Raw genomic sequence first — 57671 nt, forward strand, 5'->3', positions numbered from 1 at the left:
GCACCCACACCAGCGCACCGATCGCGCACAGCGCCAGCACGCACGTCGCAATCTGGACCTGGGTCCGGCGCTCGCGCGGCGCATGCACCATGCCGAAGGCCACCGCGGCACCGATCACCAGGCCGCCGACGTGCGCCTGCCAGGCGATGTGCGGCCACAGGAACGTGAAGGCCAGGTTGAGGCCGAGCAGGATCAGCACCGGCTTCATGTCGTAGTTCATCCGCCGCAGCAGCACCGCGGTCGCGCCCAGCAGCCCGAAGATCGCGCCGGATGCGCCCAGCGAGGGCTGGTTCTGCGCGGCGAGGAGGTACGACAGGGCGCTGCCGCCCAGGCCGGAGAGCAGATAGAGCGCGGTGAACCGCAGCCGGCCGAGCGCCGCCTCCAGGGGCGGCCCCAGCCACCACAGCGAGAGCATGTTGAACGCGATGTGCGGGGGCGACTGGTGCAGGAACATCGCGCTCAGCAGCCGGTACCACTCGCCGTCGGCGACGCCGACCAGCTCAGCGCGGCTCGGGTCGAAGGCGAGCCCCAGCAGATCGAGGCGGTTGACCAGCTCGTCACCGCCGGTCGCCAGCACGGCGATGAAGAGCGCGGCGTTGAGGCCCAGCAGGATCTTGGTGACCAGCCGCGGGTCGGCCGTGAGGGTGCCGCCTGCGATCGTGCGCGGCACCGCCGCCTGCGGCGCATGGCCGGTGCCGCTGCCGCCGCGTACACACTCCGGGCACTGGAAGCCGACCGAGGCACTGACCATGCACTCCGGGCAGATCGGCCGGTCGCAGCGGGTGCAGCGGACGCCGGTCGGGCGGTCCGGGTGGCGGTGGCAGCCCGGCACGCCGCCGTCGCTCCGTGCGTCCTGCGGCTCCTGTGGGCTGCCTGGCACCTGGTCCATCGGTCCCCTTGTTCGTGTCGGTGTCCGGGGCGCGCCGAGCGCGGCGCCCCTCCCGCCCGTCGCCCTGCCACCACCCCTGACGAGCGTCACGCCCCGCCAGAACTACGACCGGGCGGGGCGCAATGGTTCCCCGGAGCGCTCCGGGGCACAAGACGCGGTTCAGCGGGTCTCGACGACCACCGAGTTGATGACGACGTCCTGGACCGGACGGTCGGTGCGCGGGTTGGTCTGGGTCCCGGCGATGGCGTCGACGACCTTCTTGCCCGCCTCGTTGGAGACCTCACCGAAGATGGTGTGCTTGCCGGTCAGCCATGCGGTCGGCGAGACGGTGATGAAGAACTGCGAGCCGTTGGTGCCCGGGCCGGCGTTGGCCATGGCCAGCAGGTACGGCTTGTTGAAGGCCAGGTCGGGGTGGAACTCGTCCCCGAACTCGTAGCCCGGGCCGCCGGTGCCGTTGCCCAGCGGGTCGCCGCCCTGGATCATGAAACCGCTGATCACCCGGTGGAAGACGGTGCCGTCGTAGAGCGGGTCGGTGGACTTCTTGCCGGTCGCGGGGTGGGTCCACTCCCGCTCGCCCTTGGCGAGCTCGACGAAGTTCTTGACGGTCTTGGGGGCGTGGTTCGGCAGAAGCCGAATCTCGATGTCGCCCTGGTTCGTCTTCAGGGTGGCGTAGAGCTGCTCAGCCACGATCAACCTTCCATAAGTCTTCGCTGACGGTCCCCGATCCTCGCACGAACGGCCCCTTCGTCTCCCGAGCACCGCCCTGCGCCGGTCTCGCGCGTATTTTCTGCGCCGCCCACCTCCTGGCGGCCTTCGCCCTCCTTTCGGGCGCCGGATACGGCAAACCGTGGCATCGTCGTCAACAGGGCTCCGGAAGTGTCCGTAATGACCCGGATGCCCGCTCGCACATGCCGTACGGGCCGTGAGCGGGCATGATCTTCAAACGGGTGGACAGGCGACACAGCAGACATGGGGAGCAAAGCCCCCCAGCCCCCGGACCACGCCACCGAGGAGGAGGATCCCGTGACCCGCAAGGACAGCGTGCGCGCCGCGACCGACACGGCGAAGGACAGCGTGCGGCACGCCGCGGAGGTGGTGGCTCCGTATGCCGGTACGGCCAAGGACGCCGCCGTGCACTACACGCACGAGGCCCGTACGCGGCTGGCCCCCAAGGTGGCCGAGGCCGCCCACCAGGCCCGTTCGCAGTACGAGGCGCATCTGCACCCGCGCTTCGAGCACGCCCGGGGCGCACTGCCGCCCAAGGTGGACGCCGCGGCGACCCGGGCGGCCCGCCGCACCCGCAAGGCGGCCCGCCATGCGGCCGAGTACACCGCACCGCGGCTGGAGCACGCCGTGACCAGCGCCCGGGCCGCCGCCGAGCCGGTGCGTGAAGAGGCCGTCGCCCGCGGCAGCGCCGCGATCGCCGCGCTCCGCGGCCAGGTGACGGCCGCCGAGATCGCCAAGCTCCAGAAGAAGCACAGTCGCCGCGCGAAGTGCGGCAAGGCGGCCAAGCGGGTCACCGTGATGGGTATCGCGGTCGGCGGTGCGGTCGCCGCCTGGAAGTGGTGGGACAAGCAGGCCAACCCGGACTGGCTGGTCGAGCCACCGGCCCCCACGGAGGTCGGCGAACGCGGCCGGCTCAGCGCGGTGGACGGCAGTGAGGGCGCCGCACTCGACCCCGAGATCCAGGCCAAGCAGGCCGAGGCGGAGGCCGACGAGCACCGCGGTGGCCCCCCGGCCTGACCTGACCACCGGCCGCCGGAGATGCACCGGGCCGTGTCCCCGCCCCGTACGAGAGGCGGTGGGCACGGCCCGCTCGCCTGCGGCGGCAGGCGGACATACCGAGGCCGGGGGTGACACCACGTCAGCACAACCGGTCCGGCCCGACATGAAAAAAGCCCCTCTGACCAGCTGTTTCGCTGACCGGAAGGGCTTTGGGAGTGGAGCCTAGGGGAGTCGAACCCCTGACATCTGCCATGCAAAGACAGCGCTCTACCAACTGAGCTAAGGCCCCTTCGCGCACCAGGGTACCCGGTGTCCGGCCGCTTTCCCGACCGGGTATCGCCGCACACCGTCGCTCTCCGTAGGATGCTTCGCGAGATTCGCGGCAGCGAAGCGACCGGGGAGACAGGGGAGACGGTATGGACGCAGCACAGCAGGAAGCCACCGCACGGGCCCGGGAGCTCCAGCGCAATTGGTACGGGGAGCCTCTGGGTGCGCTGTTCCGCCGTCTCATCGACGACCTCGGTCTCAACCAGGCCCGGCTCGCTGCCGTGCTCGGACTGTCCGCCCCGATGCTCTCCCAGCTGATGAGCGGGCAGCGGGCCAAGATAGGCAACCCGGCCGTGGTCCAGCGGGTCCAGGCGTTGCAGGAACTGGCCGGTCAGGTCGCGGACGGCAGCGTCAGCGCCGCCGAGGCCACCGACCGCATGGACGAGATCAAGAAGACGGCGGGCGGCTCGGTGCTCAACAACACCGCACAGCAGACCTCGTCGACCGGAGCCACCACGGTGCGGCGCGTGGTGCGCGAGATCCAGTCGCTGCTGCGGTCGGTCTCCGACGCCGGCGACATCATCGATGCGGCGAACACCCTCGCCCCCACTCACCCTGAACTGGCAGAGTTCCTCCGGGTCTACGGCGCCGGCCGCACCGCGGACGCGGTCGCCCACTACGAGGCGCACCAGAGCTAGACCCACAGCCACAGGGGACGTCGCGAGTTCAGAAAGCGGACGGGGCGCAATGGGTGAGATCTTCGCCGGTCGGTACGAGCTGATCGATCCGATCGGCCGGGGTGGGGTGGGCGAGGTCTGGCGGGCCTGGGACCACCGCCGTCGCCGCTATGTGGCGGCCAAGGTGCTGCAACAGAGCGATGCGCACACCCTGCTGCGCTTCGTCCGCGAACAGGCGCTGCGGATCGACCATCCGCATGTGCTGGCCCCGGCGAGCTGGGCCGCCGACGACGACAAGGTCCTGTTCACCATGGACCTGGTGCACGGCGGCTCGCTGGCGCATCTGACCGGCGATTACGGCCCGCTGCCGCCACGGTTCGTGTGCACCCTGCTGGACCAGCTGCTCGCCGGACTGACCGCGGTACACGCGGAGGGGGTGGTGCACCGCGACATCAAACCGGCGAACATCCTGATGGAGGCCACCGGCACCGGTCGCCCGCATCTGCGGCTGTCGGACTTCGGCATCGCGATGCGCAAGGGCGAGCCGCGGCTGACCGAGGCCAACTACGTGGTCGGTACGCCCGGTTACTTCGCCCCGGAACAGATGCTCGGCGCCGAACCGGACTTCCCCGCGGACCTGTTCGCGGTCGGCCTGGTCGCGCTCTATCTGCTGACGGGCACCAAGCCGGACGCCGAGGAGCTGATCGGGCACTTCGCCGACCACGGGATCCCCAACGCGCCGGAGGGCGTACCGGAGCCGCTGTGGCAGGTGCTGGCGTCCTTGGTGCACCCCGATCCGGACTCCCGCTTCAAGACGGCCACAGGGGCCCGCAAGGCGATTCTGGCGGCGGTGGAGATGCTGCCGGACTCGACGATCGAGGAGGAGGTCGTCGAGGTCTTCGACCACATAGGCCCGCTGCCGGCCGGGTACGGGCCGGACGGGCCGCCGACGGCCGAGGACACCCGGGGCGATACGGGCGGGGAGCCGACGTCGGGTGCCGCGCTGGGCACCGGCACCACCGGGCACGTCTCCATGTCGGACACCGGCAGCTTCCAGCTCGCGCCGCCGGAGCCGAGCACCCCGCCGACGCCCACGCCCGCACCGGCATCCACGCCCACCCCCGCTCCGCCGCCGGTGCCGCAGACGCCTCCCCCGCTGCCCGCGCCCGCGTACGAGCCGACCGCCGCCGTCCGCCCGGAGAACCCCGCGACCCGCCCCTATACGGCAGGGCCGCACCCGGTTCCCGGCCAGCCGCCGGCCGGCGTGCCGGTCTCCGCGGCGGCCACGGCGCCGCCCGCGGCGTACCGGAAGCCGGGACCGCCCGCGAAGGTGGCGGTCCCGGTGCTGATCGTGGCGCTGCTGTGCATCGCGGTCGGGGTCTGGGCGCTGGTCAGCGCCTGACCGCGACCGCGCGGCCGCGTGGACTACCAGCCCTGTGGCGGGCCGAACTGCTGCTGGGAAGGCTGCTGTTGGGCAGACTGGGTCGTCTGGTTCGGCTGCGGGGGCTGCTGCGGCAGTGCGGGACCGGTGCCCGGCCCGCCGTACGCCCCCGCCGCCGACCGCCGGGCCAGCAGGGTCCACGCCCCCAGCCCCACCAGCAGCACCACACCGGTGCCGATCCCTGCGTAACCCACCGCCATCAGCGTGCCGTTCGGCGCCGCCTCCTGCGCGGAGCGGCCGTTGCGGGCCATCTCACGGTCCTCGGGCGTGACCGAGAAGATGCCGGCCGGCTCGGCATAGCCGGGCCCTTCCTTGGCGGCGCCACGGACGTCCACCCGCAAGGTGAGTTCGGTGCCCTTGGGGAAGTACCGCTCGGCAGCGGGGTGCAGGCTGACCTCGAGGTAGTACCAGCCGGCGAACCGCATCGCGTTGACCGCGTCGGTCGGGCTGAGGCGGTTTGCGTAGTCGACCGGCGCGGTGAACGCCTTGGCGGCGGCCGGCTTTCCGTCGTACGGGACGAAGGTGGGCCTGCCGACCGCGCCACGGGCGGGGTTGTAGACCCCGAGGCCGAGGGCGTCGGCGAGGAAGCCGGTGGTCTTGGCCGGGGCGTTGGGCACCTCGGCGCTCAGGTTGAGCCGCTGTCCCCAGTCCACCGGTACCCGGTAGAAGCGGGTCTCGCCCGGCCTGATGCGGTCCTTCCAGACGCCCGTGGCGACCGAGCCGGCATCGTTGAATCCCGTGCCACCCTTGGCGTTGTGCTTGGTGGTGTCCGTACGCGGGGCCGGCGGGGTGGTGCTCCACGCGCCCAGGCCCGGCCGGGCGGGGGCGCTGCCCTTGAGCGGGGGCTCGGTGAGATGGTTCAGCTCGATCGGCCAGGGGTCGGGCCCCGACGTGACCGATCCCTCCCGGGTGACCACCACGTAGTACGGACCGGCCTTCTGGCACTCCGTACGGTCCGCTCCGATGCGCCGGACCACATAGTCGGCGATCGGATACGCCATGCCGCCACCGCCGAAGGACGGCCGGGTCTCCTGGCAGGTGGTACCGCTGCTGTCCTGCACGCTGATGGAGAGCGTGTCCTTGTAGGCCTCGATCTTGGTTCCGGGCCGGGGCGCGGCAACGACCGAGAAGTACGCGTCGTGCTTGGCGTCCAGGGTGACCGCGTAGTACTTCTGCTCACCGCGCTTGATGGCGTCGGTGTGCAGTCCGTGGGTGAGCTGCGGGGCGTCCGCGGCGCTGGGGGTGCCCTTGACCGCCTTGGCACCGTCCCCCATCCGGTAGCTGGGGACTCCGTCGGCCGAGGCCACCGTTCCCGGCAGCGCCGTCACCGCGGCCAGCACGGCCAGTACGGCAACCGCTCTGCTTCCGTGTTTCACGTGAAACACCGCCCGAGTCGTCCTGCGCCCCGTCACCACGAGCCACCCCTCATCGGATCCGAATCCCCGCCCGCGGCCATAGGCTTCCTGCGGGCCCGTACGTAGGCCAGCGCGAGACCGGCCAGCAGCAGTACGCCCACACCGCCGACGGCGAGGGCCACCACTCGTCCGGTGGACCATCCTCCACTGCCGGACTGTGCGCCGTCCGCCGAGGGGCCGGATTCACCGAGCGGGGCATCGGCTTGGACCGTGACCGCCCCTGCCTCGGGGCCGGACCTCTTCTTGCCCAGCACCGCGATCCGCAGCACCACACCGATCTGCGGATTCCGCGCGATCTCGGAGGACTTGGCGCCCAGCGTCACCGCGATGTAGAAGTCGCCGTTGCGGTGCACGGGGATGACATTGGGGTGCGCCTCATAACGGTTGGTCCAGGCGACCGGGACCGTTCCCATGCTGAGCGAGGCCAGCCGCCCGTTGTAGGACACATGGGGGCTGAACTCGCCGGTGCCGTTGCCGACCGGCGCACGGGACGGGGTGTACACCTGGGTGCCGCCGTAGGACGTGATGGCGCTGTAGCCGTTGACCGTCGGCTCGTTGGCGAACTCCACGTCGTAGCGCAGCTGCTGTCCCCAGCCGACCGGCACCTTGTACCAAAGGGTCTGTGCCGGCAGGAGCTTGTCCCGCCAGACGCCCGGGCGCAGGGTACGGGCGTCGTTGAAGCCGGTGCCGCCGGTGACGTCCCGGGGGGCGGTGGTGGGCACCGTGGCGTTCTTGCCGCCCGCGCCGTACTCCGGCTCCGACTGGGCGGGCGTGATGCCCTTCTTCAGCGGATGTTCCACGTGAAACGTCAGCTCCATCGGCCAGCGCGCGGCATCCGAGCCCTTGGCGGACTTCCGCTCGACGACCAGCCAGTAACGGCCCGCCTTGTCACAGGTGCCGTTGCCGCTCTGCGAGGGGACCCGGCTGACGGCCGAGGTCAGGGGTGTCGCGCCCTCTGTCTGCCCGAACATCGCGGTCTCCGACCGGCAGACGCCGTGGGTGCCGTACGCGATCCGGGTACGCAGGCTGTCGAGCAGGCCGACGGTCGCTCCGGACTGCGGCACCACGGTCGCGGAGAAGTCGGCCGTCGAGGCCGCGTCCAAGTCGACCGCATAGGAGCGCTCTTCGTTGGGCCCGATGGAGTCCAGGTACTGGCCGGGGGCCAGATCCGGTGCACTGCTCCTGGCCGCCGTACCGCGGACCTGCCGGCCCTTGAACCGGTAGCCGTCCGCGGAGAGTTGACCGGCCCGCTGGAGCTGGCGAGCCAGGGACCTGGCGTCCGGCGCGTCGTAGTACCGGCCGTTGCCGGCCTTGGCTATGCACTCCAGTTGGGCGCGGGCCCGGCCGGCCACCTGGAAGCCGATGGCGTCGATGTGCAGATCCACGCCGGACGCGGCGAGTTGGGCGGCGACCTTGCACGGCGGCGTCCGGCAGTTGTCCTCGCCGTCGGAGATCAGCAGGATCGTGCGGGTGCCGGGCGATCCGCCGGCGGGCCGGGGAAGGTCGGCGGCCGCTTTGCGCAGGGAGAGCCCGATGGGGGTGTCGCCCTTGGGACGGACGCCCGCGACGGCCTGTTTGATGCCCGCGCGGTCGAGCGCGGCGACCGGCCGGGCAAGCCGGGTGTCGTCGCAGCCCTTGGGCTTGTCGGCGCCGTAGACCCGCAGACCGGTCGGATAGCCGTCGGGCAGTGCGTCGACGACCGTGCCGATGGCCTTGCGGGCGGCGGCGATCCGGGTGCTTCCGGTGCCGTCGTCCCCGGCCATCGAGCCGGAGGAGTCGAGCACCATCACCATGCCGGATCCCGCGACCCTCGGTGCTGTGGTGGAAGTGGCCGCGATGGCCTGAAATGGCGTGCTGGTCAGGGCCAGCAACAGCCCACCGAGCAACGCCACCGCCCCCCTGCGCGGTCGGTGTCCCATGCCTTGATCCCCCTTGTGTCCTGCTGGTCACATCACAGACAGAAACTTTGCTTATGCAAGCTAATGGTGTGCTATAGCAAACTCAAGGGGATCACCGTCACGGTCCCGCAACGACAATCAGCCACCCCCGGTCCGCCCGCCGTCACCCCACCGCGTGCCGCCGCGCCCGCCCCCGGACATACGAAACCCCGACCGCCCAAGGGCAATCGGGGTCCGTACGAACCTGCTGTGCGTTTATGGGTCTCAGACACCCGAACCTGCGGGCACGGAGTCGGTCGCCTCCGTCCACAGATCCTGCTCGGCGCGATCCGCCTGGATCTGGCGGTACACGAGGAGCCCGCCGATGGCGGCCAGTGCGACCAGGAGAAGCTTCTTCACCGCGCGACCTCGTCTTTCGTTGACGTAGGGGACCTATGTCGGCCGATGATACACACCGGCCGATACCGATCGGTTACCTAGCCCGCGGTCGGCAACGCCTCGTCGACGCGCCCCGCCCCGAGCCAACTCCCGCCTCCGTACAACGAATCGGCCCGGCCGGGGAGTTCCCCGGCCGGGCCGATTGTGCGGTGCGGCTACCAGGACTTGAACCTGGGGCCTCTTCCTTATCAGGGAAGCGCTCTAACCGTCTGAGCTATAGCCGCGCGTTCGCTGCACCGAAAGATTAGCGCACTTCAGAGGCGTTCCCAAAATCGGTTCCCGGGGGCCCGGAAACGCCCTCCCACCGGGGGCTCACTCGTCCTCGGCGAGCGTGAGCTCCACGCCCCCGACGAAGCCGGCCGACAGGTTGTAGATGAAGGCGCCGAGGGTGGCCAGCGCGGTCGCCAGCACCACGTCGATCACCGCGATGATCGACGTGAACAGCAGCACCCGCGGCAGCGACAGGAACCCCTGGAGGTCGAAGCCGCCGCCGTCACCGTTGGCGGTGGCCTCGCTGATCGTCCCGCCGACCGTGGAGAAGACGCCCATCGCGTTCATGACCATCCACAGCACCGCGGCGGCCACGACCGTGCAGATGCCCAGCGCGACGGAGAGCAGGAAGCTGACCTTCATCACCGACCACGGATCGGCGCGCGCCACCCGCAGCCGGGCCTTGCGCGTCCGCGGGGTCGTACGGGCGTCCGTACGCGGTCTGCGGACCGCCTGCCCGTCGTCCGGCCCGGCGTCGGTGGGATACGCCTGAGGCGGCTGATACGGCTGCTGGCGGGCGTCCTGAGCCCCCCGCGGCTGAGGCTGCGGCTGAGGTTGACGGGTATCGGTCACGGGTCCCCCCTGGTGCGAGCCCTCGTCTTGGGGGCCGTTGTCGGAAATGGCGGAGCCACGGGCGCTGTCCGTCACGGTTGCGGGTCCGGACGAGGAATCTTTCCCTGTTCCCGGTCCACCCGCCGTAGCGCCCGTGGCTCCACTCATGACCTGCTCCTTGTGCTACTCCGCCGCGGTCTCGGTGCCCTCGGCCGCCTCGGTCTCCTCGGGCACATCGTCCCCGTCGACCTCTTCGGCCTCACGGCCCGCCTCGGCGTTCCGTGCGATGCCGACGACGGCATCACGCTTGCCCAGGTTGATCAGTTGGACGCCCATGGTGTCACGGCCGGTCTCACGGACTTCGTTGACCCGCGTGCGGATCACGCCACCGCCGAGCGTGATCGCCAGGATCTCATCGGTCTCCTCGACGACCAGCGCGCCGACCAGCGAACCCCGGTCCTCGACGATCTTGGCCGCCTTGATGCCCAGACCGCCGCGGCCCTGGACGCGGTACTCGTCGACCGCGGTGCGCTTGGCGTAGCCGCCGTCGGTGGCGGTGAAGACGAACGTACCGGCACGGACCACATTCATCGAGAGCAGCTCGTCGCCCTCGCGGAAGCTCATGCCCTTCACTCCGGAGGTGGCCCGGCCCATCGGGCGCAGCGCCTCGTCGGTCGCGGTGAACCGGATCGACTGGGCCTTCTTGCTGATCAGCAGCAGATCGTCGGTCTCCGAGACCAGCTCGGCGCCGATCAGCTCGTCGTCCGTGCCGTCCTCCTGCTCGCGCAGGTTGATCGCGATCACACCGCCGGAGCGGGGCGAGTCGTAGTCCTTGAGCGGCGTCTTCTTCACCAGACCGGCCTTGGTGGCGAGCACCAGGTACGGCATGGCCTCGTAGTCGCGGATCGCCAGGATCTGCGCGATCTGCTCGTCCGGCTGGAAGGCGAGGAGGTTGGCCACATGCTGGCCCCGCGCATCGCGTCCCGCGTCCGGCAGCTCGTAGGCCTTGGCGCGGTAGACCCGGCCCTTGTTCGTGAAGAACAGCAGCCAGTGGTGGGTGGTGGAGACGAAGAAGTGGTCGACGATGTCGTCTTCCTTGAGCTTCGTGCCCCGTACGCCCTTGCCGCCGCGCTTCTGCGAGCGGTAGTCGTCGGTCTTCGTGCGCTTCACATAGCCGCCACGGGTGATCGTGACGACGATGTCCTCCTCGGCGATCAGGTCCTCGATGGACATGTCGCCCTCGAAGGGCACCAACTTGGAGCGCCGGTCGTCGCCGAACTTCTCGACGATCGCGGCCAGTTCCTCGCTGATGATCTGGCGCTGGCGCTCCGGGGAGGCCAGGATCGCGTTGTACTCGCTGATCTTGCGCTGGAGCTCGTCGTGCTCGGCGGTGATCTTCTGGCGCTCCAGGGCGGCCAGCCGGCGCAGCTGCATCTCCAGGATCGCGTTCGCCTGGATCTCGTCGATCTCCAGCAGGCCCATCAGGCCCTCGCGCGCGACCTCGACCGTCTCACTGCGCCGGATCAGCGCGATGACCTCGTCGATGGCGTCCAGCGCCTTGAGCAGACCGCGCAGGATGTGCGCCCGCTCCTCGGCCTTGCGCAGCCGGAACTTCGTCCGGCGGACGATGACCTCGACCTGGTGCGTGACCCAGTTACGGATGAACGCGTCCAGGGAGAGCGTGCGCGGCACGCCGTCCACCAGGGCGAGCATGTTCGCGCCGAAGTTCGTCTGGAGATCGGTGTGCTTGTACAGGTTGTTGAGCACGACCTTGGCGACCGCGTCCCGCTTGAGGACGATCACCAGGCGCTGGCCGGTCCGCGAGGAGGTCTCGTCGCGGACGTCCGCGATGCCGCCGATCTTGCCGTCCTTGACCAGGTCGGCGATCTTCTGTGCGAGGTTGTCCGGGTTGACCTGGTAGGGCAGCTCGGTGACCACCAGGCACTGGCGGTTCTGGATCTCCTCGACCTCGACGACGGCCCGCATGGTGATCGAACCGCGGCCCGTGCGGTAGGCCTCCTCGATGCCCTTGCGGCCCACCACCAGCGCGCCGGTGGGGAAGTCCGGGCCCTTGATCCGCTCGATCAGCGCGTCCAGCAGCTCCTCGTGGGAGGCCTCCGGGTGCTCCAGCGCCCACTGGGCACCGGCGGCGACCTCGCGCAGGTTGTGCGGCGGGATGTTGGTGGCCATACCGACCGCGATCCCGGCCGAGCCGTTGATCAGCAGGTTCGGGAAGCGGGACGGCAGGACCGTCGGCTCCTGGTTACGGCCGTCGTAGTTGTCCTGGAAATCGACGGTCTCCTCGTCGATGTCCCGGAGCATCTCCATCGACAGCGGCGCCATCTTGCACTCGGTGTACCGCATGGCCGCGGCCGGGTCGTTGCCCGGAGAGCCGAAGTTGCCGTTGGAGTCGACCAGCGGCATCCGCATCGACCACGGCTGCGCCAGACGCACCAGCGCGTCGTAGATCGAGGAGTCACCGTGCGGGTGGTACGTACCCATGACGTCGCCGACGACGCGGGCGCACTTGTAGAAGCCCTTCTCGGGGCGGTACCCGCCGTCGTACATCGCATACAGGACGCGGCGGTGGACGGGCTTGAGGCCGTCCCGGACGTCCGGCAGCGCACGCGAGACGATGACGGACATCGCGTAGTCGAGGTAGGAGCGCTGCATCTCCGTCTCGAGCCCGACGGGCTCGACGCGCATCCCGACGCCTTCGATGGTGGCGGGCGCGCCCTCGGCGGTCACGCCGTCCGGGGTCACAGGGGGGTTCTCGTCGGCCATGGTGGTTCAAAGTCCTTTCGAGCTGCGGCTGTTGTTCGGGCCGACAGGGCTCAGATGTCGAGGAAGCGGACGTCCTTGGCGTTGCGCTGGATGAACGAGCGGCGTGCCTCGACGTCCTCGCCCATGAGCACCGAGAACAGGTCGTCGGCGCGGGCCGCGTCGTCCAGCGAGACCTGGCCGAGCACACGGTGGTCGGCGTCCATGGTCGTCACCCGCAGCTCCTCGGCGTTCATCTCACCGAGACCCTTGAACCGCTGGACCGAGTCGTCCTTGATCCGCTTGCCGTTCCGCTTGCCGAGCTCGATCAGCTGGTCCCGCTCCGGGTCGGAGTAGGCGTACTCGAAGTCGTCCCGGCCCCACTTGATCTTGTACAGCGGCGGGCGGGAGAGGTAGACGTGGCCGGCCTCGACCAGCGGGCGCATGAAGCGGAAGAGGAACGTCAGCAGCAGGGTGTTGATGTGCTGACCGTCGACGTCGGCGTCCGCCATCAGGATGATCTTGTGATAGCGGAGCTTCTCGATGTCGAAGTCCTCGTGCACACCGGTGCCGAAGGCCGAGATCAGCGCCTGGACCTCGTTGTTCTGGAGGATCTTGTCGACCCGGGCCTTCTCGACGTTGAGGATCTTGCCTCGGATCGGCAGGATCGCCTGGTACTCCGGGTTACGGCCGGACTTGGCCGAGCCGCCGGCGGAGTCACCCTCGACGATGAAGATCTCGCACTTGGTCGGGTCGTTGGACTGGCAGTCGCTCAGCTTGCCCGGCAGCGACGCGGTCTCCAGCAGCCCCTTGCGGCGGGTCAGATCGCGCGCCTTACGGGCGGCCACGCGGGCGGTCGCCGCCTGGATGCCCTTGCGGACGATGTCCGCGGCCTCGTTGGGGTTGCGGTCCAGCCAGTCCGTCAGGTGCTCGTGGACGACCTTCTGCACAAAGGTCTTGGCCTCGGTGTTGCCCAGCTTCGTCTTGGTCTGGCCCTCGAACTGCGGCTCACCGAGCTTGATCGAGATGATCGCCGTCAGACCCTCGCGGATGTCCTCACCCGTGAGGTTGTCGTCCTTCTCGCGCAGCAGCTTCTTGTCTCGGGCGTAACGGTTGATCAGACCGGTCAGCGCGGCGCGGAAGCCCTCTTCGTGGGTGCCGCCCTCGTGGGTGTGGATGGTGTTCGCGAAGCTGTAGACACCCTCGCTGTACTGGGTGTTCCACTGCATCGCCAGCTCGACCGAGAGCATCCGCTCCTTGTCCTCGACCTCCACCGCGACCACCGAGGGGTGTACCAGCTCGCCCTTGCGCGAGTTGAGGTACTTCACGAAGTCGACGATGCCGCCCTCGTAGTGGTACCGGACCGCGAGCGGGTTGCCGTCCTCGTCCACGTGGTCCGGGCGCTCGTCGCGCAGCGCGATCGAGAGGCCCTTGTTGAGGAATGCCATCTCCTGGAAGCGCCGGGAGAGCGTCTCGAAGCTGTACGTGGTGGTCTCGAAGATGTCCGGGTCGGCCCAGAACGTCACCGAGGTGCCGGAGTCCTCGGTGGCCTCGTGCTTGGCCAGCGGGGCGGTCGGCACACCCTGCTTGTACTCCTGCGTCCAGCGGTAGCCGTCCGTGCGGACCTCCACCGCAACGCGCGTCGACAGCGCGTTCACGACGGAGACGCCCACGCCGTGCAGACCACCGGAGACCGCGTAGCCACCGCCGCCGAACTTGCCGCCTGCGTGCAGGACGGTCAGCACGACCTCCACGGCCGGCTTGTTCTCGGACGGCACGATGCCGACGGGGATACCGCGGCCGTTGTCGACCACCCGCACCCCGCCGTCGGGCAGGATCGTCACGTCGATGGTGTCGGCATGCCCGGCCATCGCCTCGTCGACGGAGTTGTCGACGACCTCCTGCACGAGGTGGTGCAGACCGCGCTCGCCGGTCGATCCGATGTACATGCCAGGGCGCTTACGGACCGCGTCCAGGCCTTCGAGGACGGTGATCGCGCTGGCGTCATACGACTTCTCCACCGAGGCGTCGCCCATGGCGCCGGCAGGAACCCCCTCTTCTGTAGAAGCCGTGTTGTTCTCGTTGAGGTCGCCGGAGTCGGCCACGAAGCGCCCTTTCTGGCACAGCACGAGCCCCTTCCGAGCCTGTCGGGTCACCCCGGGGAAGACAGGCGGGAGCGGCTGCGTCGTTCGACATGTTCCGCGAGTGGGCGGGATTGCCACCAGTCTACCGGTAGCGCTGACACTCATGGGGGTTTGCAGGTACCTGAGTCGTCATGTGCCGCCCTGAATCGCCGTCCGCCGACTCCCCATATCCGAGAAGGGGCCCCAGGACGCTCACACGGGCACTCAGCGCTTCCAGCTGTCAACCGGCGGCTACCGTGAGCGGAGTCTCACCCGCCTCAGGGGTTTACTCGTCTCCGGGGGCTCACCCGTAGGTGTCGCCGGGGCCCTTGCTGCCGGGCGCGCGCAGCGCTCCGTACCGGCGCGCGGGACCGCCGGGACCCAGCACCTTGATCAGCTTTACGGTGCCGTGGCCCAGGTCCTCGTTGAGCCGCGCCACCAGCGTCGGAGCCAGCAGCCGCAGCTGCGTCGCCCAGGCCGTCGAATCGCACTGCACCGTCAGCACCCGGGCGTCCTCGTCGTACCGCTGCGGCTCACAGTGCTGCGCCACCTCGGGGCCGACCAGCTGCGGCCAGCGCCCCATCACCCCGCCGACCGCGGCCGGGGTCTCCCAGCCGCGCTCGGTGATCAGCCGGTTGATCGCCGCACCGAGCGGCAGCGGATCGCGGCCGTCCGCCCGCGCGCCGGAGCGCAAGCCCCCGCGCCGGGCCTGCTTCTTCTGCTGGGCGGCCGCGCCCCGCGCACGCGCCTGCTCCTTGGCGGCCACCAGCGCCTGCCGGGCCAGGTCCACACCGGACAGCTCCGGAGGCCTGGGCCGGTCGGGCTGCTGCTCGCTCACGAGGTCACCTTCTCCACAGCGCCGCCGGAGACCGCATAGCGCGCCCCGCTCAGCACACCGGGCACATCGTCGTCCACCGCCGCGGTCACCAGCACCTGCTCGCCCGGCGCCACCAGCTCCGCCAGCCGCTCCCGGCGCCGGGCGTCCAGCTCGGCGAAGACATCGTCGAGGACGAGCACCGGCTCATTGCCCTCGGCACGCAGCAGGTCGTACGAGGCCAGCCGCAGCGCCAGCGCGAACGACCAGGACTCGCCGTGGCTCGCGTACCCCTTGGCCGGCAGCTGCCCCAGCTTGAGCAGCAGATCGTCGCGGTGCGGGCCGACCAGCGTGACCCCGCGCTCGATCTCTCCCTTACGGGCCTCGCCCAGCGCCGCCAGCAGCACGCCGTACAGCTCCTCGCGGTTCGACGCGGCGGCCAGAGCCTCGCCCGCCGATCCGCGATACTCCAGCGCCAGCGGTCCGCCGCCCGGCGCCAGCTGCTCGTACGCCTTGTCCGCGAGCGGTTGCAGCGTGGCGATCAGATCGAGCCGCTGGGCCAGCAGCTCGGCGCCCGCCCGGGCCAGATGCTGGTCCCACACGTCCAGTGTGGACAGGTCCATCTGCCGCCCGCCGTGCCGCCGCGCCAGCGCCGCGGTCTTCAGCAGGGTGTTGCGCTGCTTGAGGACGCGGTCGTAGTCCGAGCGCACCCCGGCCATCCGCGGTGAGCGCGCGGTGATCAGCTCGTCCAGGAACCGCCGGCGCTCGCCGGGGTCGCCCTTGACCAGCGCCAGATCCTCCGGAGCGAACAGCACCGTACGGACGATGCCGAGCACATCACGGGGCCTGACCTGCGAGGACCTGTTGATACGGGCGCGGTTGGCCTTGCCGGGGTTCAGCTCCAGCTCGACCAGCTGCTGCCGTTCGCCCTGGACGACCGCGGCCCGGATGACGGCCCGCTCGGCGCCCATCCGCACCAGGGGAGCATCCGAGGAGACCCGGTGGCTGCCGAGCGTGGCCAGATAGCCGACCGCCTCGACGAGGTTGGTCTTGCCCTGCCCGTTGGGGCCCACGAAAGCCGTGACACCCGGGTCGAGCGGGACCTCGGCCCGGGTGTACGAGCGGAAGTCGGCGAGCGACAGATGCGATACATGCATGGCGGTGCGCCGACCTCCCCCGGCTGCTGCCTGGTACTGCTGCTACTTCGTACTGCTGGTTACTTCTTGCTCTCGACCGCGTGGCCACCGAACTGGTTGCGCAGCGCGGCGATCATCTTCATCTGCGGGGAGTCGTCCTGACGGGACGCGAAGCGCGCGAAGAGCGAGGCCGTGATCGCGGGCAGCGGCACCGCGTTGTCGATCGCGGCTTCCACGGTCCACCGGCCCTCGCCGGAGTCCTGTGCATAACCGCGCAGCTTGTCCAGGTGCTCGTCGTCGTCCAGCGCGTTGACCGCCAGGTCGAGCAGCCAGGAGCGGATGACCGTGCCCTCCTGCCACGAGCGGAAGACCTCGCGGACGTCGGTGACCGAGTCGACCTTCTCCAGCAGCTCCCAGCCCTCGGCGAAGGCCTGCATCATCGCGTACTCGATGCCGTTGTGGACCATCTTGGCGAAGTGGCCCGCGCCGACCTTGCCGGCGTGCACCGAGCCGAACTCGCCCTCCGGCTTGAGGGCGTCGAAGACCGGCTGCACCTTGGCGACATGGTCCGCCTCGCCGCCGTACATCAGCGCATAGCCGTTCTCCAGGCCCCAGACACCGCCGGAGACGCCGCAGTCGACGAAGCCGATGCCCTTGGCCTTCAGCTCCTCGGCGTGCTTCTCGTCGTCGGTCCAGCGGGAGTTGCCGCCGTCGACGACGATGTCGCCCGGCGAGAGCAGCTCGGCCAGCTCGTCGATCGTGGACTGGGTGGCGGCGCCGGCCGGCACCATGACCCAGACCACCCGCGGCCCCTTGAGCTTGTCCACAAGCTCCCGGAGGCTGTTGACATCCGCCAGGTCCGGGTTGCGGTCGTATCCGACGACGGTGTGGCCGGCGCGGCGAATGCGCTCGCGCATATTGCCGCCCATCTTGCCGAGACCGACGAGGCCGAGCTCCATCAGAGACCCTCTTTGCACGTAGTCGTTGCGTTGGTACCCGAGTCCGAGCCTACGCCCGCAGGTCCGTGCACAGCTGTGGGCTCAGCCGCTCATCAGGGCCCTGTCAGCCGGTCGCCGCAAGGGCTCCGATGAGCGGCCGGGCGCTCGGTTCCGGCACCGTCAGCCCGACAGCCGCACCGGCATGATCAGGTACTTGTACGCGTCGTCGGCCTCGGCGTCCTTGGCGGGGCGGCCGCTCAGCAGCGCCGGCTTCGTGGAGGTCGTGAAGGACAGCTGCGCCACCGGGGAGTCGATGGCCGACAGGCCCTCCAGCAGGAAGCCGGGGTTGAAGGCGATCGAGATGTCGTCGCCGTCCAGGTCCGCGTCGACCCGCTCAACAGCCTGTGCATCGTCGCTGGAGCCGGCCTCCAGGATCAGCACACCCTGCTCGAAGCTCAGCCGGACCGGGGTGTTCCGCTCGGCGACCAGGGCCACACGCTTGACGGCCTCGACGAACGGGGCGGTCTCGATCACGGCGACCGAATTGAACTCGGTCGGGAAGAGCGTGCGGTACTTCGGGAGGTCGCCCTCCAGCAGCCGCGTCGTCGTCCGCCGCCCGGCGCCCTCGAAGCCGATCAGGCCCTCGCCCTGGCCGGAGCCGGAGAGCGCGAGCGTGACGGTGTCGCCGCTGCTCAGGGACTTGGCGGTGTCCAGCAGCGTCTTGGCGGGGACCAGCGCGACCGCGGAGGCGTCCGGGCTCTCCGGCTTCCACAGGAACTCACGCACCGCGAAGCGGTAACGGTCGGTGGAGGCCAGGGTGACCGTGTCGCCCTCGATCTCGATCCGTACGCCGGTGAGCACCGGGAGGGTGTCGTCCCGGCCGGCGGCGATGGCCACCTGGGCGGCGGCCGCGGCGAAGACCTCACCGGGCACGGTGCCGGTGGCGGTGGGCATCGTCGGCAGGGCCGGGTACTCCTCCACAGGAAGGGTGTGGAGGGTGAACCGCGAGGAGCCGCAGACGACGGTGACCCGTACACCGTCGGTGGAAATCTCCACCGGGCGGTTGGGGAGCGCACGGCAGATGTCGGCGAGCAGCCGGCCGGAGACGAGGACCGTGCCCTCCTCTTCGACCTCGGCGTCCACCGAGACCCGCGCGGAGACCTCATAGTCGAAGCCGGAGAGGCTCAGTGCGCCGTCCTCCGCCTTCAGCAGCAGGCCCGCGAGGACGGGCACCGGCGGACGGGCCGGGAGGCTCTTGGCCGCCCAGGCCACTGCCTCCGCGAGTACATCGCGCTCCACCCGGATCTTCACCGGAAACCGCCTCCTGCTGTTGCTGGCTCTCGCCCTGCTGGCCTTCGTCGTCGGCTCAGTTGCCGGAGACCAGTCTGACGCACACCACCGACAGTCGGTGCGGCTCGGGGTCAAGTCGACTCGACCGGTCCCGGACGCTCGGCGGCCAACTTGTGCACAGGCCCCGTTTCCGAGCGAGTTCCCCGGTAGATATCCGTGGTCGTAGTAGTAGGGCCTGTGGAAACCGTGGACAACTGCTTTCGCGCAGGTCAGAGCAGATTTTTTGTCCACCGACCCTGTGGGTGGCGGCCGTGGAAAAACCGGGGGTTCTGTGGACCGACGAAAGTTCTGCACACCCGATGCACAGGCAAGGGGCACTTCTCCCCAGTGCCGTCCCCAGCTTTACCCAGGTTCCCCACAGCCCAACCCGGCACCTTGGTGTGACCGCTTTCACTCGGCCCGGTGAGGGCGGGTGTTGCGTTGCCGAACAGTGGACAGGGGTGTGGAGAAGCTGGGGATTGCTGGGGACAACAGCGGCTCAGCTGTGGGCGGCCGGTGGACAAGACATCCACCTCCCTGTGGACGAAATCTCTGTCCACAACCTGTGGAAGGCGGTTGGCCACAAATCCACACCCGGTTGACCTCCCCCGATGCTCCCTCAACACACCGGCCTGTGGATCCCACAGGGATAACTTTCCCCTCCCCAGGGTGTGGACGGAAGAATCTTGCCCAATCTGTGGAGAGAGGCCGTGACCAGGCACGGAATCGAACACCGCCGGCGCGCTCCACAGGTTTGGGACAGGCCCGGGGAGGGGTAGCGGGCGGCCCCCGGCCCGTACGGAATGCCCGTCCGGGCGTCCCCGCGCACCGTTACGAGCCCCTTCTGCGCGCCGCTCCGAGCCCGTTCCGTGCACCGCTCCGCACGCCGCGTACGACGAAGGGCGCCCCGGGTACGGGTCCCGGAGCGCCCCTGGATGCGCCTGCGGCGAGCGGCCGGCCTGGGCCGCCGTCAGCCGTTCTTGATGCGGTTGGTCAGCTCGGTGACCTGGTTGTAGATCGACCGCCGCTCCGCCATCAGCGCGCGGATCTTGCGGTCCGCGTGCATCACGGTCGTATGGTCCCGGCCGCCGAACTGCGCGCCGATCTTCGGCAGCGAGAGATCGGTCAGCTCACGGCACAGATACATGGCGATCTGGCGGGCGGTCACCAGCACCCGGCTGCGGGACGAGCCGCACAGATCGTCGATGGTCAGCCCGAAGTAGTCGGCGGTGGACGCCATGATCGCGGTCGCGGTGATCTCCGGTGCGGCGTCCTCGCCCCCGGGGATCAGATCCTTCAGCACGATCTCGGTCAGCCCCAGGTCCACCGGCTGCCGGTTGAGCGAGGCGAACGCGGTGACCCGGATCAGCGCGCCCTCCAGCTCGCGGATGTTGCGCGAGATCCGCGACGCGATGAACTCCAGCACCTCCGGAGGCGCGTTCAGCTGCTCCTGCACGGCCTTCTTGCGGAGGATCGCGATCCGGGTCTCCAGCTCGGGCGGCTGGACGTCGGTGATCAGGCCCCACTCGAAGCGGTTGCGCAGCCGGTCCTCCAGAGTGACCAGCTGCTTCGGCGGCCGGTCACTGGAGAGCACGATCTGCTTGTTGGCGTTGTGCAGCGTATTGAAGGTGTGGAAGAACTCCTCCTGCGTCGACTCCTTGCTCGCCAGGAACTGGATGTCGTCGACGAGCAGGATGTCCATGTCGCGGTAGCGCTTGCGGAACGCGTCCGCCTTGCCGTCCCGGATGGAGTTGATGAACTCGTTGGTGAACTCCTCCGAGCTCACGTACCGCACCCGGGTACCCGGATAGAGGCTCCGCGCGTAGTGCCCGATCGCATGCAGCAGGTGGGTCTTGCCGAGGCCCGACTCCCCGTAGATGAACAGGGGGTTGTACGCCTTGGCCGGTGCCTCGGCGACGGCGACCGCGGCCGCGTGCGCAAAGCGGTTCGAGGCACCGATGACGAAGGTGTCGAAGAGGTACTTCGGGTTCAGCCGCGCCGTCGGCTCACCGGGGCCGGTGGCCGGCGCGGGCTGCGCGGCGAGCGGACTGGGCGCACCGCTGGGCGCAGGCAGTACGGCACCCGGGCCGGAGCGGCCGTTGTGACCACCGGGCTGGTGCTCGCCGAGGTCGCGGCGCTGCTGTTCGTACGGGGAGCGGCCGCCGTCGGAGTGCTGCGGGGGGCCGCTGCGGTCGGGGCCCTGCGCGCGGTAGTCGTTCTGCGGCTGCTGATGCTGCGGGGAGGACGACGGGGAACCGTACGGCTCCCGCCACTGCTCCGTGGAGGTCTCGCGCTCGGGGAAGCCGCCGAGGTGCTGCTGCTGCCAGCCGTAGTCCTCGCGCGGGCCGGGGCCGCCGGCCATCGTGCCGGAGTGCTGCGGCCAGGAGCCGGGCTCGTGCCGGGGCTGCTGGTAGTCGGCGTAGGCGGGCCGGACGCCGGGCAGGTCGTCGCCCTGGTGTCCGTAGCCCTGCCGGGCGTCGTGGCGGGCCTCGTGCCGAGGCTCGTAGTCGTACGCATCGTGCTGCTGTGGTGGCTGATGCGGCTGCTGATGCGGCTGCTGATGGCGCGCGGGCTGCTGAGACGGCTGGTGCTGCTGGTGCTGCTGAGCGTGCGGGGCCGGCGCTGCGGGCTCGTCGGAGGAGTCGTCGACGGTGATCGCGATCCGGATCGGGCGGCCGCACTCATGGCTGAGGGCCTCCCCGATCAGCGGCGCCAGCCGGCCCTCGAGCACGCCCTTGGCGAATTCATTGGGGACGGCGAGCAGGGCGGTGTCGGCGACCAGCGCCAGCGGCTGGGTGCGCTTGAGCCAGTCCTGGTCCTTGGGCTTGAGGCCGTCGGCCTCTGAGCGGAGGAGATGGTCGAGCACGCGGGGCCACACTGCGGCAAGATCGGCAGGTACGTCAGCCACAGGGCACGCTCTCTCACAGTCCCACGAATGTGTGATTCTCAGGACGGGCGGGAAGGAATCGGAGTTCAGCCACGGTAGTCAGGGCGGGCCTGGGGATTCAAGTTGTTGTCCACAGGCTGTGCATAGTGTGTCCTGACAAGAGGCCGCTCGCGCTGCCAAGGAGCCGGTTTGACCGGATGGCGTAGCCGCGCGTACCGTGACCAGGTCGAGTTGTCGATGGCTGCTGCCGCCTGCCTCCGATGGGCAAAGATCGCGCTCTGGTGATCGTGTAGCGGTGCACTTAGGCGTTGCGAGCTACTCGTGGGCGCACGGTGACAGCCAACGACGCCCCACATCCTGTCTCGCTTGAGACAACAAGCATTCCTGGAGCCCCCGAGTGAGCAAGCGCACCTTCCAGCCGAACAACCGCCGTCGCGCGAAGACCCACGGCTTCCGTCTGCGCATGCGGACCCGTGCCGGCCGCGCGATTCTCGCGTCCCGCCGTGGCAAGGGTCGCGCCCGCCTGTCGGCCTGAGCAGCCAGACCTAGGTCCATGACGTGCTGCCTACCGAAAATCGGCTGAGGCGGCGCGAGGACTTTGCGACCGCGGTACGCCGGGGACGCAGGGCCGGGCGCCCGCTCCTTGTCGTTCATTGTCGTAGCGGTGCAACGGACCCGCACGGGTCGGGGGAATGCGTTCCCCTGACGCGTGCGGGTTTCGTCGTGAGCAAGGCCGTTGGCAACGCGGTCGTGCGCAACAGAGTCAAGCGGAGACTTCGCCATCTCATGCGCGACCGGCTGGACCGGCTCCCCGCCGGTAGCCTGGTTGTCGTACGGGCCCTGCCCGGCGCGGGTGACGCGGACCACGATCAGCTGGCCCGCGACCTGGATGCCGCTCTCGAGCGGCTGCTGGGAGGGGTGCCGAAAGGCTGCAATCCCACGGGGGCTGTGACCGACGGCGGCAGCGCCGCGGGCCCCCGGCACCCCGGCCGGGACCCGGGAGGGAGCGCACAGTGAAGTACCCGCTGCTGCTTTTGATCAAGATCTATCAGTGGACCATCAGCCCCCTGCTGGGCCCGGTCTGCAAGTACTACCCGTCGTGCTCGCACTATGGCTACACGGCCATCGACCGGCACGGCGCGGTGAAAGGGACTGCGCTGACAGCCTGGCGCATCCTGCGCTGCAACCCGTGGTCGCTCGGTGGCGTCGACCACGTCCCTCCCCGGAAGCGTCCGGTCTGGCATCAGCGGCTGAGGAGCCGTCTGGGTGGGACTGCTGTCCATGAGCCCGCCGCCCAGCCCGAGACTCAGCCCAACGCCCAAGGAGCCTGATTCGTGGACACGATCCTCGGTCCCCTCTATACCGCTGTTTCCTGGATCATCGTCCAGTTCCACTCGTTCTACAGCCTGATGTTCGACAGGAACAGTGGCGCGGCGTGGGGTCTGTCCATCGTCTCGCTGGTGGTGCTGATCCGTATCTGCCTGATCCCGCTCTTCGTGAAGCAGATCAAGTCGACGCGGAACATGCAGGCGCTCCAGCCGAAGATGAAGGCGATCCAGGAGCGCTACAAGAGCGACAAGCAGCGCCAGTCCGAAGAGATGATGAAGCTCTACAAGGAGACGGGCACCAACCCGCTCTCGAGCTGTCTCCCGATTCTGGCCCAGTCGCCGTTCTTCATCGCGCTGTATCAGGTCTTGAACCACATCGCGAACAACCAGACCGTCGGCGTCATCAACCAGTCGCTGCTGGACAGCGCCAACAAGGCGCACATCTTCGGTGCCCCGCTGGCCGCGAAGTTCATGGACGACGCGGAGAAGATCGAGAGCCTCGGCGCTTCCCTGACCGACGTTCGCGTGGTCACGGTCATCATGATCATCCTGATGTCGGCGTCGCAGTTCTACACGCAGCGCCAGCTGATGACCAAGAACGTCGACCTCACGGTGAAGACGCCGTTCATGCAGCAGCAGAAGATGCTGATGTACGTCTTCCCGATCATGTTCGCCGTCTTCGGTATCAACTTCCCCGTCGGTGTTCTCGTGTACTGGCTGACCACCAACGTGTGGACCATGGGCCAGCAGATGTTCGTCATCCGTCGTAACCCGACTCCGGGCAGCAAGGCCTTCGAGGAGCGCCAGGAGCGGCTGCGGGCCAAGGGCAAGATCGTCGAGGACCCGGCCCAGGTCGCGGCGAAGAAGGCCGTCGAGGAGGCGCGCCAGCACCGCCAGCAGCCCAAGCGCCAGACGAAGGCCAAGCGGCAGACCGGCGGCGGTGCCCCGGCCGGCGGTGCGCAGAACCGCACGCGGGCCGGATCGGCGGGCGCCGGTCAGGGCGGCGCGAAGAAGCAGTCGCTGGAGAAGAAGGACGCGCAGGAGGGCGAGGAGAAGGGCGGCGCCTCCGGGTCCCGCACCACCAAGTCCGGACAGCGCAAGGGCCAGCAGCGTCCCAAGCACCCGTCGAAGAAGTAAGAAGGAGTCCTTTCGTGACGGACACGACCCCTGCCGCCGAGGGCACCGACACCCTGACCCGCCTGGAGCAGGAAGGCGAGATCGCGGCCGACTACCTCGAGGGTCTGCTGGACATCGCCGACCTCGACGGTGACATCGACATGGACGTCGAGGCCGACCGTGCCGCCGTGTCGATCATCAGCGACTCGACCAGCCGTGACCTCCAGAAGCTGGTGGGCCGCGACGGTGAGGTGCTGGAGGCGTTGCAGGAGCTGACCCGGCTGGCCGTGCACCGGGAGACCGGTGACCGCAGCCGTCTGATGCTGGACATCGCCGGCTTCCGGGCGCGTAAGCGTGAGCAGCTCACCGAGATCGGCGCCAAGGCGGTGGAGGAGGCCAAGGGCACCGGCAAGCCGGTCAAGCTCGACCCGATGACGCCGTTCGAGCGCAAGGTCGTCCATGACGCGGTGGCGGCGGCCGGCCTGCGGAGCGAGTCCGAGGGCGAGGAGCCGCAGCGTCGCGTGGTCGTCCTCCCGGCCTGACCGCTCATCGCTTCCGTTTTTCTTTGGCCCCGTCTGCTCGCAGGCGGGGCCAAAAGTTGTCAGCGTTCTGTGTTATTCCGGGTGCGTAGGCCCGGGTTCCCGGCAGGAAAAGCAGTCCAGAGGAAGGGCGGTTCCCGTGACGGAGGCAGCAGCGGAGCTCCCTCCCGCGCCGAAAGCGGCGCAGGAGGTATTCGGCGAGCGCTTTCCGGAGGCCGTGCGGTACGGCGAACTGCTCGCCGACGCGGGGGTGAAGCGAGGGCTGATCGGCCCGCGTGAGGTCCCGCGGCTGTGGGAGCGGCACCTGCTGAACTGCGCGGTGCTCTCCGAGGTGGTGCCCGAGGGCGTCTCGGTCTGCGATGTGGGTTCGGGGGCCGGGCTCCCCGGTATCCCGCTGGCGCTGGTGCGGCCGGATCTGAAGATCACGCTCCTTGAGCCCCTGCTGCGGCGGACGACCTTCCTCCAGGAGGTCGTCGAGCTGCTCGGCCTTGACCATGTCACGGTGGTACGGGGACGGGCCGAAGAGGTCATGGGCAAGCTTCCGCCGGTGCATGTGGTGACCGCGCGCGCCGTGGCCCCGCTCGACCGGCTGGCCGGCTGGGGCGTTCCGCTGTTGCGTCCTTACGGCCAGATGCTCGCGCTCAAGGGCGATGCCGCGGAGGAGGAGCTCAAGGGAGCCCGGGCGGCGCTGAGCAAGCTCGGCGTGGTGGAGACCTCGGTGGTGCATGTGGGCGAGGGGATCGTGGATCCGCCGTCGACGGTGGTGCGGGTCGAGGTGGGCGAGAGCCCTGGTGGTGTGCGCTTCGCTGCCAAGCGGGCGAAGGCGGCACGCGTCAGCCGTGCGTCGAGGGGGCGCCGGCGCTGAGGCCTTCCGCCGGAACTGTACGGCCGGCATTGAGGCGAGGATGTCCCTTTCCGCGGCATAGCGGAATGAGGGAATTCCGTAAAAGCCATCAAAACGGTACAAGACGGAGTGTCGCGGCTCATTCGGGCGCGACGCTGGCATCGTGTTTCACGTGAAACGTCGTTCTCTGCTGCAAGGGATCATCGGTCGCGGTCGTGCGGCCGCCGCGCCGCGCGACCGTAAGCCCACAAGGGTCACGGAAGTATCCACAGATGTGGATTCGTCCACAGGAGAACGGACCTCACTGGTTCACGACACCGAAAGCATGGCAGGCTCTGAACATTGCGAGCCTGATGTCGAGGAGAGTGAATCCTTGCGGTCCGACGCCAACATCGCGGGACCGATGACCGATCCGGTCCCCGGTCCCCGTAGCGAGTCGTTCGGGGACGACGTTTCACGTGAAACGCCGCCCCCGATGGACGACACCCCGATCGGTCGTGCAGCTCAGCTGGCGGTGGAGGCACTTGGCCGCGCGGGTGAGGGGCTTCCCCGGCCTGAACAGACCCGGGTCATGGTGGTTGCCAACCAGAAGGGCGGGGTCGGTAAGACCACGACCACGGTGAACCTGGCGGCCTCGCTTGCCCTGCACGGGGCACGGGTTCTGGTGATCGACCTCGACCCCCAGGGCAACGCATCGACCGCACTGGGGATCGACCACCACTCCGAAGTGCCGTCGATCTATGACGTGCTGGTGGAGAGCAAGCCACTCTCCGATGTGGTGCAGCCGGTCGTGGATGTGGAGGGGCTGTTCTGCGCGCCCGCCACGATCGATCTGGCCGGCGCCGAGATCGAGCTGGTCTCGCTGGTGGCACGCGAGAGCCGGCTGGACCGGGCCATCAAGGCCTACGAACAGCCGCTGGACTACATCTTCATCGACTGCCCGCCCTCGCTCGGCCTGCTGACCGTCAATGCACTGGTCGCCGGGGCCGAGGTGCTGATCCCGATTCAGTGCGAGTACTACGCACTTGAAGGGCTCGGCCAGCTGCTGCGGAACGTCGATCTGGTGCGGGGGCATCTCAACCCCAAGCTCCATGTCTCGACGATCCTGCTCACCATGTACGACGGGCGTACCCGGCTGGCCTCGCAGGTCGCCGACGAGGTGCGCAACCACTTCGGCCACGAGGTGCTCCGTACGAGCATTCCGCGCTCGGTGCGTATCTCCGAGGCACCCAGCTATGGGCAGACAGTGCTCACCTATGACCCGGGATCCAGCGGCTCGCTCTCCTACCTGGAGGCGGCCCGAGAGATCGCGTTGCGTGGGGTCCCGCAGACCGGGGGCCAGGGCCTCAGCGTCAACTATGAAGCACAGCACAGCATCTCGGAGGGGACTCAGTGAGCGAACGACGTAGAGGCCTGGGCCGTGGGCTCGGTGCGCTGATCCCCGCGGCACCGCAGAGCACGGACCATGTAGGGCCCACAGGGGGACAGGGGGCGACGTCACCCTCGTCGGTACCGGTCCTGACCCCGGAGCGAGGCGTGGCTGCGGCCAAGGTGGCCTCGCTTGCCGGCCGCGGTGTTTCACGTGAAACGGAGGCGCCGGCCGGGGACGAGACCTTGGCAGCGGGCCTGTCGCACGTGGCCGGTGCGCACTTCGCCGAGGTGCCGCTGGATGCCATCACACCGAACCCGCGTCAGCCGCGTACGGTCTTCGACGAGGACGCCCTTGCCGAGCTGGTCACCTCCATCAAGGAGGTGGGGCTGCTCCAGCCGGTGGTGGTCCGTCAGACGGGCCCGGACAAGTACGAGCTCATCATGGGCGAGCGCCGCTGGCGGGCTTCCCGTGAGGCCGGGCTGGAGAAGATCCCCGCGATCGTCCGGGAAACCGAGGACGAGAAGCTTCTCCTCGACGCGCTCCTGGAGAATCTCCACCGGGCACAGCTCAACCCGCTGGAAGAGGCCGCCGCCTACGACCAGCTGCTGAAGGACTTCAAGTGCACGCATGACGAGCTGGCCGACCGGATCGGACGCTCGCGTCCGCAGGTCTCCAACACTCTGCGGCTGCTGAATCTCTCGCCGTCGGTGCAGAACCGGCTCGCCGCGGGGGTGCTCTCCGCGGGACACGCCCGTGCCCTGCTCTCCGTGGAGGACTCGGAGGAGCAGGACCAGCTGGCACGCCGCATCGTGGCGGAGGGGCTGTCGGTGCGCACGGTCGAGGAGATCGTGAAGCTGATGGGCTCGGAGCCCAAGAGCGCGAGCAAGGCGAAGGGGCCCCGTGCGGGTACCCGGGTGTCCCCCGCGCTCACCGGCCTCGCCACCCGTCTGTCGGACCGCTTCGAGACCCGGGTGAAGGTCGACCTGGGGCAGAAGAAGGGCAAGATCGTGGTCGAGTTCGCCTCGATAGAGGATCTGGAGCGGATCCTCGGCACGCTCGCCCCCGGTGAGGGGCCCGTCCTCGGCCAGTCGCTGGCAGAGGAGAAGAGCGAAGAAGAGTGAGCTGAAGCCTTGGCTCCTGGCGGGCCGTGTTCCGGAATCCGTACCGGAACACGGCCCGCCCTTTGCTCTCGCACGGTACCCGTGCCCGTAAAGGGTGGATACGATGCGTTCGGGTATGGCACGCATCCACGTGGAGACGCCTCAGAGCGAGGAGAGGGCCATGCGAACGGTGAGCCGCACCGGACTGCTGGCAGTGGGGTTCGGACTTGCAGCCGTCGGAGGGTTCGTTGGCGGTCTGCTCAGAGAGCAGGCAACGCTGACGGTGCTCCGTGGTGCGGCAGGCGAGAGAAGTGAGGACCTGGTTTCATGGGCCGTCGGCTCGTACCGCTCACCTTGGACAACCTTCCGGATCTCCCCAAGCGCTGCCGCTCCTGCGTCTTCTGGGAGCTCGACCCCGTCAGCGGCGAGGCTGCGGTAAAGGCGGGGCGCCCCGAGCTGGAGAAGGAAGCCTGGATCTCGGCGGTGCTGCTGGAGTGGGGATCCTGTGGGCGGGTTGTCTATGTCGACGAAGTGCCTGTGGGGTTTGTGATGTACGCACCGCCGGCCTATGTGCCGCGCTCTACGGCCTTTCCCACCAGCCCTGTGTCGGCGGATGCGGTCCAGCTGCTGACGGCCTGGCTGATCCCCGGGTACCAGGGGCAGGGACTGGGGCGAGTGATGGTCCAGACGGTCGCCAAGGACCTCATCCAGCGTGGCTTCAAGGCCATCGAGGCGTTCGGCGACGCCCGCTGGACCGAGCCGGCGTGTGTGCTGCCTGCCGAACATCTCCTCGCGGTGGGCTTCAAGACCGTACGGCCCCACCCTCGCTTCCCGCGGCTGCGCCTTGAGCTGCGGACCACGATCTCGTGGAAGGAAGATGTGGAGCTGGCACTGGACCGTCTCCTGGGAGCCGTCCAGAAGGAACCGGCGCTGCGGCCGCTGTGAAGCAGACCGTTTCACGTGAAACGGAGAACGGGCCCGCCTCTCGATGAGGGTGGGCCCGTTTCACGTGAAACCAGACGGCAGGACTCAGGCGAGGTAGTCCGCCAGGTCGCGCTCGATCGCGGCCTTCGGCTTGGCGCCGACGATGGTCTTCACGACCTCGCCGTCCTTGTAGACGTTCATCGTCGGGATCGACATGACGCCGTACTTGGCGGTGGTCGCCGGGTTCTCATCGGTGTTGAGCTTGGCGATGACGATCTCGTCGTGCTCGGCGGCAATGGCCTCCAGGGACGGGGCGATCTGGCGGCACGGGCCGCACCAGGTGGCCCAGAAGTCCACGAGGACGGGCTTGTCGCTCTTGAGGACGACCTCTTCGAAGTTGTCGTCCGTAACGGTCACCGTGGCGCCGGCCATGGCAATCTCCTTACTGGGTGGGTGTTGGGAAAGCTGGGGTGCGCGGATCAGGCCGAGGGGGTCTTCTCCGGCTCGGGGGTCGCCTCACCGTCCGACAGCGCCGCGAGGAACCGCTCGGCGTCGAGGGCAGCGGCGCAGCCCGTGCCGGCCGCGGTGATCGCCTGGCGGTAGGTGTGGTCGACGACATCGCCGGCCGCGAAGACACCGGACAGGTTCGTACGGGTGCTGGGCGCATCGACCTTGAGGTAGCCCTCGTCATCGAGGTTCAGCTGGCCCTTGAACAGCTCGGTCCGCGGGTCATGGCCGATCGCGATGAACAGGCCCGTGACGGGCAGTTCGGAGGTCTCACCGGTCTTGACGTTGCGCAGCGTCAGACCCGAGAGCTTGCTCTCACCGTGGATCTCGGCGACCTCGCTGTCCCAGACGAACTTGATCTTCGGGTCGGCGAAGGCGCGGTCCTGCATCGCCTTGCTGGCCCGCAGGGTGTCACGACGGTGGACGACCGTGACCGACTTGGCGAAGCGGGAGAGGAAGGTGGCCTCCTCCATGGAGGTGTCGCCGCCGCCGATGACGGCGATGTCCTGGTCCTTGAAGAAGAACCCGTCACAGGTGGCACACCAGGAGACGCCACGGCCGGACAGTTCGTCCTCACGGGGCAGACCGAGCTTGCGGTGCTGGGAGCCGGTGCTGACGATGACCGTCTTCGCACGGTGCACATTGCCCGCGGTGTCGGTGACCGTCTTGATCTCCTCGGAGAGGTCGACCGCCACGATGTCGTCCGGCACCAGCTCAGCGCCGAAGCGCTCGGCCTGGGCGCGCATGTTGTCCATGAGGTCCGGCCCCATGATGCCGTCGCGGAAACCGGGGAAGTTCTCCACGTCGGTGGTGTTCATCAGCGCGCCTCCGGCGGTGACGGCACCTTCGAAGACCAGCGGCTTCAGGGACGCGCGGGCGGTGTAGAGCGCTGCGGTGTAGCCCGCGGGCCCGGAGCCGATGATGATCACGTTGCGGACGTCGCTCACGGGTGTCTTCCTTGTCTCTGCCGACGGCTTGCTGGGGCTCTCGGAACTCTCACCCCACCCAACGGATCCTACGGGGCGAGCATTCCCGGAGTGTCACAGCGCACGTCTCGTCGCTCAGTCTCGCTGGTACGAGTCCGACAGCAGGACCTTTCCGGGGACCGGCGGTGTGGCGGAGACACAGGAGGACGCGACGACATACGCCGAGACCCGCTTCGGGTCGGCCGGAGCCGGCAGCACGACGAGGAAGGCGTCCTTGCCCTGGTAGCGGGTGTGGCTGGACGCGAGCGGAGCTTCCGAACGCCCGATGCCCCGCTGGACACACGACGGGACGGTGCTGGCGCTGCCCCGCAGCGGGGTATCGGGGGAGCTTCGGGCGCCGAGGTCCGGAGCCTTGTGCGCACTCTTGGACGCGAGCAGAGCGTGAACATGTGATTCAAGGCTGGCGGCGGTCAGGGCGTCCGTACTGCCCATGCTCTTCTCGGTGGTCGAGGTGGTCTGGCTCGGGTGGGTTGCCTGGGGGCTGTTCACGGCGACGTTCTGGAGAAGAACGCTGCCAAGGCCGACGACCGCCGCGGCTGCTGCGGTGCCGAGCAGAATCCGAGGCGAGCGCCTCGAACGGGACGCACGGCCACCGGGAGCATGGCGGCCCGGTCCGGAGGCGCTCCTGGGCCGCCCGGCGGGCCGGGAGGGCTGCGTTACGCGGCCGGAAGACCCGGTCTCGGTTTCACGTGAAACGCAGACCGGGGCAGCGGCCGTTTCACGTGAAACATGGACCCTGGCGCCAGGCGTGGTGCGGTCCAGCAAGACCTCGGCCGCGAGGGCGGCATCGATGCGCCCGGCGACATCGGCCGGCATCCGTGTCGGACCCGGGAGCGTACCGAGCAGTCCCCGGATCTCTTTCAGGGACGCGTAGACGTCCTCGCACAGCGGGCAGCGGGCCAGATGGTGGCGCAGATCCGCGGTGCGGGAGGGGGAGAGCAGCCCATCCGTGAGATCGGAGATCTCGGAGACCTCCGGGTGCTCACCCGTGCCGGTCGTCGACGTCACGCTCGCCCACCTCCGCCCTTCACGGCACCTGTGTCCTTCGGCCCTGCCGTCGGTGGGACGGATGTCCCCTGCGCCCGGTTCCTTCCCCCGCTCGCGGGTTCGCTACCCCCGCGGTCGGCGCGCAGATGGGTGACCAACGGAAGGAGCCGGGCGCGGCCCCGTGCGCAGCGGCTCTTCACCGTTCCGGTCGGGACATCGAGGATCGCCGCTGCCTCGGCCACCGGGTAGGCCTGCATATCGACGAGCACAAGAGCGGCACGCTGCTCCTCGGGCAGGGTGTGCAGGGCCCGGAGCAGCTCACGGTGCAGATCTTTCCGCTCGGCGGGGGCCGCGGCCGATTCCTCGGGCTCCAGCAACTGCTCCAGCCGCTCGGTCTCGGCGACCGGTGAGGTACGTCGGGAGGCGGTCTTACGGGCCCGGTCCAGACAGGCATTGACCGTGATGCGGTGCAGCCAGGTGGTCACGGCGGACTGTCCGCGGAAGGTGTGGGCGGCGCGATAGGCGGAGACCAAGGCGTCCTGGACGGCGTCGGCGGCTTCCTCGCGGTCACCGAGGGTGCGCAGTGCCACCGCCCAGAGCCGGTCGCGGTGCCGCCGGACGATCTCCCCGAAGGCCTCGGGGTCGCCTTTCACATGCAACGCAAGGAGATCGGCGTCGGTTGGTGTCGAAGCCTCGTCGCTGTCGGTGGACACGGGCCCCCCGGCCGTAGCTGCCTGATCTCGGTCCCATTGAAGCCCGCCAGGTCATGAATGTAAATGCGGGACTCCGGCCGGAAATCGGACCGGAGCCCCGCACACTGTCCTGGACGAGTGGCTCGGCTCACCGCCTGCTCAGCTGGTGAACGACACCTCCGCCACGCCCTGCTTGTAGCCGGGGTCGCTGAACTCGTCACGCGGCGCATAGGGCATCGCGGTGATCCAGGCGACGACATACCGCGCCTTCGCCGGCTGCTCCAGCTTGACCTTCGCGGTCGTTCCCGAGGTCTGGCCCGAGCCCAGCTTGTGCATCGAACTCAGCGGCGCGGTCGACGAGAGCGAAGTGGCCGCGTACAGCGTCACGGTGGTGTGGGGCCCGGTGTAGTGCAGCCCGATCGAGGCGGTGCTTATCTGCTGCTTCGCACCAAGGTCGAAGACCAGGCCGACGCCCCTCTTGAAGGCCGGATTGAGTTCTGGGCCCTCGTGGTAGCTCTTGCTGCGCCAGTAGGTGCTGGGGTCCCCGTCGTGGGTGTCCTGTGCCTGGGCCGGGTGCTGCGGCTGGCCGTCGGGGTAGTACTCCGCGGCATTCACGATCTTGACCGGCTCGCCGTTCGGCTTCTTGGCCGCACCACCGCTCGGCTGCGAGTTCCTCGGATCGTCCCGGTCGTTCTCCCGCTTCAGCAGCGTGTCGGCCAGCTGCCAACTGCCCAGCCCCAGCGCCGCGATGAGCAGCGCGGAGACGGACCACTTCAGCGCCCGGCCGGTGCGGCTGTGCAGCGGGGGCGGAGGCGTGGGAACCGGCTGTGTCCGCCGCACGGCCTGGCCGCTGTGTGCCGAGGGCTGGCGGTAGCTGCCCTGCTGGTAGCCCGTGCGCTGGTACGGCGGCGGGGTGGTGAACGCCGTCTCCGGCGGCCGGATGCGCGGCATGGCCGCGACGGCCTTGGCCAGTTCCTCAGGGGTGGTGCAGGGCGGCTCCTGACGGGACGCCGTGGCCCCGTCGTTGATCAGGGCGCGCATGGCGAGCTCGGACAGCCCGCGGTGGACGCCGGCGCGCACCTGGTCGGGTGCGATCAGGCCGACGCCCTTGGGCAGGCCGGTGAGGCCATGGGCATCGTTCTCGTACGGCCAGCGCTGGGTCAGCGCGGCGTACAGCAGCGCGCCGATCGCCTCGGTGTCCGTGCGCTGCGGGTGCTCGCAGGTGATGCCGCGCAGCGCCGCCATGACCGCCAGCCCGCGGATGCGGTACTGGCCGGATTCCGTACGCAGCACCGAGCCGGGGGTGATCCGCAGATGGGCCAGGCCCTCGCGGTGCGCGGCGGCCATGGCCTGGGAGACCTGGCTGACGAGCTGGTAGGCGTCGTGCGGCTCGAGTGGGCCATTGGCCAGCACGGTGGTGAGCTCGGTCGCGTCCGGCAGCCATTCGTGGACGACGTAGACGAGGTCGTTCTCCTCCACGGCGTCCAGGACCTGGACGAACCGGGGGTCGCCGAGCAGTGCGGAGGAACGGGCGGCGGAGAGCACCGGCCGGGCCCGCGGATGTTCGGCGGGGAGGATGTGTACGCCCACCGCCCGGCGCAGCTTCTCGTCGACCGCACGCCAGCTGCTGAATCCGTCCAGACGGGTGACGCACTCTTCGAGCCGGTAGCGTCTCGCGAGCTTGTGGCCGCTGTGCAGTTCCGGTGGCTGGGCCTCGGCCGCCTCGGCACCGTGTTCATCGGTGCGTGCGGCGTCCGTTTCCCCGCCGGATACCTTCTCGGCCTTAGCACCGTCGTCCGTGGCCTTGCCCGCCTTCGCGGTCAGCGGTTCCTCACCGCTCGTGTCAGCCACGTCGACGGCAGCCGTGCTCCGTTCCGCCACCGTCGTTCCTGCCTCCCCATCCGTTGCAGGCTCAATGAGCCAAGACAATTGTGCCCACAGTCCGCCACTATGCACGACACACGGTGGCAGTCGATGGTTGTGCTCAATCAACGCCCAAGCTTCGATCGGACCATGCCGACCAGGGCGTTCATTTCCTCAATGCGCATTTTGCGTGCGGCGATGTAGAACACGGCCAGAAGTGCGGCGGCGCCGGCGACCAGAGCGGCCAGCGAGCCGACGAGTCCGCTTCCGAGCGTCTGCATGATGGCGTACACCACGGCTCCGGAGATGATCGTGGCCGGCACGCTGGCGCCGGCCAGCCGTGCATAGGTGCGCACGACATGAGCGGTGTCGAGATCCCCGTCCATGCGCTTGCCCAGCCGCCGCCAGGCCACGCCCACGCCGATGATGTACGCCAGGCCGTAGGAGGCCGCCATGCCGACCACGGCCCAGCGGGCCGGCAGGATCAGGAAGCAGAGCCCGGAGGCGACGGCGTTGACGGCGGCGACGATCACCGTGTTGTAGAAGGGCGTGCGGGTGTCCTCGTACGCGTAGAACGCGCGCAGGACGACGTACTGCACCGAGAACGGGATCAGCCCCACGCCGAAGGCCATCAGCATGTAGCCCATCGGGATCCCGGCGCCGGACGAGCCGTAGACCAGCGTGCACAGGGGGATGCCGAGGGAGAGGAAGCCGAACGAGATCGGGACGATCGCGACCGCCGAAGTGCGCAGGCCCTGCGACATGTCGTCGCGGACAGCACCGGTATCACCGTCGTGCGCGGAGCGCGCCAGTCGCGGCAGCAGCGCCGCCATCACGGAGACGGTGATGATCGCCTGCGGCATGTTCCAGATCAGCTGGGCGCTGGCGTACGAGATGAAGCCGGTGCCCGGGTGGCCCTGCTGGTCGGCGGTGTTGCCGGCCCAGGTGGAGAGCTGGGTGACGACCAGGACGCCCGCCTGGTTGGCGAGCACGAACAGCACCGTCCACTTGGCGAGCTTGGCGGCCTTGCCCAGACCGTGGCCGCGCCAGTCGAAGCGCAGCCGGAGCTTGAAGTCGGCGTCGCGCAGGTACGGGATCATCGCCAGCGCCTGGACGACGAGGCCGAGGAGGGTGCCGATGCCCAGGAGCCGGATGCCCTCGTCGGGGATGGTGGTGACGCCGATGTGCGAGGTCTTCGCCGTGCCGTAGACCCCGATGAACAGGGCGAAGGTGGCGATCATGACGATGTTGTTGAGGACCGGGGTCCACATCATCGCGCCGAAGCGGCCGCGGGCGTTGAGGATCTGCCCCATCACCACATGCAGACCCATGAAGAAGATCGTGGGGACGCAGTAGCGGGTGAACGCGACGGCGACCTCGTTGGCCGCCGGGTCGCGTGAGATGTCGAACGAGACCAGCTTCACCAGGAGCGGTGCGGCGACCACCGACAGCACCGTGAGCACGCCGAGGACCACGATGACCAGCGTCAGCAGCCGGTTGGCATACGCCTCGCCACCGTCGTCGTCCTCCTTCATCGCACGCACCAGCTGCGGGACGAAGACGGAGTTCAGACCGCCGCCGATGGTCAGGATGAAGATCATCGTCGGGAGCTGGTAGGCGACCTGCCAGGAGTCACCGAGTACCGCACCGCCGAGCGCCGCGACGATCAGCGCCGAGCGGACGAAGCCGGTCAGCCGGGACACCATCGTGCCGGCCGCCATCACCGCACTGGACTTGAGCAGACCGGAGGCGCGGCCGCCGGAGGTCTTGCCGGACGTGGCGGCGGGGGCGGGCTCCGGCTCCGCCGCGGGCTGCTGCGGTACGGCCTCCGGGCCGGGAGCCGTACCGGGCACGGGCGGGCCGGCCGGTGCCGGGCGCTGGGAGTCGTAGGGCTGCTGGTCGCGGTAGAGATGCGCGAAGGCATCGGGTTCCTGGCGCTCGTCGGCAGCCTGGGTCATCAGGCCGTCGACGCCCATGAACTGCACCGTCGCGGCGTCGTCGCCGTACGGAGGGGGCGTGGGCCATTGCTGCTGTTCGGCGGCGTGCCGGCCCGCGGCGGGCTGCTGGTAGAACCCGTGCGCGGGCTGTCCCGGAGGCGGCGGGTGCGCGGCGGGGTCGTAGTGCGGCTCGGGCACCGGATTCCGGGCCGTGGGGTCCTGCGGGGCCTGCGGGTGCTGTGGGGGGCGGCGGTAGGCGTCCTGGACGAAGGGGTCCTGGTCCGCTGGGAACGGGGGCGTCGCAGGGACCGGCCCCATGGGGTCGCCATCGGCGCCCCGGCCCCGGTCACCGTCGTACGGCGCATTCATCGCTGCCCCACCTCATCCGTCGCCGGCCATCCGGCCCCGCCATATATCAACGGTCCACTTTCTCACCTGAGCCGGACGGGTCGGAGCTTTCCGAACCGGTGTCCGGCGAGGGGTCACTCGGCTGCTCGGGGGTATCGCCGTCCGTGCCGCCGTTGTCGCCTTCCGTGCCTGTTTCGCCGTCGGAGCCGTCGCCGGACCCGTCCTCGGCCGGCCGGCCGGCCCGCCGCTTGCGCTGGAGGTAGATCCGCACGCCGGCGAGGACGAGCAGCAGAACACCGCCCGCGATGACGAGCATCACCGTGGCGGTGATCTCCGTGACGTTCACCTGGAACTTCATCGGCTCACCGTAGGGCTTGCCGTCCGCCGTGTAGAGCTGTGCGGTCACCCATGCCCGGCCGTTGGCGTTGGCCGTGGTGGCGAATTTGAACGACTGGCTGTGTCCGCCGTCCACCGTGATCTGCTGCGACTTCCCGGCGTCCAGACGGTTCGGCTGGGACGAGGTCAGCTTCAGCGTCATGTCCTTGACGCCCTGGACCAGGTTGTTCTGGACCGTCACCGGAATCGTGGCGCTGCGCCCGGAGAGCGTGGCATCCGACTTCTGGATCAGATGGACCTTCTTGGTCAGCCCGTCGAGGTAGCTGCGCACCGAGTGCCGGAACGATGAGGCCTCGGTGGTCTCGCCCCGCCACTCCGTCGACATCTCGCGCATGAGGGCGTTGCCGAACGGCGTGACCACACGCTCCGGCTGGGCCAGGATCACCTGGAAATCGTCCAGTTCGGACTGGGTGCCCTGGATCTGCCGGAAGGCGGAGGTGGGGAGCTCGTGCCTGCGCAGTGCGGACGGATAGGCCGAGCTGCTCGGCACCTGGCGGCTGGCCGCGGGGTCGGGCTTTGCCTTGGCTGCGGCGCCGAGGCTTGCCGACTGGGTCCAGCGACCGGACTCCTCGAGATCCCGCAGCGCGGTGGCCATCGCATGCGCCTGGCTGACCGACGGCATGCGCTGGGGGGCGACGACGATGCTGCGCTGCCGGTCGGGGTCCTGGAGGCTGACCATCTGGGTCTGGGCGAGGAATTCCTGGACCGCGTGGGCGGCTTCCCCGGCCTTCGACATATCGCCCTCGAAGGCCCGCGAGAGGGTGGCGTCCGACACGATGGCGGTGTTGCCGCCGCCGATCGGGCGGGCCGCCGTCGGGGTGTAGGAGAGCCGGCCGTTCTCCCGGAGGCTGTCGCTGCGGGTGATCACGTTGTGTGCGCCGGCCGAGGTGGCGACATCGACGATGGAGGAGTCGATCGCACCGTCCGCGGGCCAGGCGAAGTCCGTACGGGGCTTGACGCCGAGGATGGTGTCCACGGTCTTCTCGGCGAGGTCGGTGGCCGGTCCGAGGTGGCTGAGCGCGCGGGGCACGCCCTTGCCGTGGTGGGCGAGCGAGGCCAGGTCGGGATCGGCGAACGGCAGCGCGACGACCTCGTGCGTTTTGGCCGCCTCTTCGAGGTCGTGCAGCCACTGCTTGGCGACCGCCTGGTTCTTGCCCATCGGGCCGTCCGGGCCGCTCACCCGGTACGACTTGGTCATCGCGTCGACGGTCGCGAGCAGGTCGGGGTCGATGACGAAGGTCACCGGGAGGTTCTTGGCGAGCGCGACCATCTGCTGCAACCGGCCGCCGGGCGCGAGTTCGGCGGCGAGGTCGTCGTTGCGGAAGACCGGTGTCTGCTGGGCGTCGGCGTCGGTCTCGGCGGTGAGGTGGGTGGAGGAGATCAGCGGCCACAGGTACGTGAGCTGCGTCTTCTTCTCGGAATCGGCGGCCTGCCAGGGCAGGAACGTCCGGTCGCTGCCGAGCACCTGCTCGTAGGGCGCGGCCTGCGACCGGCCTGACACAGAGATACCGATCTGGTACACCCCGTCATCACCGAGATCGAGGTCCTTGACCGGGACGCTGAGCGTGAAGGGGCGGCTGACCCCAGGCTCCAGCTTGTCGATCTTCTCCTTGTGCCCCTTGACCTCCGGGCCGTCCACCCCTGACACCGAGTCGGAGCGGCGCGACACCGCCTCGATGGCGCTACGGCTGCCGAGGGCATCGCCGCGGCGCATGCCGACCTCTGCGTCGGTGATGGTGCTCCGGCTGTCGTTGGTGAGCGTGCCGGAGACGGTGACCGTGTCGGTCTTGGCCGGGGCGGACGGGGACATCGAGTCGATGGTGACGTCGACCGTGCGGGAGCCGCTGGGAGCCGCTTGGGCGGAGGGGGCGTGCGGGACCTGGAGCAGTCCCATGAGCAGGGGCACTCCGGTGAGCAGTGTCACAGTCCTTCGCAGCCATCGACCACGCGGCCGTTCAGTCCCCTGGAACCCTGCCGCCTCGGCCACGCGCTCGCCCGTCCCTCGTCGTCGTCAGTGGTCGTCGGAATGTGCGTCCACGAATGGTAACGAGGCCCGGCGCGCCCGAGTGCCGCGGACTGCTCCACATGATCGCGGAACCGGCGGCCGTGCGACCGTCCTGTCCCCTTTATTACGTGACGCCTCGCGCGGCGCGGCCACGTACCCTGTTCTGTTGTGCCGAACGCCAACAATGACCTCCCCACCCCGCCCGCCGAGCGGACGCCGCAGTCGACGAACGCGCTGAACCATGTGCAGCGGCGCGCCGTGAGCGAACTGCTGCGGGTGTCCCCCGTCGCGGATGACCTGGCCCGCCGATTCCAGGAGGCCGGGTTCACACTTGCCCTGGTCGGCGGCTCGGTCCGGGATGCGCTGCTCGGCCGGCTCGGGAACGACCTGGACTTCACCACGGATGCTCGTCCCGAGGACGTTCTGAAGATCGTCCGGCCCTGGGCGGACGCGCTCTGGGAGGTCGGTATCGCCTTCGGCACGGTCGGCTGCAAGAAGGACTCGTTCGACATCGAGATCACGACCTACCGCTCCGAGGCGTACGACCGCACCTCCCGCAAGCCCGAGGTGTCCTACGGCGACTCCATCGAGGAGGACCTGGTCCGCCGGGACTTCACGGTGAACGCCATGGCGGTGCTGCTGCCGCAGAAGGAGTTCGTCGATCCGCACAACGGCCTGGAAGACCTGGCCGGCCGGGTTCTGCGGACGCCGGGGACGCCCGAGGAATCGTTCTCGGACGATCCGCTGCGGATGATGCGGGCCGCCCGCTTCGCCGCCCAGCTGGACTTCGAGGTCGCCCTCGAGGTCGTCGCCGCGATGAAGGCGATGGCGGAGCGCATCGAGATCGTCTCGGCGGAGCGCGTACGGGACGAGCTGAACAAGCTGATTCTGGCGCCCTACGCGCGCAAGGGGCTGCGGCTGTTCGTCGATTCCGGCCTGGCCGACCGGGTCCTGCCCGAGCTTCCGGCGCTGCGGCTGGAGAGTGACGAGCATCACCGGCACAAGGACGTCTACGAGCACTCGCTGACGGTTCTGGACCAGGCGATCGACCTGGAGGAGAACGGGCCTGATCTGGTGCTGCGGCTCGCGGCGCTGCTGCACGACATCGGCAAGCCCAGGACGCGGCGTTTCGAGAAGGACGGCCGGGTCTCCTTCCACCACCACGAGGTGGTGGGCGCGAAGATGACCAAGAAGCGGATGACCGCGCTGAAGTACTCCAACGACATGGTCAAGGACGTCTCGCGGCTGGTTGAGCTGCATCTGCGCTTCCACGGCTATGGCACCGGAGAGTGGACGGACTCCGCGGTCCGTCGCTATGTGCGTGACGCCGGCCCGCTGCTGGATCGGCTGCACAAGCTGACCCGCTCGGACTGCACCACCCGTAACAAGCGCAAGGCCGCCGCGCTGTCGCGCGCCTACGACGGGCTTGAGGAGCGCATCGCGCGGCTCCAGGAGCAGGAAGAGCTGGAGGCCATCCGGCCGGACCTGGACGGCAACGACATCATGCAGATCCTGGGCATCGGCCCCGGACCCGAGGTCGGCAAGGCGTACAAGCAGATGCTGGAGCTCCGGCTGGAGCACGGTCCCATGGACCGGGAGGCGGCGATCGCGGCGCTGAAGGAGTGGTGGGCCGCGCAGGGCTGATGTTTCACGTGAAACGGGCGGTCGATGGGCCGCCATGTTTCACGTGAAACATGGCACGCGAGGCATGAAACTGGGGGCGGTGTTTCACGTGAAACACCGCCCCCAGTCGTGCTCGCTGCGTTCGCGGCTGCGCTACTTCGCGGGGGTCAGGCAGAGCACCATGGCCGTGTCGGCCCGCCTGCGACGGTGCACCGTCTTGACGTAGGCGTCCTCTCCCGCGGCGCACACGGACGGGTCCGAGGTGGTGTCGTGCACCGTGGACACCTTGTACTGGGCCTCCGAGCTGCCGCAGTCAACCACGGCGAGGCCGTCGTCCAGCGCACTGCTGGACTTCTTCACACAGTCGCCGGCCTTGGCGCTGTCCGCATCGTCCAGGCTGCTGATCCAGGCGACCCCGATGACGATCAGTCCGATCACGACGCCGATGGCCCGCAAAATCGTCTTGGGAGAGCGGCGCTTGGCGGGCTGTGGCGGCGGGACCGGCGGTCCGCCCTGCATGTAGGGCTGCTGCGGCGGCGCGGCGTACCCCTGCTGCGGCTGTCCGTACGGAGCCTGCGGCTGCTGAGGGTAGGCGTACCCGCCCTGCGGTTGGCCGTACGGGGCCTGGGGCGCCGGCGGTGCCTGCGGATATGGATTCTGCCCGTAGGGCTGCTGGCCGTAGGGATTCGGGCCCGGCGGCATGCTCATGGAACTCCCCCGATTTTGATGTGTACAGGCTCGTGTTGGACGCCCGTAAGGTATCGGGTCCCGCGCCGGGTCGCAGGACCGGATCATCAGGAAGGCGGGGAGGGCGGTGTCTGACCCCGTCTGAGCCGGACCGTTGCGAGGGCGACCACCGCATAGAGCACGGTCACCATGAGGAGCAGGGCGGCTGACCGTCCGTCGGGCGGCAGCATCACGGCGGCGACCGCGGCGGCGCCGACGAAGGCGACATTGAACAGCACGTCGTAGAGGGCGAAGATCCGGCCGCGGAAGGCGTCATCGACCGACGACTGGACCACCGTGTCCGTGGTGATCTTGGTTCCTTGGGTGCCGAGGCCGAGCATGAACGCGGCGGCCAGCATCGGCCCCGGCGTGAAGAACAGGCCGAGCGCCGGGACCAGGACCGCGCCCATGGCGGCACAGCAGGCGATCCAGCCGAACGCGCCGAGCCGTGCGACCGCCCAGGGCGTGACGACCGCGGCCATGAAGAAGCCCGCTCCTGACACCATGACGGTGATCCCGAGCAGCGCCAGGCCCTCGGATTCGGTGTCCGCCCAGGAGTACCGGCACAGCATCAGCACCGCGACCGTCAGGGCCCCGTAGCCGAAGCGGATCAGGGTCATCGCGGTCAGCGCCCGGGCCGCGGTGCGCCGCTCGGCGAGGTGGCGCAGCCCCTCCACAAGACCCCGGACGGTGCTCAACAGGGCTTCACGCAGGTCCGGTTGGAGCCGAGTCGGGTCGGGCCCGAGCAACTGCGGTGCCATGCGCAGTGCGGTGAGGGCCGAGCAGAAGTAGAGGGCCGCGGCGAGCAGCACCACGAACGCATCCACATCCGTGCCGGCCAGTCGGACGGCGAAGGCGAGTCCGCCGCCGGCCGTCATGGCGAGCGTTCCGGCCGTAGGGACGAGGGAGTTGGCGGTGACCAGCCGCAGTCCGCCGTCGACGACCCGTGGCAGCGCGGCCGAGAGCCCGGCCAACACGAAGCGGTTCACGGCGGTCACCGAGAGGGCCGAGGCGTAGAAGAGCCAGTCGGGGACGTCCGAGACGATCAGCGTCGCCGTCACCATGGCGAGCAGCGTCCGCAGCAGATTGCCGTAGAGCAGGACCTGACGGCGCCGCCAGCGGTCGAGCAGTACGCCGGCGAACGGCCCGAGGAGCGAGTACGGCAGCAGCAGGACCGCCATGGCGGAGGCGATGGCCGCGGGCGAGGTCTGCTTCTCGGGAGAGAAGACGACGTAGGTGGCGAGCGCGACCTGGAAGACACCGTCGGCCGCCTGGGACAGAAGCCGTGCGGCAAGGAGCGACCGGAAGTCGCGTAGCCGGAGTAATACGCGGAGATCGCGCACAGCATGCATGAGGCACAGCCTCACACAGCCCGCAGGCCCCCGGGCGGAATACCCGGGGGCCTGCGAAGGGAGGTGGTGGCGGGCGCCTCAGCGCTCGACCTCACCGTTGATGAACTTCTCGACGTTCTCCCGTGCCTCGTCGTCGAAGTACTGCACCGGCGGCGACTTCATGAAGTACGAGGACGCGGAGAGGATCGGGCCACCGATGCCCCGGTCCTTGGCGATCTTCGCGGCGCGCAGCGCGTCGATGATGACGCCCGCGGAGTTCGGCGAGTCCCAGACCTCGAGCTTGTACTCGAGGCTCAGCGGGACGTCACCGAAGGCGCGGCCCTCGAGGCGGACGTAGGCCCACTTGCGGTCGTCCAGCCAGGCCACGAAGTCCGAGGGGCCGATGTGGACGTTGTCCTCGCCCAGCTCACGGTCGCGGATCTGGGAGGTGACGGCCTGCGTCTTGGAGATCTTCTTGGACTCCAGGCGCTCGCGCTCGAGCATGTTCTTGAAGTCCATGTTGCCGCCGACGTTCAGCTGCATCGTGCGGTCCAGGATGACGCCCCGGTCCTCGAAGAGCTTGGCCATCACACGGTGCGTAATGGTGGCGCCGACCTGGGACTTGATGTCGTCACCGACGATCGGGACACCGGCCTCGGTGAACTTGTCCGCCCACTCCTTGGTGCCGGCGATGAAGACCGGCAGGGCGTTGACGAACGCGACCTTGGCGTCGATGGCGCACTGCGCGTAGTACTTCGCGGCGTCCTCGGATCCGACAGGGAGGTAGCAGACGAGGACGTCGACCTGCTTGTCCTTGAGGGTCTGGACGATGTCGACCGGAGCCTCGGCGGACTCCTCGATGGTCTGGCGGTAGTACTTGCCCAGACCGTCGAGGGTGTGGCCGCGCTGGACCTGCACGCCGGAGTTCGGCACATCGCAGATCTTGATGGTGTTGTTCTCGCTGGCGCCGATGGCGTCCGCCAGGTCGAGGCCGACCTTCTTGGCGTCGACGTCGAAGGCAGCCACGAACTCGATGTCACGCACGTGGTAGTCGCCGAACTGCACGTGCATGAGGCCGGGCACGCGGCTCTTCGGGTCGGCGTCCTTGTAGTACTCGACGCCTTGTACCAGCGAGGCGGCGCAGTTTCCCACGCCGACGATGGCTACGCGAACCGAACCCATTCCGGTTGCTCCCTGTGTTCTCGATGAGGACCTGCACAGCAGAGCCTCATGTGGTGGTGTCATCGGACGGATCCGGCCGGGAACCACCCCGGTGCCGGGGCAGGCCGCCCGTATCTCCTGACTGGTTCTTCTTGTCCTGCGCTGCGGGACCCGGTGCGCGCTGATCGCGCCCGGTGCGCTCACTCTCGATGAGGTCGTTGAGCCAACGGACTTCACGCTCCACGGACTCCATGCCGTGGCGTTGCAGTTCGAGGGTGTAGTCGTCCAGCCGCTCGCGGGACCGGGCCAAGGAGGTACGCATCTTTTCGAGGCGCTCCTCCAGCCGGCTACGGCGGCCCTCCAGCACGCGCATCCGTACGTCCCGCGACGTCTGGCCGAAGAATGCGAAGCGGACGCCGAAGTGCTCGTCCTCCCACGCATCCGGTCCGGAGTGGGCCAGCAGCTCCTCGAAGTGCTCTTTGCCCGCTGCGGTCAATCGGTAGACGATCTTGGCTCGGCGCCCTGTCAGAGCCGCGGCGGGAACGCCCTCCGGGGCGCCGTCCGTCTCCTCGATGAGCCAGCCGTTCGCGACCAGCGCCTTGAGGCAGGGGTAGAGGGTGCCGTAGCTGAACGCACGGAACACCCCGAGCGAGGTATTGAGCCGTTTTCGCAGCTCGTAGCCGTGCATCGGGGACTCGCGCAGCAGGCCCAGGACGGCGAACTCGAGGATGCCGGAGCGTCTGCTCATCCTCCGCCTCCCTGACCCGGTGCGTTCTTTATGTCGTGCTGATGTATCGACTCGATACATCCAGACGATAGAACGACCCCCTGGGTGGAACAAGAGGGGGGACGGTGAACGGCGTCACATCACTGATTCGTCCTACGCAACCTGACTGATTTGGAGTGAATTTCAACACTGGGCAGGTTTTGGCCGTGCGTAGTCTGTGCGGCATGCAGACCGCCGGGAACCGTGGGCCGATATTTGACGTCCTCGTCCTCGGTGTATTGCGGCCCACTCCTCAGGAGCGGGCCGTGCATCGGGGGGACCTGAAGACAACTGCCGCCTTCAGGCGACGAGATAGCGCGCCTGCCCGAGGAGTATTCGTTCCATGAGCGAGCACCGTCGCAAACCGCCACAGCCGCAGAGTGGCGGACGTGCCGCGGCCCGACGCGCCGCACAGCAGCCATCGGGGCGTCGTGGTGCGCCTTCGCATGGCTCTGCCGGTCCTGCCCCGTATTCCGAGCCGCCCGGCCACGAGCCGCGGCCCGGTGGGCGTGCCGAAGCCCGCAGGGCCGCCCAGCGTGGCGGCCGCCGGCGGGTGTCCGACTCCTCGGCGATGGGCCACGGCGGTGCCGGCGGCCGGGGCGGCGGAGGCCGTCGCGGTGGTGGCGGCGGTGCTGAGGGAGGTCGCGGACGCGGCCGGGGCGGCGATCCCGGCAAGCGGCGTCTGATCGACTACCCGCGGGCCAACCGGGTCGGCTGGCGGCGCTTCGTGCCGTCCTGGAAGCAGGTCACCAGTCTGTGCATCGGCTTCTTCGGTCTGATCGTGGGCGTCTCCGGGGTCGCGCTGGCCTTGGTGAGCGTGCCCAACGAGAGCGATGCCGCCAAGTCGCAGAACAATGTCTACCTCTGGGCCAATGGCAAGGTCATGGCGCGCGACGGCGAGACAAATCGCCAGAACGTCAACATAAATGAAATTCCGCTGTCGATGCAGAATGCAGCGATCTCCGCGGAGAATGCGTCCTTCCGGACGGACTCGGGCGTGGACCCGATGGGTATTGCGCGCGCCGTGCTGAACATGGCGAAGGGCGGCCAGACCCAGGGTGGCTCGACCATCACTCAGCAGTATGTGAAGAACGCGATGCTGAGTCAGGAGCAGACCCTCGATCGCAAGTTCAAAGAGCTGTTCATCGCGATCAAGGTCGGCTGGCAGATGGACAAGGACAAGATCCTTCAGGGCTACCTGAACACCAGCTACTACGGTCGGGGTGCCTACGGGATCCAGGCGGCGGCCCAGGCGTACTACGGCAAGGACGCCAGGAAGCTGACACCGGACGAGGGCGCCTTCCTCGCGACCGTGCTCAAGGGCGCCAACCTGTACGACCCCGCCGGCGGCACCGGACCGGGGGCCTCCAAGGCGGAGAACACCAAGCGTGCCAAGGCGCGGTGGTCCTGGATCCTGGACCGGGAGGTCGCGAACGGCCTGATGAAGAAGGCCGAGCGGGCCAAGTACACGAAGTTCCCGACGCCGAAGCAGCCGAAGCCGGTGGCCAGCAAGAGCGGCCAGACCGGCTACCTGATGGACGTTGCCAAGAAGTACGTGCTGAAGCACGGGAACATCAGCGAGGCCCGGTTCGACAAGGGCGGCTACACGATCCGGACGACCTTCGACGAGAAGAAGACCAACCAGCTCGCCGCGTCGGTCAAGAAGGTCGACAAGCGGTACATCGACCCGAAGGAACGGGCCAAGGACAAGTACGTCCAGTTCGGTGGTGCCTCCGTGGTGCCGGGAGACGGCAAGATCGTCGCCCTGTACGGCGGTGAGGGCTACGACAAGGGACACTTCAGCAACAACGCCGACACCTTCGGTGTGCCGGTCGGCTCGACCTGGAAGCCGTTCGTGCTCGCGGCGGCGATGAAGTACGGCACGCCCAAGACCCAGCCCGAGGGCCTCTCGCCGGACAGCCGGTACAACGGCAATGACCACCTCAAGGTGAAGAACGCCGATGGCAGCTATGTCATGAAGCGGGACAACACGCCCTTCTACCAGGAGAACGAGAGCAACCATCCCTGGGGCTACATCTCGCTGACCAAGGCGATGGAGCAGTCCGTCAACACGCCGTACGTCCAGCTCGGCATGGATGTCGGGATGTCCAAGGTCCGGGACACGGCGGAGGCGGCGGGCATCTCGCCGGCCAGCTTCGACAAGAACCTCAACCCGTCCTTCGCACTGGGCACCTCCACGCCGAGCGCGATCCGTATGGCGGACGCCTATGCGACGTTCGCCGCGGAGGGGACGAAGGTCGAGCCCTACTCGGTGACCAAGGTGACGTCCGAGGGCGTCGACCTGCCGGGCTTCGAGCGGCCCAAGCAGGAGACGGGGATGGACTCCAACGTCGCCAACAACGTGACCAAGGTGCTGGAGAACGTCATCGACAAGGGCACCGCGAAGGACGCCAGCCGGCTGAACATGCCGGCGGCGGGCAAGACCGGTACCACCGACGAGAACAAGTCGGCCTGGTTCGTCGGCTACACCAAGCAGCTCTCGACGGCCATCACGATGTTCCGTGAGGACCCACAGAACCCGCGTCAGCTGTCCATGAACGGTGTCGGTGGCTTCGACTCGATCCACGGTGGCGCGCTGCCCACCGAGGTGTGGACCGAGTACATGCTGCAGGCGATGAAGGGCGTCACTCCGGTGGACTTCACGCCCGCCACCCCCATCGGGCAGAAGGCGGACCAGGAAGGGATGCCGTCGCCGACACCGACGCCCACGCCGTCGGACACGCCGTCGGAGACCCCGTCCGACACGCCCAGCGATTCACCCTCCCCGTCGGACTCGCCGAGCACGGGCCCGACCAGTACCTGCTCTCCTTGGGACATCAAGTGCAAGGACAGCGGTGGGACGACCACCGGCGGAGGGAACGGCACCGGAGGCGGAAACGGCGGACCGGGCGGTGGCCCCGGCGGCACCTCTCCGACACCTGAGCCGACGGACACCAGCGGTGACGGAGGCATCTTCGGCGGTCCCACCGGCTCATGACCGAGGACCGTTTCACGTGAAACGCTGACGTGTTTCACGTGAAACATGGAGCCACGAAGCCCCTGTCCGGCCTGACCGGGCGGGGGCTTCGCCACGTTCTGCACAGGGTCGTACGGCAGGATGGGGCCATGACGAGCGTGCGACAGGACGAGCCGGTACGGCCGACACAGCGGGATGAGGTGGCCGCGGCCGGCAGTGAGCTCGTCGGCGGGCCGATCGGCCGGCGCGCACTGCTCGGGACGCACTGGCTGACCCCGGTGCGGGTCATCGCACTCGTCGCCCTCGGCATGTTCGCGCTCGGCATGGTGCAGAAGCTGCCCTGCTACAACGGCGGCTGGTTCTTCGGCGCCACGAGCCAGTACACCCATGCCTGCTACTCCGACATCCCCCACCTCTATGCGGGGCGCGGTTTCGCCAATGGGCTGGTCCCGTACTTCGACCGGCTGCCCGGTGATATGGAGTACCTGGAGTACCCCGTGCTGACCGGTGTCTTCATGGAGGTCGCCTCCTGGATGACGCCGCACAGCGGGAGCATCCAGTCCCGCGAACAGATCTACTGGCTGGTCAACGCCGGGATGCTGATGATCTGCGCCGCCGTGATCGCGGTGTGTGTCACCCGCACTCACCGGCGACGTCCCTGGGACGGCCTCCTGGTCGCCCTGGCACCCGCCGCCGCCCTGACCGCCACCATCAACTGGGACCTGCTGGCGATCGCCCTGACCGCCGCCGGAATGCTGATGTGGTCACGCAGCCGCCCGCTGAAGGCAGGCATCCTGATCGGGCTGGCGACCGCGGCGAAGCTGTACCCGGTGCTGTTGCTGGGGCCGCTGCTGGTGCTGTGCTGGCGCGCGGGGACCTGGCGCGCGTACGGGAAGGCGGTGGCCGGCGCGGTGCTGTCGTGGCTGGTGGTGAACCTGCCGGTGATGATCACGCATGACGCGACGGGATTCCACATCCGGGAGGGCTGGGCGAAGTTCTACACCTTCAGCCAGGAGCGGCCCATCGACTTCGGTTCGATCTGGCTGCTGATCTCGCAGCGCACCGGGAACCCCCTGGAGAACGCCAACACCTACGCCACCCTGCTGATGATCGTGGGCTGCGGCGCCATCGGACTGCTGACCCTCTACGCGCCGCGCCGGCCGCGATTCGCACAGCTCGCCTTCCTCGTCGTCGCGCTGTTCATCCTCACCAACAAGGTCTACTCACCGCAGTACGTCCTGTGGCTGACCCCGCTCGCCGCGCTGGCCCGGCCGCGCTGGCGGGACTTCCTGAGCTGGCAGGGCTGCGAGGTCATGTACTTCCTGGGGATCTGGATGTACCTGGCCTACACCGGCAACGGCGACAAGCACCAAGGGCTGCCGCCGGAGGGCTACCAACTCGCCATCGCACTACACCTCTTGGGCACCCTGTACCTGTGCGCCGTGGTCGTCCGGGACATCCTGATGCCCGAGCGCGATGTGGTGCGCCGGGACGGTGACGACGATCCGTCGGGCGGTGTCCTCGACCGCAGCCCCGATGTGTTCGTCCTCGGCCGGGCCTACCACCCGCCGCGGCACGCGGTGCAGTTCGAGGGGGCACCGCGGGTGCGCTGGGGCGTCGCACGGGACTGAGCCGGCACGGCGTACACAAGGGCCCGGTACCGCAGAGAACGTCTGCGGTACCGGGCCCTTGGCAGCTGTGGGCGGCTTTCCGGCCGCTCAGCGGTCCACGAGACGGTCGTACTGCGTGGTGGTGTGCCGCAGATGGGCCACCAGCTCCTCGCCGACCTGTGGCTGCGGGGCGTCCGCCGGTACGAACAGGATCGACACCTGCATGTGCGGGGGCTCCGCGAACCAGCGCTGCTTCCCGGCCCAGACATACGGCGCGAGATTGCGGTTCACGGTCGCCAGGCCGGCCCGGGCCACGCCCTTGGCTCGCGGCATCACTCCGTGCAGCGCCTTGGGCGACTCCAGGCCGACGCCGTGCGAGGTGCCACCGGCCACCACCACCAGGTAACCGTCGGAGGCCGCCTTCTGCTGGCGGTAGCCGAAGCGCTCGCCCTTGGCGACCCGGGTGACATCGAGCACCGAACCGCGGTACTCGGTGGCCTCATGGTCGCCGAGCCACAGCCGCGTACCGATCCGGGCTCGGAACCGGGTCTGTGGGAACTGCTGCTGGAGACGGGCGAGTTCATCGGCCTTGAGGTGGCTGACGAACATGGTGTGCAGCGGGAGCCGGGCGGTACGCAGGCGGTCCATCCAGCCGATGACCTCCTCGACCGCGTCGGAGCCGTCGGTGCGGTCCAGCGGCAGGTGGATCGCGAAGCCCTCCAGCCGTACGTCCTCGATGGCCGCGGCCAGCTTCGGCAGGTCCTCCGGCTGGACGCCGTGGCGTTTCATGCTGCTCATGACCTCGATGACGACCCGGGCGCCGACCAGGCCGCCCACACCCTCGACCGAGGAGACCGAGCGGATCGCCCGGTCCGGCAGCGGCACCGGCTCCTCACCGTGGCGGAACGGGGTCAGTACGAGCAGATCGCCGCTGAAGAAGTCCTTGATGCGGGCCGCTTCGTAAGTCGTCCCGACCGCGAGGATGTCGGCACCGAGGAGGGTCGCTTCTTCGGCGAGGCGCTCGTGGCCGAAGCCGTAACCGTTGCCTTTGCAGACCGGGACCAGCCCGGGGAACTGCTGGAGAACGCTCTGCTGATGCGCCCGCCAGCGCGCGGTGTCGACGTAGAGGGTGAGCGCCATGGCCGGGCCCAAAACCTTTCTCGTGGCTGGGGTGTGTCAGGAGTACGGACGGTGCGGTGGAGCGGTCAGCGGCGCGACATGTAGATGTCGAGCGCCTTGTGCAGCAGCTTGTTGAGCGGGAAGTCCCACTCACCGAGGTACTCGGCTGCCTGCCCGCCCGTGCCGACCTTGAACTGGATCAGGCCGAAGAGGTGGTCGTTCTCGTCCAGCGAGTCGCTGATGCCGCGGAGGTCGTAGACCGAGGCGCCGAGCGCGTAGGCGTCCTGAAGCATCCGCCACTGCATCGCGTTCGAGGGGCGGACCTCACGGCCGATGTTGTCGGAGGCACCGTAGGAGTACCAGACGTGCCCGCCGACGACCAGCATCGTGGCTGCCGAAAGGTTTACGCCGTTGTGGCGGGCGAAGTAGAGCCGCATGCGGTTGGGGTCCTCGGAGTTGAGGGCCTGCCACATGCGCTGGAAGTAGCCGAGCGGCCGCGGGCGGAAGTGGTCACGCTCAGCGGTGATCTCGTAGAGCCGCTGCCATTCGGCCAGGTCGTCGTAGCCTCCCTGGACGACCTCGACGCCGGCCTTCTCGGCCTTCTTGATGTTGCGGCGCCACAGCTGGTTGAAGCCCTTGTGGATCTCTTCCAGCGGGCGGTCGGCCAGCGGTACCTGGAAGACGTAGCGGGGCTGCACATCGCCGAAGCCGGCGCCGCCGTCCTCGCCCTGCTGCCAGCCCATCCGCCGCAGCCGGTCGGCCACCTCGAAGGCGCGCGGCTCGATGTGCGTCGCCTCGACGTCCCGCAGCCGCTTGACGTCCGGGTTCTGGATGCCGGACTTGATCGCGGCGGCGTCCCAGCGCCGGATGATGACCGGCGGGCCCATCTTCACGGAGAAGGCGCCCTGCTGCTTGAGGTGGCCGAGCATCGGCTGGAGCCAGTCCTCCAGATTCGGCGCGTACCAGTTGATGACCGGGCCCTCGGGGAGGTACGCGAGGTAGCGCTTGATCTTGGGCAGCTGGCGGTAGAGGACCAGGCCGGCGCCGACCAGCTCGCCGCTCGGGTCGAACCAGCCCAGGCTCTCCGAACGCCATTCGGCCTTGACGTCCGCCCAGGCCGGAACCTGCATGTGGCTCGCCGCGGGCAGGCTCTGGATGTATGCCAGATGCTGCTCTCGACTGATGGTCCTCAGGGTCAGGCTCATGCGGGGCGCTCCTCGGCAGGTGTGTCCCCTTGGTCGGGGCTCCGGCTCTCGCGCCGAAGCCTACTGTGACCGGGGAGCGCCCCGTCTGGGCCATACGGGCTGGGCCCCGTATGCCTCATCTGCGACGGCCGGTCGGCCCGGCCGCCGTCTCAGCCGATGACGCCGCCGAAGAGGCCGCCGTGCGCCAGGCCGAGGTAGAAACCGAGGGATGCGGCCCCGAGGCCGATGATCAACAGGAAGCGTTCGCCTGTCGTGGACGAGATGAACTGGCCCCACAGGCCGGTGCCGATACCGATCAGGCCGACCCAGGAGCTGACCAGGTGCAGGCTGGGAGAGAGCGTGGTGAAGACGGCGATCGCGCCGAGCACCACTGTCACGATGGCGAAGGTGTTCTCGACGGGATGGTCCTTGCCGTCGCTGTTGAGAAGCGAGAGCAGATAGCGCTGGGTCCTAGCTGCCTGTGCCATACGGCACCTCCCATGACAGGGGCGGCGCACTGTAACGCCGCTCACACCCGTTGTGTTCCAGATTGCGGGGTGCACCGGCCGGATTTCAACCGGAAGGCTTCAGGCAGGTACTCTGTACGGTCTGCGCCCATGTCTGTCCGGATCACCGGCCGGGCGGGCGCGGAAACGCATATGACCCTCCTGCCACGGAACGACCGTGGCCGCTGAGTCCAAAGGAGGTGGGTTCCACATGCGTCACTACGAGGTGATGGTCATCCTCGACCCCGATCTCGAGGAGCGCGCTGTCTCCCCGCTGATCGAGAACTTCCTCTCCGTCGTCCGTGAGGGCAACGGAAAGGTCGAGAAGGTCGACACCTGGGGCCGTCGTCGTCTCTCGTACGAGATCAAGAAGAAGCCCGAGGGCATCTACTCGGTCATCGACCTGCAGGCCGAGCCTGCGGTCGTCAAGGAGCTCGACCGTCAGATGAACCTGAACGAGTCGGTCCTCCGGACCAAGGTCCTCCGTCCCGAGACCCACTGAACGCGTCAGCGTCCAGCGGTAACCGGGTCCGAGTAGCAGCAACACCAGCAGCCAGCAGCACACCCGCCGAGAGGTTCCCCTAATGGCAGGCGAGACCGTCATCACGGTTGTCGGCAATCTTGTCGACGACCCCGAGCTGCGCTTCACCCCGTCCGGTGCGGCGGTCGCGAAGTTCCGCGTCGCGTCCACTCCCCGCACCTTCGACCGTCAGACCAATGAGTGGAAGGACGGCGAGAGCCTGTTCCTGACCTGCTCGGTGTGGCGTCAGGCGGCTGAGAACGTCGCCGAGTCCCTTACGCGGGGTACCCGCGTGGTCGTCCAGGGCCGCCTCAAGCAGCGGTCGTACGAGGACCGCGAGGGCGTGAAGCGCACGGTCTACGAGCTCGACGTCGAGGAAGTCGGCGCGAGCCTCAAGAACGCCACTGCCAAGATCACCAAGACCACCGGTCGTGGTGGCCAGGGCGGCGGCTTCGGCGGCGGTCAGCAGGGCGGTGGCCAGGGTGGCGGCGGCTGGGGCGGCGGCCCCGGCGGCGGTCAGCAGGGCGGCGGAGCTCCTGCCGACGACCCGTGGGCGACCGGCGGTCCGGCCGGCGGTGGCCAGCAGGGTGGCGGCGGTGGCTGGGGCGGTAGCTCCGGCGGTGGCTACTCGGACGAGCCGCCCTTCTAGGTCCTGTAGCCGGCTCGGTTCCGCGGTGTTTCACGTGAAACACCGCCCGTGAAACGGCCGGAGGCCTTGAGGGCGTCAGCACAAACTTCTTGAACTCATTGGAGAGAGACAATGGCGAAGCCGCCTGCTCGCAAGCCTAAGAAGAAGGTTTGCGTGTTCTGCAAGGAGAAGATCTCCTACGTTGACTACAAGGACACGAACCTGCTGCGGAAGTTCATTTCCGACCGCGGCAAGATCCGTGCCCGCCGAGTCACCGGCAACTGCACTCAGCACCAGCGTGACGTCGCCACGGCCGTGAAGAACAGCCGTGAGATGGCGCTGCTGCCCTACACGTCCACCGCGCGATAAGGGAAGGGTGACCGAATCATGAAGATCATCCTCACCCACGAGGTCTCCGGCCTCGGCACCGCCGGCGACGTCGTTGACGTCAAGGACGGGTACGCCCGCAACTACCTGGTCCCGCGCGGTTTCGCGATCCGCTGGACCAAGGGTGGCGAGAAGGACGTCGAGCAGATCCGCCGCGGTCGCAAGATCCGCGAGATCGCCACGATCGAGCAGGCCAACGAGGTCAAGGGCCAGCTCGAGGGCGTCAACGTGAAGCTGGCCGTGCGTGCCGGCGACGCGGGTCGCCTGTTCGGCTCCGTCACTCCGGCCGACGTCGCTTCGGCGATCAAGGCCGCCGGTGGTCCGGACGTCGACAAGCGTCGCGTCGAGCTGGGCTCGCCGATCAAGACCCTGGGCGCGCACCAGGTCTCCGTGCGTCTGCACGCCGAGGTCGTTGCGAAGCTGGGCGTCGAGGTCGTCGCCGCCTGATCGCAGGACAACGCGGAAGGGCCGCACTCCCGTCATCGGGGTGCGGCCCTTCGCCGTGTCCGGGGACGGCCCGGTCTCAGTCCTCGTCCTGGGCGTGCTTGTAGAGCTCGGCGATGTCGTCGTCGAAGTACGCCGCGTAGGAGATGTCGTCCTCGTCCCCGCCGCCCTCATGACCGCCCAGGACACCGATGACCGTGCCGGTGTGGCTCTTGGGGTCGTAGTCGGCCAGCCAGGGACTGCCGCTGGTACCGCCTTCGAAGTCGGTGCACCGGATGCGCATCTGGGTGTTGCTGTACTTCGTGGTGCGGTTCTGGCAGGAGATCGGGGTGTCGCGGCTGGTGGGGTAGCCGGTGATCTTGACCTCGTTGTCGAAGCCACGGTCGATGCCGAGGGTGTTGCCGCCCAGGACGTCCTGGATCTGCTTGCCGCCCTTTTTGTCGAGGATGAGGAAGGCGACGTCGAGGTCCTCGTCCTGCGATTTGGCCCAGCGGTCGTCGACGATCACCTTCTTGACCTTCCACAGGCCGGTGGGCTCCTCCCCGTTGCGGTAGTCGGGGGCGAAGACCAGATCGTCCACCGTGGAGCCGGCCTCGGCGTCGAATGCGCAGTGCGCCGCCGTGATCAGCATGTTCCGGCCCGGGCTCTGCACCACGCTCGCCGTGCAGAAGTGATCGCCGGTGTCGTCCTTCTCGAAGACCACGCCGACCCGGGAGTTCTGCTCGGTTCTGCGGGGGGTGTACGCACTGCCGTCATCGGCCGGGGCGGTCGCGGCGGGATCCTGGTCCTGGGGGTCCTGGCCCGCCTCGCCGGACTTGCCGAAACTGCTGCGGCCCTCGGCGCTGACGCTCGTATCGGACTCCTCCGCGGCGTAGCCCACCACGGCAGCGGCCATGAGGACGACGAACGTCAGGGGCAGCACGGACTTCCTGGCAAGCGGGCGCACACGGTCATTATTGACATGCGCTGTGTGTTGCGGGAGATGGTTCAGCGCGAGGCTCCGGTCACAATCCACCGTCCGGAGCGGGTGCGCAGCCACAGTGTCAGCATGCGGACGGTCATCATCAGGGCCATTGCCCACCACAGGGCGACCAGTCCGCCGCCGAAGGCGGGTACGGCCAGTGCGGCCGGTACGAACAGCGCCAGTGTCACCACCATCGCCCCGGCCAGGTACGGGCCGTCCCCCGCGCCCATCAGGACGCCGTCGAGGATGAAGACGATTCCGGCGACCGGCTGGGTCAGTGCCACCACCAGGAGCGCGGTCAGCAGCGGGCCCTGTACGGCGGGGTCGGAGGTGAACAGCGGGATGAACAACGGGCGGGCGAGCGCGACCAGCACGCCGAGGACCAGGCCCGAGGCGAGGCCCCACTGGACCATGCGGCGGCAGGCGGCCCTGGCGCCCTCGCCGTCCCCCGCGCCGAGGTAGCGGCCTATGATGGCCTGCCCGGCGATGGCTATCGCGTCCAGTGCGAAGGCCAGCAGGGACCACAGCGTGAGCACGATCTGGTGGGCGGCGACCTCGGCGTCACCGAGCCGGGCGGCGACGGCGGTGGCGATCAGCAGAACAGCGCGCAGCGAGAGCGTACGGACCAGCAGCGGGACGCCGGCCTGGGCGCAGGCGCGGATCCCAGCGGCGTCGGGGCGCAGCGAGGCGCCGTGTCGCCGTGCCCCGCGGATCACCACGGCGAGGTAGACCGCGGCCATACCGCACTGGGCAATGACCGTGCCCCAGGCGGAGCCGGCGATGCCGAGCCCGGCGCCGTAGACCAGGCCGACGTTGAGCGCGGCGTTGGCGGAGAAGCCGCCGATGGCGACGTAGAGCGGGGTGCGGGTGTCCTGGAGGCCGCGGAGCACGCCGGTCGCGGCCAGCACGACGAGCATCGCGGGGATGCCCAGGGCGCTGATGCGCAGGTAGTCCGTGGCGTGCGGGGCGGCGGTCGGGGAGGCGCCGAAGGCCTCGACCAGCCAGGGGGCGGTCGGCAGCACGGCGGCGATGACCGCGGCGCCGAGCAGCAGGGCGAGCCAGATGCCGTCCATGCCCTGGCGGATCGCGGCCGGGAGGTCGCCGGCGCCGACCCTGCGGGCGACCGCCGCGGTGGTCGCGTAGGCGAGGAAGACGAAGACGGAGACGGCAGTGGTCAGCAGACCGGCGGCGACGCCGAGGCCGGCGAGCTGGGCGGTGCCGAGGTGGCCGATGACGGCGCTGTCGGCCATGACGAAGAGCGGTTCCGCGACCAGTGAGCCGAAGGCGGGGAGGGCGAGGGCGATGATCTCGCGGTCATGGCGGCGGGCAGTGCGCCGCGGGGTCGCGGGAGCCTGTGTCATGCACTCAATCTAATCTTCCACAGGTAAGAGATGCAAACCCCTTGCAGTCCTTACTTTCCGCTGGGTGGAGCCGTCACCTGCGCGCCGTTTGTCGCGATCTTGAACCACTGGCAGAAGTTTTTCTCCCCCACAGGCTATGGATCAGAAAGTCGCAGGTCAGAGACTTGAGCTCGGGGTGATTGTGTGCTTGTCCACAGAAGTTTCCCCCGCCCCGTGCACAGGATCCGGGGACTTCTCCACAGCTGTAGGGCGGTCATCCACATGGCCTGTGGATAACCAGATTGGCGGACGGTGCCCACGGGCCTACCGTGGTCCGGCACCCGCCGACTGTTCCGGCCTGAGAAATCGTCCGAACTCGACGCGCCGTAACCGGAGTCGGGCGTCTCGATTGTCAGAGCTGTGCCGTAAGAAAGAACAGCACAGCAAGGTCCGCGCCGCGGACGGGAGGAGGTGCCGGGGTGAGCATTCCCGAGCCCATGGAAGACCCCTGGGCGGACTCCGGTCCCAGCGACCTGCTGCCGGCCGCCCGCTCCCGACGGGGTGAGGGCAAGGGCCGCGGCCGCGGCGACCGACAAGAGCGCGGCGGCGACGACGGCGGCTCCTGGGCCGGCGGCTTCGAGCGGGTCCCCCCGCAGGACCTGGACGCCGAGCAGTCCGTGCTCGGCGGCATGCTGCTGTCCAAGGACGCCATCGCGGATGTCGTCGAGGTCCTCAAGAGCGAGGACTTCTACCGCCCCGCCCACGAGATGGTCTTCCAGGCGATCCTCGATCTGTACGCCAAGGGTGAGCCGGCCGACCCGATCACCATCGCCGCCGAGCTGACCAAGCGCGGCGAGCTCGCCCGGGTCGGCGGAGCCTCGTATCTGCACACCCTCGTGCAGTCCGTGCCCACGGCCGCGAACGCCGAGTACTACGCCGAGATCGTCCACGAGCGCGCCGTGCTCCGCCGGCTGGTCGAGGCCGGCACCCGTATTACCCAGATGGGATACGCCGCCGACGGCGATGTCGACGAGATCGTCAACAGCGCCCAGGCGGAGATCTACGCCGTCACCGAGCAGCGGACCAGCGAGGACTACCTCCCGCTCGGCGACATCATGGAAGGCGCCCTCGACGAGATCGAGGCGATCGGCTCACGCCAGGGCCAGATGACGGGTGTGCCGACGGGCTTCACCGATCTCGATTCCCTGACGAACGGCCTCCACCCGGGCCAGATGATCGTGATCGCGGCCCGTCCCGCCATGGGTAAGTCGACGCTCGCGCTGGACTTCGCGCGGGCCTGCTCGATCAAGAGCAATCTGCCGAGCGTGATCTTCTCGCTCGAAATGGGACGCAACGAGATCGCGATGCGTCTGCTGTCCGCCGAGGCGCGGGTGGCGCTTCATCACATGCGCTCCGGCAGCATGACGGACGAGGACTGGACGCGGCTGGCCCGGCGGATGCCCGATGTCTCGGCGGCGCCGCTCTACATCGACGACTCGCCGAACCTCTCGATGATGGAGATCCGCGCGAAGTGCCGTCGGCTCAAGCAGCGCAATGACCTGAAGCTGGTGGTCATCGACTACCTCCAGCTGATGCAGTCCGGCGGCTCGAAGCGCGCCGAGAGCCGCCAGCAGGAGGTCTCGGACATGTCCCGAAACCTCAAGCTGCTGGCGAAGGAGCTGGAACTCCCGGTCATCGCGCTCTCCCAGCTGAACCGTGGCCCCGAGCAGCGCACGGACAAGAAGCCGATGGTCTCGGACCTCCGTGAATCCGGTTCCATCGAGCAGGACGCCGACATGGTCATCCTGCTGCACCGCGAGGACGCCTACGAGAAGGAGTCCCCCCGCGCCGGCGAGGCCGACCTCATCGTCGCCAAGCACCG

At 68.8% G+C, this 57671-nt stretch carries 48 protein-coding genes, 2 tRNA genes and 1 pseudogene (2 of these 51 running past the window's edge); 20 read left to right on the forward strand and 31 right to left on the reverse strand.

Annotated features, from left to right (window positions below):
* Both ACZ55A_RS17225 and ACZ55A_RS17230 read right to left on the reverse strand, forming a co-directional pair.
* On the reverse strand, positions 1-889 hold the 5' portion of the coding sequence (locus ACZ55A_RS17225) for a rhomboid family intramembrane serine protease (RefSeq protein ID WP_468840515.1). Its footprint begins 23 nt before the window's first position; only the first 889 of its 912 coding nucleotides appear in the window; its start codon is at positions 887-889; the stop codon falls past the left edge of the window.
* Positions 890-1048: 159 nt separating this feature from the next.
* Positions 1049-1576: a peptidylprolyl isomerase gene (locus ACZ55A_RS17230; RefSeq protein WP_468840517.1), complete on the reverse strand. Its 528-nt coding sequence runs from the start codon at positions 1574-1576 to the stop codon at positions 1049-1051.
* A gap of 336 nt (positions 1577-1912) precedes the next feature.
* Here ACZ55A_RS17230 and ACZ55A_RS17235 point away from each other — a divergent pair, with 336 nt between their 5' ends.
* Positions 1913-2632 (forward strand): DUF5324 family protein, encoded by a 720-nt coding sequence (locus ACZ55A_RS17235; RefSeq protein ID WP_468840869.1) that lies wholly within the window; start codon positions 1913-1915, stop codon positions 2630-2632.
* A gap of 198 nt (positions 2633-2830) precedes the next feature.
* On the opposite strand, the gene ACZ55A_RS17240 is transcribed toward ACZ55A_RS17235, so the two are convergent.
* Positions 2831-2903, reverse strand: a tRNA-Ala gene (locus ACZ55A_RS17240).
* A 127-nt stretch (positions 2904-3030) separates the two neighbouring features.
* On the opposite strand from ACZ55A_RS17240, the gene ACZ55A_RS17245 reads away from it, so the two are divergent.
* The gene (locus ACZ55A_RS17245; protein WP_468840519.1) at positions 3031-3579 is read left to right on the forward strand and encodes a helix-turn-helix domain-containing protein; all 549 of its coding nucleotides are present in this window, start codon (positions 3031-3033) and stop codon (positions 3577-3579) included.
* A gap of 49 nt (positions 3580-3628) precedes the next feature.
* Positions 3629-4960 (forward strand): serine/threonine-protein kinase, encoded by a 1332-nt coding sequence (locus ACZ55A_RS17250; protein ID WP_468840521.1) that lies wholly within the window; start codon positions 3629-3631, stop codon positions 4958-4960.
* Positions 4961-4983: 23 nt separating this feature from the next.
* Here ACZ55A_RS17250 and ACZ55A_RS17255 read toward each other — a convergent pair whose 3' ends face one another.
* The 12 genes from ACZ55A_RS17255 to dnaA all read right to left on the reverse strand — a co-directional run bounded on the left by ACZ55A_RS17255 (position 4984) and on the right by dnaA (position 21580).
* Positions 4984-6375, reverse strand: a complete 1392-nt coding sequence (locus ACZ55A_RS17255) for a hypothetical protein (protein WP_468840523.1) — start codon at positions 6373-6375, stop codon at positions 4984-4986.
* A 32-nt stretch (positions 6376-6407) separates the two neighbouring features.
* The gene (locus ACZ55A_RS17260; RefSeq protein ID WP_468840525.1) at positions 6408-8333 is read right to left on the reverse strand and encodes a vWA domain-containing protein; all 1926 of its coding nucleotides are present in this window, start codon (positions 8331-8333) and stop codon (positions 6408-6410) included.
* A 243-nt stretch (positions 8334-8576) separates the two neighbouring features.
* Positions 8577-8711, reverse strand: coding sequence for a DLW-39 family protein (locus tag ACZ55A_RS17265; protein WP_003958712.1), 135 nt, complete (start codon positions 8709-8711; stop codon positions 8577-8579).
* 189 nt (positions 8712-8900) lie between these two features.
* Positions 8901-8974: transfer RNA gene (locus ACZ55A_RS17270), tRNA-Ile, on the reverse strand.
* Positions 8975-9062: 88 nt separating this feature from the next.
* Positions 9063-9740 carry a DUF3566 domain-containing protein gene (locus ACZ55A_RS17275; protein ID WP_468840527.1) on the reverse strand — a complete coding sequence of 226 codons (678 nt, stop codon included), beginning with the start codon at positions 9738-9740 and terminating at the stop codon, positions 9063-9065.
* Between the two features lie 15 nt (positions 9741-9755).
* A complete protein-coding gene (gyrA, locus tag ACZ55A_RS17280; protein ID WP_468840529.1) occupies positions 9756-12356 on the reverse strand; it encodes a DNA gyrase subunit A in 2601 nt (866 codons plus the stop codon).
* 50 nt (positions 12357-12406) lie between these two features.
* Positions 12407-14461 (reverse strand): DNA topoisomerase (ATP-hydrolyzing) subunit B, encoded by a 2055-nt coding sequence (gene gyrB / locus ACZ55A_RS17285; protein ID WP_468840871.1) that lies wholly within the window; start codon positions 14459-14461, stop codon positions 12407-12409.
* Positions 14462-14759: 298 nt separating this feature from the next.
* Positions 14760-15293: a DciA family protein gene (locus ACZ55A_RS17290; protein WP_468840531.1), complete on the reverse strand. Its 534-nt coding sequence runs from the start codon at positions 15291-15293 to the stop codon at positions 14760-14762.
* Positions 15290-16426: a DNA replication/repair protein RecF gene (gene recF / locus ACZ55A_RS17295; RefSeq protein WP_468840533.1), complete on the reverse strand. Its 1137-nt coding sequence runs from the start codon at positions 16424-16426 to the stop codon at positions 15290-15292. The genes ACZ55A_RS17290 and recF overlap by 4 nt, the downstream gene beginning before the upstream one ends.
* A 59-nt stretch (positions 16427-16485) precedes the next feature.
* A complete protein-coding gene (gene gnd, locus ACZ55A_RS17300; protein WP_468840535.1) occupies positions 16486-17364 on the reverse strand; it encodes a phosphogluconate dehydrogenase (NAD(+)-dependent, decarboxylating) in 879 nt (292 codons plus the stop codon).
* 159 nt (positions 17365-17523) lie between these two features.
* Positions 17524-18654, reverse strand: a complete 1131-nt coding sequence (gene dnaN / locus ACZ55A_RS17305; RefSeq protein WP_468840537.1) for a DNA polymerase III subunit beta — start codon at positions 18652-18654, stop codon at positions 17524-17526.
* A 988-nt stretch (positions 18655-19642) separates the two neighbouring features.
* Positions 19643-21580 (reverse strand): chromosomal replication initiator protein DnaA, encoded by a 1938-nt coding sequence (gene dnaA, locus ACZ55A_RS17310; protein WP_468840538.1) that lies wholly within the window; start codon positions 21578-21580, stop codon positions 19643-19645.
* A 376-nt stretch (positions 21581-21956) separates the two neighbouring features.
* On the opposite strand from dnaA, the gene rpmH reads away from it, so the two are divergent.
* The 9 genes and pseudogenes from rpmH (at position 21957) to ACZ55A_RS17355 (ending at position 28803) form a co-directional block, all read left to right on the forward strand.
* Positions 21957-22094 (forward strand): 50S ribosomal protein L34, encoded by a 138-nt coding sequence (rpmH, locus tag ACZ55A_RS17315; protein WP_003949374.1) that lies wholly within the window; start codon positions 21957-21959, stop codon positions 22092-22094.
* Between the two features lie 23 nt (positions 22095-22117).
* Positions 22118-22477 (forward strand): annotated as a pseudogene (rnpA, locus tag ACZ55A_RS17320) (ribonuclease P protein component); the annotation flags it as partial.
* 95 nt (positions 22478-22572) lie between these two features.
* Positions 22573-22890 carry a membrane protein insertion efficiency factor YidD gene (yidD, locus tag ACZ55A_RS17325; protein ID WP_030412278.1) on the forward strand — a complete coding sequence of 106 codons (318 nt, stop codon included), beginning with the start codon at positions 22573-22575 and terminating at the stop codon, positions 22888-22890.
* Between the two features lie 3 nt (positions 22891-22893).
* On the forward strand, positions 22894-24024 hold the full coding sequence (gene yidC, locus ACZ55A_RS17330) for a membrane protein insertase YidC (protein ID WP_468840541.1): 1131 nt from the start codon (positions 22894-22896) through the stop codon (positions 24022-24024).
* A 14-nt stretch (positions 24025-24038) separates the two neighbouring features.
* A complete protein-coding gene (locus ACZ55A_RS17335; protein WP_468840543.1) occupies positions 24039-24545 on the forward strand; it encodes a Jag family protein in 507 nt (168 codons plus the stop codon).
* 136 nt (positions 24546-24681) lie between these two features.
* The gene (gene rsmG, locus ACZ55A_RS17340; RefSeq protein WP_468840545.1) at positions 24682-25407 is read left to right on the forward strand and encodes a 16S rRNA (guanine(527)-N(7))-methyltransferase RsmG; all 726 of its coding nucleotides are present in this window, start codon (positions 24682-24684) and stop codon (positions 25405-25407) included.
* Between the two features lie 304 nt (positions 25408-25711).
* Positions 25712-26782: a ParA family protein gene (locus ACZ55A_RS17345; RefSeq protein ID WP_468840873.1), complete on the forward strand. Its 1071-nt coding sequence runs from the start codon at positions 25712-25714 to the stop codon at positions 26780-26782.
* The gene (locus ACZ55A_RS17350; RefSeq protein ID WP_468840547.1) at positions 26779-27879 is read left to right on the forward strand and encodes a ParB/RepB/Spo0J family partition protein; all 1101 of its coding nucleotides are present in this window, start codon (positions 26779-26781) and stop codon (positions 27877-27879) included. Before ACZ55A_RS17345 ends, ACZ55A_RS17350 begins: the two co-directional genes overlap by 4 nt.
* Before the next feature lie 306 nt (positions 27880-28185).
* Positions 28186-28803 carry a GNAT family N-acetyltransferase gene (locus ACZ55A_RS17355; RefSeq protein ID WP_468840549.1) on the forward strand — a complete coding sequence of 206 codons (618 nt, stop codon included), beginning with the start codon at positions 28186-28188 and terminating at the stop codon, positions 28801-28803.
* 84 nt (positions 28804-28887) lie between these two features.
* Here the strand turns inward: ACZ55A_RS17355 and trxA are convergent, their stop codons facing one another.
* The 7 genes from trxA to ACZ55A_RS17390 all read right to left on the reverse strand — a co-directional run bounded on the left by trxA (position 28888) and on the right by ACZ55A_RS17390 (position 38485).
* Positions 28888-29214 carry a thioredoxin gene (trxA, locus tag ACZ55A_RS17360; RefSeq protein ID WP_100600786.1) on the reverse strand — a complete coding sequence of 109 codons (327 nt, stop codon included), beginning with the start codon at positions 29212-29214 and terminating at the stop codon, positions 28888-28890.
* 47 nt (positions 29215-29261) lie between these two features.
* Positions 29262-30236, reverse strand: a complete 975-nt coding sequence (trxB, locus tag ACZ55A_RS17365; RefSeq protein ID WP_468840551.1) for a thioredoxin-disulfide reductase — start codon at positions 30234-30236, stop codon at positions 29262-29264.
* 114 nt (positions 30237-30350) lie between these two features.
* Entirely contained in the window at positions 30351-31283 is a 933-nt protein-coding gene (locus ACZ55A_RS17370; protein WP_468840553.1) for an anti-sigma factor family protein, read from the reverse strand.
* Complete coding sequence (gene sigM, locus ACZ55A_RS17375) at positions 31280-31975, reverse strand: RNA polymerase sigma factor SigM (RefSeq protein ID WP_468840555.1); 696 nt, start codon at positions 31973-31975, stop codon at positions 31280-31282. The genes ACZ55A_RS17370 and sigM overlap by 4 nt, the downstream gene beginning before the upstream one ends.
* A 138-nt stretch (positions 31976-32113) precedes the next feature.
* On the reverse strand, positions 32114-33835 hold the full coding sequence (locus ACZ55A_RS17380) for a protein kinase family protein (RefSeq protein ID WP_468840557.1): 1722 nt from the start codon (positions 33833-33835) through the stop codon (positions 32114-32116).
* A gap of 107 nt (positions 33836-33942) precedes the next feature.
* Positions 33943-36123 (reverse strand): murein biosynthesis integral membrane protein MurJ, encoded by a 2181-nt coding sequence (murJ, locus tag ACZ55A_RS17385; protein ID WP_468840559.1) that lies wholly within the window; start codon positions 36121-36123, stop codon positions 33943-33945.
* Between the two features lie 46 nt (positions 36124-36169).
* Complete coding sequence (locus ACZ55A_RS17390; protein WP_468840561.1) at positions 36170-38485, reverse strand: DUF6049 family protein; 2316 nt, start codon at positions 38483-38485, stop codon at positions 36170-36172.
* A gap of 186 nt (positions 38486-38671) precedes the next feature.
* Between ACZ55A_RS17390 and ACZ55A_RS17395 the strand changes: the two genes are divergently transcribed.
* Entirely contained in the window at positions 38672-40147 is a 1476-nt protein-coding gene (locus ACZ55A_RS17395) for a CCA tRNA nucleotidyltransferase (RefSeq protein WP_468840563.1), read from the forward strand.
* 132 nt (positions 40148-40279) lie between these two features.
* Here ACZ55A_RS17395 and ACZ55A_RS17400 read toward each other — a convergent pair whose 3' ends face one another.
* The 4 genes from ACZ55A_RS17400 to ACZ55A_RS17415 all read right to left on the reverse strand — a co-directional run bounded on the left by ACZ55A_RS17400 (position 40280) and on the right by ACZ55A_RS17415 (position 44092).
* A complete protein-coding gene (locus ACZ55A_RS17400) occupies positions 40280-40834 on the reverse strand; it encodes an LppU/SCO3897 family protein (RefSeq protein ID WP_468840565.1) in 555 nt (184 codons plus the stop codon).
* 86 nt (positions 40835-40920) lie between these two features.
* Positions 40921-42204, reverse strand: coding sequence for an MFS transporter (locus ACZ55A_RS17405; protein ID WP_468840567.1), 1284 nt, complete (start codon positions 42202-42204; stop codon positions 40921-40923).
* A 78-nt stretch (positions 42205-42282) separates the two neighbouring features.
* On the reverse strand, positions 42283-43365 hold the full coding sequence (locus ACZ55A_RS17410) for an inositol-3-phosphate synthase (RefSeq protein ID WP_468840569.1): 1083 nt from the start codon (positions 43363-43365) through the stop codon (positions 42283-42285).
* A 46-nt stretch (positions 43366-43411) separates the two neighbouring features.
* Complete coding sequence (locus ACZ55A_RS17415; protein ID WP_468840571.1) at positions 43412-44092, reverse strand: PadR family transcriptional regulator; 681 nt, start codon at positions 44090-44092, stop codon at positions 43412-43414.
* Positions 44093-44453: 361 nt separating this feature from the next.
* On the opposite strand from ACZ55A_RS17415, the gene ACZ55A_RS17420 reads away from it, so the two are divergent.
* Together ACZ55A_RS17420 and ACZ55A_RS17425 are read left to right on the forward strand one after the other, a co-directional pair.
* On the forward strand, positions 44454-47108 hold the full coding sequence (locus ACZ55A_RS17420; protein ID WP_468840573.1) for a transglycosylase domain-containing protein: 2655 nt from the start codon (positions 44454-44456) through the stop codon (positions 47106-47108).
* Between the two features lie 128 nt (positions 47109-47236).
* Complete coding sequence (locus ACZ55A_RS17425; protein WP_468840575.1) at positions 47237-48718, forward strand: glycosyltransferase family 87 protein; 1482 nt, start codon at positions 47237-47239, stop codon at positions 48716-48718.
* Positions 48719-48805: 87 nt separating this feature from the next.
* On the opposite strand, the gene ACZ55A_RS17430 is transcribed toward ACZ55A_RS17425, so the two are convergent.
* The 3 genes from ACZ55A_RS17430 to ACZ55A_RS17440 form a co-directional block, all read right to left on the reverse strand.
* Positions 48806-49837 (reverse strand): alanine racemase, encoded by a 1032-nt coding sequence (locus tag ACZ55A_RS17430; protein ID WP_468840577.1) that lies wholly within the window; start codon positions 49835-49837, stop codon positions 48806-48808.
* Positions 49838-49902: 65 nt separating this feature from the next.
* A complete protein-coding gene (locus ACZ55A_RS17435; RefSeq protein ID WP_468840579.1) occupies positions 49903-51021 on the reverse strand; it encodes a lipid II:glycine glycyltransferase FemX in 1119 nt (372 codons plus the stop codon).
* 149 nt (positions 51022-51170) lie between these two features.
* Positions 51171-51488 carry a hypothetical protein gene (locus ACZ55A_RS17440; RefSeq protein WP_468840581.1) on the reverse strand — a complete coding sequence of 106 codons (318 nt, stop codon included), beginning with the start codon at positions 51486-51488 and terminating at the stop codon, positions 51171-51173.
* A 229-nt stretch (positions 51489-51717) separates the two neighbouring features.
* Here ACZ55A_RS17440 and rpsF point away from each other — a divergent pair, with 229 nt between their 5' ends.
* From rpsF to rplI, 4 genes are all read left to right on the forward strand, one after another.
* Entirely contained in the window at positions 51718-52008 is a 291-nt protein-coding gene (gene rpsF / locus ACZ55A_RS17445) for a 30S ribosomal protein S6 (protein ID WP_006604399.1), read from the forward strand.
* A gap of 82 nt (positions 52009-52090) precedes the next feature.
* Positions 52091-52675 carry a single-stranded DNA-binding protein gene (locus ACZ55A_RS17450; protein ID WP_468840583.1) on the forward strand — a complete coding sequence of 195 codons (585 nt, stop codon included), beginning with the start codon at positions 52091-52093 and terminating at the stop codon, positions 52673-52675.
* A 111-nt stretch (positions 52676-52786) separates the two neighbouring features.
* The gene (rpsR, locus tag ACZ55A_RS17455) at positions 52787-53023 is read left to right on the forward strand and encodes a 30S ribosomal protein S18 (protein WP_003978893.1); all 237 of its coding nucleotides are present in this window, start codon (positions 52787-52789) and stop codon (positions 53021-53023) included.
* Positions 53024-53041: 18 nt separating this feature from the next.
* The gene (gene rplI, locus ACZ55A_RS17460; protein ID WP_069573178.1) at positions 53042-53488 is read left to right on the forward strand and encodes a 50S ribosomal protein L9; all 447 of its coding nucleotides are present in this window, start codon (positions 53042-53044) and stop codon (positions 53486-53488) included.
* 76 nt (positions 53489-53564) lie between these two features.
* Here rplI and ACZ55A_RS17465 read toward each other — a convergent pair whose 3' ends face one another.
* Together ACZ55A_RS17465 and ACZ55A_RS17470 are read right to left on the reverse strand one after the other, a co-directional pair.
* Positions 53565-54431, reverse strand: coding sequence for a trypsin-like serine peptidase (locus ACZ55A_RS17465; protein WP_468840585.1), 867 nt, complete (start codon positions 54429-54431; stop codon positions 53565-53567).
* Between the two features lie 41 nt (positions 54432-54472).
* Positions 54473-55810: an MATE family efflux transporter gene (locus ACZ55A_RS17470; protein WP_468840587.1), complete on the reverse strand. Its 1338-nt coding sequence runs from the start codon at positions 55808-55810 to the stop codon at positions 54473-54475.
* 476 nt (positions 55811-56286) lie between these two features.
* On the opposite strand from ACZ55A_RS17470, the gene dnaB reads away from it, so the two are divergent.
* A protein-coding gene (gene dnaB / locus ACZ55A_RS17475) for a replicative DNA helicase (protein WP_468840875.1) crosses the window boundary here: on the forward strand, positions 56287-57671 show its 5' portion. It continues 76 nt past the right edge of the window; only the first 1385 of its 1461 coding nucleotides appear in the window; the start codon lies at positions 56287-56289; the stop codon falls past the right edge of the window.

The sequence above is a fragment of the Streptomyces sp. NPDC034111 genome (assembly GCF_055575375.1).

Excerpts from the sequence above, each read along its gene's own strand:
- trxA (WP_100600786.1), bottom strand. The coding sequence starts at position 29,214 with ATGGCCGGCGCCACGGTGACCGTTACGGACGACAACTTCGAAGAGGTC.
- murJ (WP_468840559.1), bottom strand. The coding sequence starts at position 36,123 with ATGAATGCGCCGTACGACGGTGACCGGGGCCGGGGCGCCGATGGCGAC.
- ACZ55A_RS17405 (WP_468840567.1), bottom strand. The coding sequence starts at position 42,204 with ATGCATGCTGTGCGCGATCTCCGCGTATTACTCCGGCTACGCGACTTC.
- ACZ55A_RS17400 (WP_468840565.1), bottom strand. The coding sequence starts at position 40,834 with ATGAGCATGCCGCCGGGCCCGAATCCCTACGGCCAGCAGCCCTACGGG.
- rpsR (WP_003978893.1), top strand. The coding sequence starts at position 52,787 with ATGGCGAAGCCGCCTGCTCGCAAGCCTAAGAAGAAGGTTTGCGTGTTC.
- ACZ55A_RS17425 (WP_468840575.1), top strand. The coding sequence starts at position 47,237 with ATGACGAGCGTGCGACAGGACGAGCCGGTACGGCCGACACAGCGGGAT.
- recF (WP_468840533.1), bottom strand. The coding sequence starts at position 16,426 with ATGCATGTATCGCATCTGTCGCTCGCCGACTTCCGCTCGTACACCCGG.
- ACZ55A_RS17430 (WP_468840577.1), bottom strand. The coding sequence starts at position 49,837 with ATGGCGCTCACCCTCTACGTCGACACCGCGCGCTGGCGGGCGCATCAG.
- ACZ55A_RS17420 (WP_468840573.1), top strand. The coding sequence starts at position 44,454 with ATGAGCGAGCACCGTCGCAAACCGCCACAGCCGCAGAGTGGCGGACGT.
- gyrA (WP_468840529.1), bottom strand. The coding sequence starts at position 12,356 with ATGGCCGACGAGAACCCCCCTGTGACCCCGGACGGCGTGACCGCCGAG.
- ACZ55A_RS17260 (WP_468840525.1), bottom strand. The coding sequence starts at position 8,333 with ATGGGACACCGACCGCGCAGGGGGGCGGTGGCGTTGCTCGGTGGGCTG.
- ACZ55A_RS17435 (WP_468840579.1), bottom strand. The coding sequence starts at position 51,021 with ATGAGCCTGACCCTGAGGACCATCAGTCGAGAGCAGCATCTGGCATAC.
- ACZ55A_RS17245 (WP_468840519.1), top strand. The coding sequence starts at position 3,031 with ATGGACGCAGCACAGCAGGAAGCCACCGCACGGGCCCGGGAGCTCCAG.
- ACZ55A_RS17440 (WP_468840581.1), bottom strand. The coding sequence starts at position 51,488 with ATGGCACAGGCAGCTAGGACCCAGCGCTATCTGCTCTCGCTTCTCAAC.
- ACZ55A_RS17345 (WP_468840873.1), top strand. The coding sequence starts at position 25,712 with ATGGCAGGCTCTGAACATTGCGAGCCTGATGTCGAGGAGAGTGAATCC.
- ACZ55A_RS17250 (WP_468840521.1), top strand. The coding sequence starts at position 3,629 with ATGGGTGAGATCTTCGCCGGTCGGTACGAGCTGATCGATCCGATCGGC.
- ACZ55A_RS17470 (WP_468840587.1), bottom strand. The coding sequence starts at position 55,810 with ATGACACAGGCTCCCGCGACCCCGCGGCGCACTGCCCGCCGCCATGAC.
- gnd (WP_468840535.1), bottom strand. The coding sequence starts at position 17,364 with ATGGAGCTCGGCCTCGTCGGTCTCGGCAAGATGGGCGGCAATATGCGC.
- ACZ55A_RS17410 (WP_468840569.1), bottom strand. The coding sequence starts at position 43,365 with ATGGGTTCGGTTCGCGTAGCCATCGTCGGCGTGGGAAACTGCGCCGCC.
- rplI (WP_069573178.1), top strand. The coding sequence starts at position 53,042 with ATGAAGATCATCCTCACCCACGAGGTCTCCGGCCTCGGCACCGCCGGC.
- rpsF (WP_006604399.1), top strand. The coding sequence starts at position 51,718 with ATGCGTCACTACGAGGTGATGGTCATCCTCGACCCCGATCTCGAGGAG.
- ACZ55A_RS17275 (WP_468840527.1), bottom strand. The coding sequence starts at position 9,740 with ATGAGTGGAGCCACGGGCGCTACGGCGGGTGGACCGGGAACAGGGAAA.
- ACZ55A_RS17355 (WP_468840549.1), top strand. The coding sequence starts at position 28,186 with ATGGGCCGTCGGCTCGTACCGCTCACCTTGGACAACCTTCCGGATCTC.
- ACZ55A_RS17415 (WP_468840571.1), bottom strand. The coding sequence starts at position 44,092 with ATGAGCAGACGCTCCGGCATCCTCGAGTTCGCCGTCCTGGGCCTGCTG.
- ACZ55A_RS17450 (WP_468840583.1), top strand. The coding sequence starts at position 52,091 with ATGGCAGGCGAGACCGTCATCACGGTTGTCGGCAATCTTGTCGACGAC.